59 protein-coding genes and 3 pseudogenes (2 of these 62 running past the window's edge) are annotated in these 55719 nt (G+C 60.7%); 32 read left to right on the top strand and 30 right to left on the bottom strand.

Annotation, left to right across the window (positions count from 1 at the left end; all coding sequences use genetic code 11):
• Positions 1–169 carry the 5' portion of an MFS transporter gene (locus V1289_RS24020; RefSeq protein WP_334399371.1) on the bottom strand. Its footprint begins 1139 nt before the window's first position, so 169 of the gene's 1308 nt are visible here — the first part of the coding sequence; its start codon is at positions 167–169; its stop codon lies beyond the left edge, outside the window.
• A 263-nt stretch (positions 170–432) separates the two neighbouring features.
• On the opposite strand from V1289_RS24020, the gene V1289_RS24015 reads away from it, so the two are divergent.
• Complete coding sequence (locus tag V1289_RS24015) at positions 433–1188, top strand: SDR family oxidoreductase (RefSeq protein WP_334399369.1); 756 nt, start codon at positions 433–435, stop codon at positions 1186–1188.
• 9 nt (positions 1189–1197) lie between these two features.
• Here V1289_RS24015 and V1289_RS24010 read toward each other — a convergent pair whose 3' ends face one another.
• Positions 1198–2385, bottom strand: a complete 1188-nt coding sequence (locus tag V1289_RS24010) for an acyl-CoA dehydrogenase family protein (protein ID WP_334399367.1) — start codon at positions 2383–2385, stop codon at positions 1198–1200.
• 112 nt (positions 2386–2497) lie between these two features.
• On the opposite strand from V1289_RS24010, the gene V1289_RS24005 reads away from it, so the two are divergent.
• The gene (locus V1289_RS24005; RefSeq protein WP_334399365.1) at positions 2498–3460 is read left to right on the top strand and encodes a Bug family tripartite tricarboxylate transporter substrate binding protein; all 963 of its coding nucleotides are present in this window, start codon (positions 2498–2500) and stop codon (positions 3458–3460) included.
• Positions 3461–3514: 54 nt separating this feature from the next.
• On the opposite strand, the gene V1289_RS24000 is transcribed toward V1289_RS24005, so the two are convergent.
• Both V1289_RS24000 and V1289_RS23995 read right to left on the bottom strand, forming a co-directional pair.
• Positions 3515–4357: an amidohydrolase family protein gene (locus tag V1289_RS24000; protein WP_334399364.1), complete on the bottom strand. Its 843-nt coding sequence runs from the start codon at positions 4355–4357 to the stop codon at positions 3515–3517.
• 119 nt (positions 4358–4476) lie between these two features.
• Positions 4477–4815 (bottom strand): monooxygenase, encoded by a 339-nt coding sequence (locus V1289_RS23995; protein WP_334399363.1) that lies wholly within the window; start codon positions 4813–4815, stop codon positions 4477–4479.
• A gap of 852 nt (positions 4816–5667) precedes the next feature.
• Between V1289_RS23995 and V1289_RS23985 the strand changes: the two genes are divergently transcribed.
• The 4 genes from V1289_RS23985 to V1289_RS23970 all read left to right on the top strand — a co-directional run bounded on the left by V1289_RS23985 (position 5668) and on the right by V1289_RS23970 (position 8288).
• Positions 5668–5988, top strand: coding sequence for a hypothetical protein (locus V1289_RS23985; RefSeq protein WP_334408011.1), 321 nt, complete (start codon positions 5668–5670; stop codon positions 5986–5988).
• A 986-nt stretch (positions 5989–6974) separates the two neighbouring features.
• Positions 6975–7418 (top strand): hypothetical protein, encoded by a 444-nt coding sequence (locus V1289_RS23980; RefSeq protein ID WP_334399362.1) that lies wholly within the window; start codon positions 6975–6977, stop codon positions 7416–7418.
• A gap of 382 nt (positions 7419–7800) precedes the next feature.
• A complete protein-coding gene (locus tag V1289_RS23975; protein ID WP_334399361.1) occupies positions 7801–8160 on the top strand; it encodes a hypothetical protein in 360 nt (119 codons plus the stop codon).
• Positions 8115–8288, top strand: coding sequence for a hypothetical protein (locus V1289_RS23970; RefSeq protein WP_334408009.1), 174 nt, complete (start codon positions 8115–8117; stop codon positions 8286–8288). The genes V1289_RS23975 and V1289_RS23970 overlap by 46 nt, the downstream gene beginning before the upstream one ends.
• A gap of 8 nt (positions 8289–8296) precedes the next feature.
• On the opposite strand, the gene V1289_RS23965 is transcribed toward V1289_RS23970, so the two are convergent.
• Positions 8297–8698 carry a tannase/feruloyl esterase family alpha/beta hydrolase gene (locus V1289_RS23965; protein WP_334399360.1) on the bottom strand — a complete coding sequence of 134 codons (402 nt, stop codon included), beginning with the start codon at positions 8696–8698 and terminating at the stop codon, positions 8297–8299.
• A complete protein-coding gene (locus V1289_RS23960; protein ID WP_334399359.1) occupies positions 8695–10137 on the bottom strand; it encodes a tannase/feruloyl esterase family alpha/beta hydrolase in 1443 nt (480 codons plus the stop codon). Before V1289_RS23960 ends, V1289_RS23965 begins: the two co-directional genes overlap by 4 nt.
• 528 nt (positions 10138–10665) lie before the next feature.
• Between V1289_RS23960 and V1289_RS23955 the strand changes: the two genes are divergently transcribed.
• Positions 10666–11238 (top strand): MarR family winged helix-turn-helix transcriptional regulator, encoded by a 573-nt coding sequence (locus tag V1289_RS23955; RefSeq protein ID WP_334399358.1) that lies wholly within the window; start codon positions 10666–10668, stop codon positions 11236–11238.
• Between the two features lie 363 nt (positions 11239–11601).
• On the opposite strand, the gene V1289_RS23950 is transcribed toward V1289_RS23955, so the two are convergent.
• The 3 genes from V1289_RS23950 to V1289_RS23940 all read right to left on the bottom strand — a co-directional run bounded on the left by V1289_RS23950 (position 11602) and on the right by V1289_RS23940 (position 15045).
• Complete coding sequence (locus tag V1289_RS23950) at positions 11602–12318, bottom strand: DUF1614 domain-containing protein (RefSeq protein ID WP_334399356.1); 717 nt, start codon at positions 12316–12318, stop codon at positions 11602–11604.
• 676 nt (positions 12319–12994) lie between these two features.
• Positions 12995–13279 carry a hypothetical protein gene (locus tag V1289_RS23945; protein WP_334399354.1) on the bottom strand — a complete coding sequence of 95 codons (285 nt, stop codon included), beginning with the start codon at positions 13277–13279 and terminating at the stop codon, positions 12995–12997.
• Between the two features lie 803 nt (positions 13280–14082).
• Entirely contained in the window at positions 14083–15045 is a 963-nt protein-coding gene (locus tag V1289_RS23940; RefSeq protein ID WP_334399352.1) for a helix-turn-helix domain-containing protein, read from the bottom strand.
• A 588-nt stretch (positions 15046–15633) separates the two neighbouring features.
• On the opposite strand from V1289_RS23940, the gene V1289_RS23935 reads away from it, so the two are divergent.
• Positions 15634–16485 (top strand): DUF3050 domain-containing protein, encoded by an 852-nt coding sequence (locus V1289_RS23935; protein WP_334399350.1) that lies wholly within the window; start codon positions 15634–15636, stop codon positions 16483–16485.
• Between the two features lie 303 nt (positions 16486–16788).
• Here V1289_RS23935 and V1289_RS23930 read toward each other — a convergent pair whose 3' ends face one another.
• Complete coding sequence (locus V1289_RS23930) at positions 16789–17529, bottom strand: 3-oxoacyl-ACP reductase family protein (RefSeq protein WP_334399348.1); 741 nt, start codon at positions 17527–17529, stop codon at positions 16789–16791.
• A gap of 66 nt (positions 17530–17595) precedes the next feature.
• The gene (locus V1289_RS23925; protein WP_334399346.1) at positions 17596–18144 is read right to left on the bottom strand and encodes a TetR/AcrR family transcriptional regulator; all 549 of its coding nucleotides are present in this window, start codon (positions 18142–18144) and stop codon (positions 17596–17598) included.
• A 605-nt stretch (positions 18145–18749) separates the two neighbouring features.
• Between V1289_RS23925 and xoxF5 the strand changes: the two genes are divergently transcribed.
• From xoxF5 to V1289_RS23910, 3 genes are all read left to right on the top strand, one after another.
• The gene (gene xoxF5 / locus V1289_RS23920; RefSeq protein WP_334399344.1) at positions 18750–20552 is read left to right on the top strand and encodes a lanthanide-dependent methanol dehydrogenase XoxF5; all 1803 of its coding nucleotides are present in this window, start codon (positions 18750–18752) and stop codon (positions 20550–20552) included.
• Between the two features lie 331 nt (positions 20553–20883).
• Positions 20884–21237, top strand: coding sequence for a hypothetical protein (locus V1289_RS23915; protein WP_334399342.1), 354 nt, complete (start codon positions 20884–20886; stop codon positions 21235–21237).
• Between the two features lie 199 nt (positions 21238–21436).
• Positions 21437–22078: a TerC family protein gene (locus tag V1289_RS23910; protein ID WP_334399340.1), complete on the top strand. Its 642-nt coding sequence runs from the start codon at positions 21437–21439 to the stop codon at positions 22076–22078.
• Positions 22079–22761: 683 nt separating this feature from the next.
• On the opposite strand, the pseudogene V1289_RS23905 reads toward V1289_RS23910, so the two are convergent.
• Together V1289_RS23905 and V1289_RS23900 are read right to left on the bottom strand one after the other, a co-directional pair.
• Positions 22762–22863: pseudogene (locus V1289_RS23905) on the bottom strand (transposase); the annotation flags it as partial.
• Positions 22864–23400: 537 nt separating this feature from the next.
• Positions 23401–24417: an NADP-dependent oxidoreductase gene (locus tag V1289_RS23900; protein WP_334399338.1), complete on the bottom strand. Its 1017-nt coding sequence runs from the start codon at positions 24415–24417 to the stop codon at positions 23401–23403.
• Positions 24418–24545: 128 nt separating this feature from the next.
• Here V1289_RS23900 and V1289_RS23895 point away from each other — a divergent pair, with 128 nt between their 5' ends.
• The 4 genes and pseudogenes from V1289_RS23895 (at position 24546) to V1289_RS23880 (ending at position 29221) form a co-directional block, all read left to right on the top strand.
• The gene (locus V1289_RS23895; RefSeq protein ID WP_334399336.1) at positions 24546–25457 is read left to right on the top strand and encodes a LysR family transcriptional regulator; all 912 of its coding nucleotides are present in this window, start codon (positions 24546–24548) and stop codon (positions 25455–25457) included.
• A 157-nt stretch (positions 25458–25614) separates the two neighbouring features.
• Positions 25615–25803 (top strand): annotated as a pseudogene (locus tag V1289_RS23890) (ATP-binding protein); the annotation flags it as partial.
• Between the two features lie 332 nt (positions 25804–26135).
• Positions 26136–26879 carry an SDR family NAD(P)-dependent oxidoreductase gene (locus V1289_RS23885; RefSeq protein WP_334399333.1) on the top strand — a complete coding sequence of 248 codons (744 nt, stop codon included), beginning with the start codon at positions 26136–26138 and terminating at the stop codon, positions 26877–26879.
• A 731-nt stretch (positions 26880–27610) separates the two neighbouring features.
• The gene (locus V1289_RS23880) at positions 27611–29221 is read left to right on the top strand and encodes an MASE4 domain-containing protein (protein WP_334399332.1); all 1611 of its coding nucleotides are present in this window, start codon (positions 27611–27613) and stop codon (positions 29219–29221) included.
• Positions 29222–29499: 278 nt separating this feature from the next.
• Here the strand turns inward: V1289_RS23880 and V1289_RS23875 are convergent, their stop codons facing one another.
• From V1289_RS23875 to V1289_RS23840, 8 genes are all read right to left on the bottom strand, one after another.
• On the bottom strand, positions 29500–29745 hold the full coding sequence (locus V1289_RS23875; protein ID WP_334399331.1) for a helix-turn-helix transcriptional regulator: 246 nt from the start codon (positions 29743–29745) through the stop codon (positions 29500–29502).
• A 75-nt stretch (positions 29746–29820) separates the two neighbouring features.
• Positions 29821–30021, bottom strand: coding sequence for a hypothetical protein (locus tag V1289_RS23870; protein WP_334399330.1), 201 nt, complete (start codon positions 30019–30021; stop codon positions 29821–29823).
• A gap of 222 nt (positions 30022–30243) precedes the next feature.
• Entirely contained in the window at positions 30244–30444 is a 201-nt protein-coding gene (locus V1289_RS23865) for a hypothetical protein (protein ID WP_334399328.1), read from the bottom strand.
• Complete coding sequence (locus tag V1289_RS23860) at positions 30441–30752, bottom strand: hypothetical protein (RefSeq protein WP_334399326.1); 312 nt, start codon at positions 30750–30752, stop codon at positions 30441–30443. The genes V1289_RS23865 and V1289_RS23860 overlap by 4 nt, the downstream gene beginning before the upstream one ends.
• Positions 30753–30760: 8 nt before the next feature.
• Positions 30761–30919, bottom strand: coding sequence for a hypothetical protein (locus V1289_RS23855; RefSeq protein ID WP_334399324.1), 159 nt, complete (start codon positions 30917–30919; stop codon positions 30761–30763).
• A complete protein-coding gene (locus tag V1289_RS23850) occupies positions 30916–31179 on the bottom strand; it encodes a hypothetical protein (RefSeq protein ID WP_334399322.1) in 264 nt (87 codons plus the stop codon). Before V1289_RS23850 ends, V1289_RS23855 begins: the two co-directional genes overlap by 4 nt.
• Positions 31176–32015, bottom strand: a complete 840-nt coding sequence (locus tag V1289_RS23845) for an ERF family protein (protein WP_334399320.1) — start codon at positions 32013–32015, stop codon at positions 31176–31178. Before V1289_RS23845 ends, V1289_RS23850 begins: the two co-directional genes overlap by 4 nt.
• A complete protein-coding gene (locus tag V1289_RS23840) occupies positions 32012–32353 on the bottom strand; it encodes a hypothetical protein (protein ID WP_334399318.1) in 342 nt (113 codons plus the stop codon). Before V1289_RS23840 ends, V1289_RS23845 begins: the two co-directional genes overlap by 4 nt.
• On the opposite strand from V1289_RS23840, the gene V1289_RS23835 reads away from it, so the two are divergent.
• The 6 genes from V1289_RS23835 to V1289_RS23810 all read left to right on the top strand — a co-directional run bounded on the left by V1289_RS23835 (position 32249) and on the right by V1289_RS23810 (position 37964).
• The gene (locus V1289_RS23835) at positions 32249–32782 is read left to right on the top strand and encodes a toprim domain-containing protein (protein ID WP_442896066.1); all 534 of its coding nucleotides are present in this window, start codon (positions 32249–32251) and stop codon (positions 32780–32782) included. The genes V1289_RS23840 and V1289_RS23835 overlap by 105 nt on opposite strands.
• Positions 32769–34037: an AAA family ATPase gene (locus V1289_RS23830; RefSeq protein WP_334399314.1), complete on the top strand. Its 1269-nt coding sequence runs from the start codon at positions 32769–32771 to the stop codon at positions 34035–34037. Before V1289_RS23835 ends, V1289_RS23830 begins: the two co-directional genes overlap by 14 nt.
• A gap of 174 nt (positions 34038–34211) precedes the next feature.
• The gene (locus V1289_RS23825) at positions 34212–34715 is read left to right on the top strand and encodes a hypothetical protein (RefSeq protein WP_334399312.1); all 504 of its coding nucleotides are present in this window, start codon (positions 34212–34214) and stop codon (positions 34713–34715) included.
• Positions 34715–34936, top strand: coding sequence for a hypothetical protein (locus V1289_RS23820; protein ID WP_334399310.1), 222 nt, complete (start codon positions 34715–34717; stop codon positions 34934–34936). Before V1289_RS23825 ends, V1289_RS23820 begins: the two co-directional genes overlap by 1 nt.
• 329 nt (positions 34937–35265) lie before the next feature.
• Positions 35266–36252 carry a formylglycine-generating enzyme family protein gene (locus V1289_RS23815; RefSeq protein WP_334399308.1) on the top strand — a complete coding sequence of 329 codons (987 nt, stop codon included), beginning with the start codon at positions 35266–35268 and terminating at the stop codon, positions 36250–36252.
• Positions 36249–37964, top strand: a complete 1716-nt coding sequence (locus V1289_RS23810; RefSeq protein ID WP_442896065.1) for an arylsulfatase — start codon at positions 36249–36251, stop codon at positions 37962–37964. The genes V1289_RS23815 and V1289_RS23810 overlap by 4 nt, the downstream gene beginning before the upstream one ends.
• Positions 37965–38204: 240 nt before the next feature.
• Here the strand turns inward: V1289_RS23810 and V1289_RS23805 are convergent, their stop codons facing one another.
• Positions 38205–39218, bottom strand: a complete 1014-nt coding sequence (locus V1289_RS23805) for a SphA family protein (protein ID WP_334407630.1) — start codon at positions 39216–39218, stop codon at positions 38205–38207.
• A gap of 345 nt (positions 39219–39563) precedes the next feature.
• Here V1289_RS23805 and V1289_RS23800 point away from each other — a divergent pair, with 345 nt between their 5' ends.
• Positions 39564–40265: a tetratricopeptide repeat protein gene (locus V1289_RS23800; protein ID WP_334399306.1), complete on the top strand. Its 702-nt coding sequence runs from the start codon at positions 39564–39566 to the stop codon at positions 40263–40265.
• Positions 40266–40954: 689 nt separating this feature from the next.
• Here the strand turns inward: V1289_RS23800 and V1289_RS23795 are convergent.
• Positions 40955–41908, bottom strand: a complete 954-nt coding sequence (locus V1289_RS23795; RefSeq protein WP_334399305.1) for an AraC family transcriptional regulator — start codon at positions 41906–41908, stop codon at positions 40955–40957.
• Between the two features lie 191 nt (positions 41909–42099).
• On the opposite strand from V1289_RS23795, the gene V1289_RS23790 reads away from it, so the two are divergent.
• The 4 genes from V1289_RS23790 (at position 42100) to V1289_RS23775 (ending at position 44169) form a co-directional block, all read left to right on the top strand.
• Positions 42100–42708, top strand: coding sequence for a hypothetical protein (locus tag V1289_RS23790; protein ID WP_334399304.1), 609 nt, complete (start codon positions 42100–42102; stop codon positions 42706–42708).
• A gap of 89 nt (positions 42709–42797) precedes the next feature.
• Positions 42798–43757 carry an N-acetylmuramoyl-L-alanine amidase gene (locus tag V1289_RS23785; protein WP_334399303.1) on the top strand — a complete coding sequence of 320 codons (960 nt, stop codon included), beginning with the start codon at positions 42798–42800 and terminating at the stop codon, positions 43755–43757.
• Positions 43754–43939, top strand: coding sequence for a hypothetical protein (locus V1289_RS23780; protein WP_334399301.1), 186 nt, complete (start codon positions 43754–43756; stop codon positions 43937–43939). The genes V1289_RS23785 and V1289_RS23780 overlap by 4 nt, the downstream gene beginning before the upstream one ends.
• Positions 43936–44169 (top strand): hypothetical protein, encoded by a 234-nt coding sequence (locus tag V1289_RS23775; RefSeq protein WP_334399300.1) that lies wholly within the window; start codon positions 43936–43938, stop codon positions 44167–44169. Before V1289_RS23780 ends, V1289_RS23775 begins: the two co-directional genes overlap by 4 nt.
• A gap of 135 nt (positions 44170–44304) precedes the next feature.
• On the opposite strand, the gene V1289_RS23770 is transcribed toward V1289_RS23775, so the two are convergent.
• Both V1289_RS23770 and V1289_RS23765 read right to left on the bottom strand, forming a co-directional pair.
• Positions 44305–44634, bottom strand: a complete 330-nt coding sequence (locus V1289_RS23770) for a DUF3489 domain-containing protein (protein WP_334399299.1) — start codon at positions 44632–44634, stop codon at positions 44305–44307.
• A 96-nt stretch (positions 44635–44730) separates the two neighbouring features.
• Entirely contained in the window at positions 44731–44994 is a 264-nt protein-coding gene (locus V1289_RS23765; RefSeq protein WP_334399298.1) for a hypothetical protein, read from the bottom strand.
• A gap of 255 nt (positions 44995–45249) precedes the next feature.
• Between V1289_RS23765 and V1289_RS23760 the strand changes: the two genes are divergently transcribed.
• The 3 genes and pseudogenes from V1289_RS23760 to V1289_RS23750 form a co-directional block, all read left to right on the top strand.
• On the top strand, positions 45250–46542 hold the full coding sequence (locus tag V1289_RS23760; RefSeq protein WP_334399297.1) for a site-specific DNA-methyltransferase: 1293 nt from the start codon (positions 45250–45252) through the stop codon (positions 46540–46542).
• Positions 46539–47033: a phage terminase small subunit P27 family gene (locus V1289_RS23755; RefSeq protein ID WP_334399295.1), complete on the top strand. Its 495-nt coding sequence runs from the start codon at positions 46539–46541 to the stop codon at positions 47031–47033. Before V1289_RS23760 ends, V1289_RS23755 begins: the two co-directional genes overlap by 4 nt.
• Positions 47011–48210 (top strand): annotated as a pseudogene (locus V1289_RS23750) (terminase large subunit domain-containing protein); the annotation flags it as partial. The gene V1289_RS23755 and the pseudogene V1289_RS23750, both read left to right, overlap by 23 nt.
• A 25-nt stretch (positions 48211–48235) precedes the next feature.
• Here the strand turns inward: V1289_RS23750 and V1289_RS23745 are convergent.
• Genes V1289_RS23745 through V1289_RS23725 form a run of 5 tightly spaced genes read right to left on the bottom strand, consistent with a single transcriptional unit; the run spans position 48236 to position 52508 of the window.
• Positions 48236–48985 carry a YmfQ family protein gene (locus tag V1289_RS23745; RefSeq protein WP_334399293.1) on the bottom strand — a complete coding sequence of 250 codons (750 nt, stop codon included), beginning with the start codon at positions 48983–48985 and terminating at the stop codon, positions 48236–48238.
• Entirely contained in the window at positions 48978–50096 is a 1119-nt protein-coding gene (locus V1289_RS23740) for a baseplate J/gp47 family protein (RefSeq protein WP_334399292.1), read from the bottom strand. Before V1289_RS23740 ends, V1289_RS23745 begins: the two co-directional genes overlap by 8 nt.
• Positions 50097–50612, bottom strand: a complete 516-nt coding sequence (locus V1289_RS23735) for a phage GP46 family protein (protein WP_334399291.1) — start codon at positions 50610–50612, stop codon at positions 50097–50099.
• Positions 50613–50616: 4 nt separating this feature from the next.
• Positions 50617–51426, bottom strand: coding sequence for a phage baseplate assembly protein domain-containing protein (locus V1289_RS23730; protein ID WP_334399289.1), 810 nt, complete (start codon positions 51424–51426; stop codon positions 50617–50619).
• A 5-nt stretch (positions 51427–51431) separates the two neighbouring features.
• The gene (locus tag V1289_RS23725; RefSeq protein WP_334399287.1) at positions 51432–52508 is read right to left on the bottom strand and encodes a phage baseplate assembly protein; all 1077 of its coding nucleotides are present in this window, start codon (positions 52506–52508) and stop codon (positions 51432–51434) included.
• A gap of 422 nt (positions 52509–52930) precedes the next feature.
• On the opposite strand from V1289_RS23725, the gene V1289_RS23720 reads away from it, so the two are divergent.
• The 3 genes from V1289_RS23720 to V1289_RS23710 form a co-directional block, all read left to right on the top strand.
• Entirely contained in the window at positions 52931–53893 is a 963-nt protein-coding gene (locus V1289_RS23720; RefSeq protein WP_334399285.1) for an alpha/beta fold hydrolase, read from the top strand.
• Positions 53894–54128: 235 nt separating this feature from the next.
• Complete coding sequence (locus V1289_RS23715) at positions 54129–54914, top strand: ABC transporter substrate-binding protein (protein WP_334399283.1); 786 nt, start codon at positions 54129–54131, stop codon at positions 54912–54914.
• Positions 54915–54935: 21 nt separating this feature from the next.
• Positions 54936–55719 (top strand): IS630 family transposase gene (locus V1289_RS23710; protein ID WP_334399281.1). Its coding sequence is split into 2 segments (ribosomal slippage): positions 54936–55274 and positions 55276–55719, totalling 939 coding nucleotides (it continues 156 nt past the right edge of the window); the frame shifts between segments, so codons are not numbered across the junction.

Below are 55719 nucleotides of genomic sequence, written 5' to 3'. Positions count from 1 at the left end.
CGGCAAAACCGAAGGTGCCGGCTGACATGCCGATGTCGCCGCGCATGGTGAGGCCTGCGAAGCTCACATTGATCCGATCGATATAGGCAAGCACGTAGGACAAGACGGCAAACGGCAGCAGCCGCAGATACACTTTGCGCATGGTCGATCGTTCGAGCGTACGGTCCATTGTTCCCTCCCCCAGGGTTTCGTGGCCAGCCGAGCTTGTGCAGAAGTGTTTTTCTATCGGTACCACGCCGGAAAGGTTAGCTGCGATGCAAAACATGCGACAGCTCTGCTGTCACAACAAACGGCCGAGGCACCGGGCTTTGGTGTCGGCCCGACGGCCAGATGTGGCTGCGGCACCCTGAATTACGCGGCCGCGTGATCGAACCCATTTAGGGATCTCCAGTTATCTAAGGATCTCCAGTCATCGACAAGAGAGGTTCAACCATGAAGATCGTCGTGATCGGCGGCACCGGCCTGATCGGCTCGAAGACCGTCGCCATTCTGCGCCAGGGCGGCCACGAGGCCGTTGCCGCCTCGCCCAAAAGCGGCGTCAACACCATCACCGGCGAGGGGCTCAAAGCCGCCATGGCCGGCGCGCGGGTGGTGATCGACCTCAGCAATTCGCCCTCACTCGAAGACAGGGCGGTGCTGGAATTTTTCGAGGCTTCCGGGCGCAACCTTCTCGCGGCGGAGACCGCTGCCGGCGTCCAGCACCACGTCGCGCTATCCATCGTCGGCACCGACCGGTCGCCCGACAATGGCTATTTCCGCGCCAAGGTCGCGCAAGAGAAACTGATCGAGGCCTCCGGCATCCCCTACACCATTATCCGCGCGACCCAATTCCTGGAATTCCTCGGCGGCATCGCCGCTTCAAGTGCGGATGGAAACACGGTCAGGCTTTCGCCCGGCCTGTTCCAGCCCATCGCGGCGGATGACGTTGCGCCTGTCGTCGCCGAGGTGGCACTCGCAGCGCCGCGAAGCGGCATCGTCGAGTTTGCCGGCCCGGAACGAGCACCGTTCAACGAATTTGTTGCCCGCTATCTGAAGGCGATCGGCGACCCGCGCGAGGTGGTGTGTGATCCCGAGGCCCGATATTTCGGCAGCCGCGTCGAGGAGCATTCGCTCGTGCCGTTGGGTGAAGCGCGCCTCGGCCGCATCGGTTTGGACGAATGGCTCCGCCGCTCACGGGCAGTTGCCTGATCCGCGACCTCATACCGCGAGATCAGCGCCATTCACCATGTCATAAGCCAGGAGTTCAGCGCCCGTCTCGGTCGCATCCATGATCCGCTTGCCGATCAGATCGCGGAGCGTCTCGGAGGTGCCGCCGCCAAGCGTCCCGTAGCGCGCACCGCGATAGAGACGCGATACCGGAAATTCGTCGGTGAAACCGAATCCGCCGTGCAACTGAATCGCCTCGCTGGTGACCCGGTTGGACATTTCGTTGCACGTGATCTTGGCCACCGCCGCCAGGAAAGCATCGGGAAACGGATTAGCGGTGATACAGGCGCGATAGAGGATGCTGCGGGCCGTCTCGATCTCGCGGTACATCTCTGCGAGCTTCCACCGCACGCCCTGATAGTCCCCGATCGCCTTTCCGAACACCGTTCGGTCCCTGACATAGTTGCGGGCTTCATCAAAAGCCCCTTCGGCCAGCCCAAGCGATATGCTCGGATTGAGGCAGCGCTGCGTGTTGAAGGCGTTCAGCAGCTTTCGAAAGCCGTCATCGCGAACCACGAGATTCTCCAGCGGCAATTCGCAATCGTTGAACTGGATCTCGTGGAGGTTTTCGCCGCCCATCGTGTGGTAGGTCCCGGTCACCTCGAAACCCGGCGTGTCGGGCTCCAGCAGAACGCAGCCGATACCCTCGCGGCCGGGCTTGCCGTCGATCCGCGTGAAGATCACGAACATGCCGGCCTCCCTGGCCCGGCTGATCAGCGTCTTTGTCCCGTTGAGAATGACGCGGTCACCCCTGATGACGGCGTTGGTCCGGTAGTTCGCGACATCGGTGCCGGCATGCGGCTCGGTCATGCAGACGGCCAATATGCAGTCGCCGGAGACCACCTTCGGCAGGATTCGCTCGCGAATAGCGTTGGGAGCGTAGGTCGCGATCACCCGGGTCTGAACCCCGGCCTCACCGAGGGTGGCCATTGCGGTAACGTAGCAGGTCTTCGCAATCTCCTCGAGCACCAGCGCCGTATCAAATACCGGCAAGCCGAGGCCGCCATATTCCTCGGGGACCGACATGCCGAGCACGCCGATATCGGCGAGCTTCTTCATGTTTTCCCAGGGGAACGTGCCATCCATGTACTTTTGCGAGTTTGCCTTGAACTCTCCCTGAGCGAGGTCACGCACCGCTTCTACCATCCGCCGTTGCTGTCCGCTGAGTTGGAAGTCCATTGCTTGTCCCTGAAAATGGCTATGACCCGAAAATGCCTGTCGCGGATACGACGATTATAGGTCATTTTCGGTACGCGGTTGCCATATCATCATGCGCCGGGAGAAACCTGTCATGATCAGGAGTGCAGCTTTGCTTGCCGCAGCGCTTGTATTCACGAGCCCGGCCGCGCGCGCGCAAACCTATCCGTCCAGGCAGATCACGCTGATTATTCCATTTGCGGCAGGGGGCTCGAACGACCTGGTCGGCCGCGCCATCGGCAAGAAGCTGACCGAGGCGTGGGGGCAGCCGGTGGTGGTCGAAAACCGCGCCGGCGCGGGCGGCTTGATCGGCACCGCGGCCGTCGCCGCGGCGCCGCCGGACGGTTACACGCTCTTGCTGGTGTCGCCGACGTTTTCGATCAGCCCGGCGATCAGCAAGACCATGCCGTTCGACACGGTCAAGGATTTTACGCCGGTGGCCTTCATTGCCCGCGGGCCGCTGCTGATCACGGCATCGAACAAGCTCCCGGTGCAATCGGCCAGGGAATTGTTCGCTCTGGCGAGGAGCAAACCGGGCCAGATCACCTTCGCGTCGGCCGGTCTCGGCAGCATCAATCAGATTTCGACCGAGCTCATCGCGCTTTCGGCGAGCGTCAGGTTCACGCACGTTCCCTATAAGGGCGGCGCGCCGGCGCTCAACGATCTCGTCGGCGGCCATGTCGACATCTTTGTATCAAGTCTGCCGCAGGCGCTGGAGCTCGTCCGAAGCGGCCAGGCCAAAGCCCTTGCGGTGACAAGCGCCAAGCGAACGGCGCTGCTGCCGGATGTGCCGACGCTCGAGGAGTCGGGGCTATCAGGCGTCGATCTGGGGTCCTGGTGGGGCATTGCCGGCCCGGCCGGGATGTCCGGAGATGTCGTCAACGCGCTCAACGCGGAGATCGGCAAGATGCTGACCTCACCCGAATTCGGCACGTTTCTCAGCAATGAGGGCGCCGAAGCCGAAGCCATGACGCCGCGGCAATTCGGAGACATGATGCGTCTGGAAACCGAGCGCTGGATCAAGGTCGCGCACGAGGCGAATATTTCGATCGACTAGCGCCGTGGCGGTGCCTGCATCCGGCATGGCGCAGGCGCCCTCCATCAGCCGGCACTAGCCTTTCTTCGGCGACCAGCCATAAGCCTTGGCGCAGGCTCCGCCCATCAGCATTGCGCGCTCGGTGTCGCTCAGGCGGTCAGTCTTGCGGAACGGTTCAACGGCCTGCTCGTAGCTGACGACTGCGAAAGCGCGCGTCCAGTCCGTGCCCCACAAGCAGCGATCGAAACCCCAGGCATCGAATATCCGAGCAAGCGGATCCCAAATGTCTGGATACGGATACGGCTCCCGGGACAGCGTGCAGGCGCCGCTGACCTTGATCACGGCGTTCGGGCGCCTCGCGAGTTCCAGCACCTTCGGAAGGTCGGCCCAAGGCTCGGGCGGCGCGGGAGGTGTGCGCGGCTGCAGGATGCAGAGATGGTCGAGGATGAATCGCGTATCGGGATGGCGATGGATGATCGAAGCGCCCGCTTCCAGATTGCCCCAGCACAACATGTTGACCGGAAAGTCGTGGCGAACGGCCGCGCGTGCGATCCGGTCGAGGCCCGGATGGTTCGGATCGCGCTTGGCCTCCTTCGTCATCATGATGCGGATTCCGACCGTGCCCGGCGTATTCTTCCAGTCGGCGATGACATCGGCCACCGCGGGATCGTCCGGGTCGACCGGCTTGACGATCGCGAGGCGGCCGGGATGGGCTCGTTGCACTTCGACGGCATAGCTGGCGTCGTATTGGTACATGGAGAAGGCGGAGATGAAGATCGCGCCGTCGACACCGACCTTGTCCATCGCCGCTACCATCTCGTCGCCCGTGACGTGAGCGGGCCAGTTCGGCACGCTGTGCCAGGGCCGCTTCGGCGTGTTGGCCTCATAGGCGTGGACCTGGGAATCGATAATCGGCATCGGAGCAGTTCCTTATGTCTCAGGCTTTCGGACATTGCGGCAGGTTCAAAGCTCCGCCGTTCGGCGGCTTCAAACCGATTGTATCGCGCCGCGCGTTGGCCGCGCCGCGATCGGTATGGTCAGGCCGCTACCTCAATCGCGTTGCCATTGACGCGGGTCTCGCCCTTCAAATTGTCGACCGTCACGTATGTGTCGTACCAGGTGAGGCGAGGCCGGACCCCAAAGCGTTTGGTCAATTCCGCCACGCGCTCCTCTGTAAACCAGGCTTGCGCCGATTCCCGGCTGTCCCAGAGATAAACACCGCCGCTGCCATTTTCCCCATTCAGGTAGTCCTTTCGGATCAAACCTCTCCTGGCAAGGCCGCGATAGATCGGCGCGGTCGAAGTGCCTCCTTTCACCGCCTGCTCCTCCGTGCGCTTTGGTAAATCGAACTGAACGACAACGATGCAATTGGGCATGGATGGTTCCTCGCGTTAAGTCGGCAATGATATCATGCGTTAATTCGGGGACACGGTCAAAAAGCCGACCTCGCGGCGATGACCGCTTTGGCGAAAAGTGGACGTTCGCCGTAGTCGCGATGAGTGCGGAGTGCCAGAACCGGCCTTTGCGTACACCGTTAGGGCGGTGGGCCCGCGTTGCGACACCGGGTTGCCGCGTTTCAGCGCGCTTTCAAGGGAAGGACAAAGATCTGGCCGGGATATATACGATTTGGATCTCGAATCCGGTCTCGGTTTGCTTTGTAAACGACCGCGTATCGCGTACCCACGCCGTAGGTGACACGGCTGATGCGCCACAGGCTGTCGCCACGAGATACGACCGTGGTCGTAATCTTGGGCTCGACCACGGGGGACGATGAGCCTCCATCTGACAGACGGGCGGCAGCAGTTGCGCGCGGCAGCTCTGAAATAGCAACGTCCTGCCGCTTCGCAATACGCAGAGGAGGTGGCGAGAGCGGGCGCGCTTGAGACGACCTGGTGACGCGATCCAGTGATAATCGATTGGTCGCCGCCGTCTCTGGAACATTCAACGGCACCTCAGCGCGCGATCGGTTCACGCCGGAACTGGACTCTGTCTCGGCTAACGCGACCGCCACGCCTTGTTTGGATGTTGCCATGGTGCCGTCAGGCGATCTGGACCTCAACGTCAGCTCGTATTCCCCAAGAGGCAGGCGGGGAGGGATCATAACGAATTGTCCAGATTGATCTGCGGTCGCTCCATCAAGGCGCTCGCCGTTTCGCAACAGTTCCACAATCGCGCCTGGCGCTGCCCTGCCAGCGATGACTGCGTCGCCCGTTCGCTCAATGCGGGCAATGTCGAAGACGGGCACAGACCCGTCGCTGACCGGCGGGGATGGCGAAACGGCAAGTTCAGCTGCCACGGCGTTTGCGTCAGCTTGCGCTGTTGCGAGCGCCGCCGAGCTCTCATCTCGAGCGCTCGATGCAGGTGACGAAACCGTAGGCGCCGCGGTTGCCGCGCTCGTTTCAAGCGGTGGCTCGCGCCGTATGTCCGTGATGCCGAAGACAAGGGCTGCACCACATGCTGCAACAAGCGCGAGAGACGGCACGACTATTCGGCTCATCGATGTGGCAGTCATATTTTACGCGATCCTCAGCCAGATCATCACCAGCTGACCCTGCGCTGATTTTTTTCACTCATCAAGTCCGACTAACCGGATATTCTATCGGTCAGTTTTGCTGACCAATGCAGATTGTGGAGAAACGCGGATAGGCCGTGTGAGCCCTCGCGACCTGTGCAGAAGCTTGACGTCTGCCTGTGGCCCAAAGCGGCCAGCCAGCGGGAAATCGCCGCCGAACTGCGAAAAGGACGATCGCGGCTAAGGGCGCTTCCGCACTGCCCAAGTCGATATCCCGTGCGGCGAGCGCAGCATCGCCACGCTTGTGAGTTCGTCGTCCGCCGCTATTTTTTGCACATCTGTTTGGACCGGGCGTCGAACCTGGCTACAGGCCTATCCGTCTGCCAAAGCTCCACGTCATGGCTGTCGACGAGCCGGCTGGCGGATTTGATGGCGGACTCATCATCAACACAGTCCAGTTGAACCACGCCAATGGTTCGGTCGTGTAGCCCAACGATATATGCACAATAGATCGGCATCTTGGCCTCCAAGCAGCGCGAAATGCCTCATGGGCGAATTGCCGGAAATCCCACGCGCAGGACGACGCGAATACGTCAAATGCGCAATCGGGACGCCGGGCCGTTCGTCGGAGACACGCCCCACGGTCGATGAATGCTTGCCTGGAAGATGACCGCGAGAGTGTTTGAATTCGAGGGGATTCGCCTTGTCCTTTTCTAAAAGCGGAATAGTGCAGCCCAGTCGCAGATATCCCTCCGAAGCAGGGAGTGGCTGTGGCGAAGGCTATGCTCATGGCGACCTTATGCGGCTCATATAAAACCGAGATTGCAGCGCTCTCGAAATCAAATCTCGCCCGGAAGATATTAGCCCATGTGAGTCAAGCCATCTCGCATGACACGCCGTCTGCAGACCTGCGAAACGGAGTAATCGGCAGCACGGAAGCCTTGCCGCTTCGCAAACGATTCGATCTCCACAAGGCCCCCGGTCCGCGCCTGACGGGCGAGAACGAACGAAAGCAGGTGAGTTATGTCTTCCCCTCAGGTCACCACTGGCGACAGAATTATTGATCCGATGATCGCGCTCGCGGGTTGCTCGACGCGCCAGCGCGTCGTGGTAGCCGGCTCGAAGAGCATGGAATTGATGCTGGAGTTGCACCGGCGTGGATATTTGCTGGCGGCTGCGGCGGGCAATTGCGGCCGTCCAACCGGTCAGTACGACGTTGCGCTTGTGGATTGGCGGCGACGCACGCTTCGCTCGCTCGAGACGACGATGGACTGGTTGATGAATTTCCTCAGCCCTCGCGCTGTGCTGGTTGTTTGGGTTGACGCACAGAAACCAACGGCGAACGAAAGCCTTCGCGCCTCTGTGGCGAAACGCGGCTTCGTGATCGTGCGCGGCGCCGTGCATGAATGCGGTTGCGCGCCTTTGGCGCGACGATCGCAGGACTATCCGGTCCAAAAGGCGGCGTAGCGCGCCGTTCGATGATCGGAATAGCCTCGAAAGGGAATCCAGATGGCCAAGCCGAAGGCACGACGTGCCATTATTCGCGAGTGGATGGCACTTGCGCGCGAGCAACGACAATCGGGCCAGCAGGCACTGGCTTTTGCAAAAGCCGCGATCCAACGACACAGCCTGCCGCGCAGCCACCGAACGCCGCATGACGTAATCATAGGATGGCTGCGACCACGCACCGGACGACCCTGATTTGAGGCAAGAGGTTACCCGGAGGCTGCGAGTGTGTTTTGGGCTGCTTCCGGCGCAAAACGGTCGTTTCGCAAGCGAACCGGAAGCAGTTGGGCTGTGCACTTAGATTTGAATCGCCTCCCAACAGCCGGCCGTCTATGGTGTGCTTATGTCGCGCTTCGTGTTTTTGTCGATTGCTATCGTCCTATCACTGCTGCCGGTCGTCGCGCCGGCTGCGCCGGCTCATAGCCGGCCGACGCCACGCTGGCACGGCTACGGCTTCCTGCCGGGATATCATCAGCCACCGAATAACAGCCTTCCAGCTTACGCCCAGAGAGCTTCGGTTTCGCGCATGGCGCGCCACAACCGGCGCCCTTGGTATATCGATCCAGTCCCAAGTTATTACGGGTACGATGGCGACTGGCACTATTTCGGCCGGCCTGGCTTTTACGGCGGTCGCTACAATGGCGGCAGCTTTGGCCCTTGCTGGACGCGGACGCCGATCGGGCCGAGCTGGAATTGCGGCTGATCAAGCTATTGCTTAAAGACCGCGCGCACGTGCATCCGTTTGCCGGCAAGGGCGGCTTATGCAAAAAGCGATGCTGCGGGCAGCGGAGCTGCACGCAGCATTTGGCCAAAGTCGTTCCGGTTGGCTGAGAGAACGCCTAACGCCCTTCCGGCCCGCGATGATGTTCGTCGTCGTTATCATCCCCGTCCGGCTTGATTTGGGGATCGATGCAGGCAAAGTTTGCGGCGTCATTCGTCAGCCCGGCGCCCTGATAGGCCGCAATTTGCGGGTAGGGACACAGCGGACGGGTTCCTCCGGTCGGAAAATTCCTTGCGACCTGCGGATCAAACAGTCCGCCAGGTGGGTACGGCGAGCTGGTGTTCCTGTTAGCCGCCACGATGCGCTTGGGCGCGACGCCATTTTCGACCCAGGCCGTGATGGCGTTGAGTTCGTTCTCGGCAAAGCTGTCGGTGGCTGCGCCGCCGCCGCAGTGAGCCATATTGGGCACCATGAAGAGCCTGGCGAAATCGCTGGCGTCGCCATTCATGCGCCGGTTCATTTTCCGATACCAGCGAGCGATGGCAGCTCCCGAGAAGAGCCGTCATTCACAGAGGAGGAAATGATCAGCTTGCCGCCATGGCGCTTGAATGGGCTGAGATCGGTCGACACCGCGGCCATGAAGTCCATCGAGCTTTCGGGGTAGGCCTTGGTCTCGGTGAAGATGTTCGGCGCGTCGGTGTCGAAATTGAAGTGGAACACATAGGCTTCCTGCCCGGCAGGTCCTCCGATCGGCGTCACAACAGGAGGCGTCTGGAAGATCATCGGCAATGCTCCCGCCCCCAGCGTGAGATTGATAGCCGTGTTCACACCCGGGACAGGTGCCGTGACGACATTCCAGGCGCCCCAGCCCGCACCGCCGGCGGTGGGTGGCGTCCAAATTCCGGCATCCCAAAACCAGTTTGAGTAGAGCCGTTCGCCATCCGAGTTGACCGGTCCGGCGTATATCTTCTTCAGCGCGCCGACCTGGGCCGAGGTCAGGCAGGTGCCACCATGGGGCGTGCTGCCATGCGGTCCAATCCCGCAGGTGTAGTTTGCAAGCGCCGGGAACACCTTCTTGTTGGTGCAGGCATGGTAGTTGTCGATGATGCCGTCCACCAACCCGTCCAGCGCATCGCAAGCACTCAGGATAGCGGCGGAGGCGACCTGGAGGTCCTGGGGCGGAAAGGTATCGGGAATAAAGGGTTGCCCGTTGGCGTCCTTGCTGGTTGCCAGAGTACCGAGCACCTGCTCGTTCCAGGCCTCAGCCAGGCCTGCTTGCGGCAGGTTGAAGCCGGGGTTCTGTGAAATGACGCCGTCGAACAAAAATGGGAATTTCTGCGAGGCGACCATGGCATCGCGACCGCCGTTCGAGCAGCCCATGATGTAGGAGAAACCCGCCTCGAGGCCATAATACTGGGCGATGATCTGCTTCGAAATCGTCGCCGTCTTTTCAATGCCGTTGTAGCCGTAGTCGCTGCGGGCCTGCGCGTCGATTGCGAAATGTGCCGAGCCTCCGGCATTGGCGTCGTCGTCCTGATATGAACCGAGCAGGCTGTTCGGGCTGTCTTCGTGGCCGCCGTCATCGGCTGCTACGGCCCAGCCCTGGGCGAGTTCGACGCCGGCTGCGCCTGTTGGATCACTGCGCAGGCTGCCGTCGGTGCCGCCGCCGCCCATCATCTCGAAACGGCCATGCCAGGTGTTGGGAAGGTTGAGTGCAAAGCCGATACCGTAGGTGAAATGATCGGGATCCTGCGTGCTGGTCCGCTTGTTGATGATGCCGATGACGTTGCAATAGCCCGACTTTTGGGTCGCGCTCAGGATCTGGGCGTTCGGCAGCGTGAGTCCCGTAAGACCCGCGCAGGACGCGCGCGGGGCTACACCCGATGCCGGCAGCGCGCCGGCCACGCCGAGCGACGCCCAGCTTGCTGCAATTGTCGATGCCAAGAGTAGTCGCTTCATAGACACCTCCCTCACTTCGTTATGCTTGATCAGAACCGGTAACCACTCGATGCCGCAGTCGCCTTTCGCAAGACGGTCGGCGGGATCAATGAAAATGTCATCGCAGGTTGAGGGCCTCGACGCGCGGCCTTGCAACGTCGCACCGAATTCGATTCCTGCATGGCGGTGGAGGGGCGTGCGCGATCGAGGTCATTTCGCGACAATGCCGCGAAATGTTGCACGGGGCAGCGCCCACTGATCGTGGAGGGCATGGACGTTCTCTCCCATCGAGCTGCTCTTTTGGGGCGGCAGCGCTTCGCGGTCATTGACCTGGTGGCTATCAACGTAGCGAATGCCATGTAGCCTTGTCAACATCGGTGCCTGATTATTGGACGGTTGGGTCGCGCCGCGAACGAAGTCTTGCAGTGACCCGTGAGACGGAGGCTCGATCCCGGCAACCGTAAACCCCGACGCCACATTCGCTTTTCGATCGGAGGTGGCTGCGATAGACTGAAACGAATCTCGGGACTTCGGCTCGGTGGAGCAGACTTGCATGAAGGTCGTTTAGCGATGGAGCCGGAAAACCCGCCCGCCCGGGCCGGGACTGCCAAACGGCTGCGCCGGATTGGCATCAAAGCGAAGCCTTCAAGACCGAAGCCTCGAAAGCAGCAGCCGAGAACGTCGGTACGCGTGAAGCCGGTCGCCCTGGGTAGCTTGTCGCAGTCGCTCGGTTATCGAATCCGCCGGGCTCAATTGTGGGTCTTCAAGCAGGTCAGCCGAAAATTGGCTGCGCTTGACATCAGCCCTGCGCAATACTCCGTTCTATGCGTCATCGATGCCAATCCCGGGGTCAATCAGCTCGCCATCGCGCAGGTCCTGTCCATCGAACGCGCGGGTCTGGGGAGACTGGTGGACCACCTCGAGCAGCGGGGCCTGGTGGGGCGCACCGCCTCCGCGATCAACCGACGCTACTACGTGTTGCACCTGACGGACGCGGGCACGAATTTGCTTGCCCGACTCCAGTCGGGCGTCGCCGAAGCCGAAACCGATCTGGCCAAGAAAGTCGGAGCACGCGCCTATCGGCAATTGCAGCAGGCGCTGTCGATCTTCTTGAATGATTAGTTGCGATCTGCTCTGAGGCGACAGCCGAGCCAAAAACGCCGCCAAGCGATCAGCTTTCCCGAAGGCGCGATTCTGAGCGACGCTGCCCCATTATTGCGGAGAAATAGCTGGAGCGGGCGAAGGGAAGCGAACTTTCGTATGCACTTTCGGAAGTTACATACGATGCGGCTCAGCGATGCGGAAAGACAATCGCGATGGCCGCTCATGGCGCGAAGCGGCCGTTCATGGGTAGTCAGAGTTCGTAACCGTTGGAGCAGCGGTCATCGCCAGTGCGCGCGGCGCGGCCAAGGCTCGCCCAATACAACGGGCATCGAGCAACGCGCCTATGTCTGCGTTGAGCTGCCCTTTTCACGCCCCGTTCGCCTACGACGCCGGCCGCAGCCGCGATGGCGAGGCAAGGCCTGCGAGCAGCACCGCCAAAATGCCGGTCAGGAATATGCCGTCAAATGTCCCTGCGCCACCGATGGAAGCGATCGGCGCGCCAAGGCTGCCGATCTTGTCGAGATTGAGAATATCGGCGCCGATCAGCGTTCCCATGGATCCGCCGATATAAGCCAGCGGCGCTGCATATTCGCGGGAGAGGACGAGGGCAAGGATCGCCGTGGCCACGACCGGCACAAAGACCGGCACGGCAATGCCAATACCGGCCACTGGCGTCGCCGTGGAATGAACAATGAAGGCGATTACGGCGACAGCGATCGCTGCCCTGGGCCAGAGCTGATAGCGAAGCACGAGATAGGCGGACATCAATGTCGGAATCACCGCACCGCCGACATTCACAGCCAAAATGGTGCTGGGCGAAACCACGAATGGCACCACATAGCGCATGCCGAAGAAGTCGACGATTTGCCCCGATCTGACCGGCGGACCGGGCAGCACGGTGATCGGAAGATTGAAGTAGCTTCCGATCAATGAGCCGAATAGGAGAAGGAGTGCGACCCCCGGACCTACCCCGAGCCGCATATAGGCATATCTAAGGATACGGAGTTGGATCAGGATGACCAGCGCCAATGCCAAAAAAACCAGGATCGAAAAAAATCCCGGAGTTAGCGGCAAATAGTGAACTTGGGGATCATCCATGAGATCGACGGCTTGGTTTGGTTCGGGCAGTGACGGCGCTAGGTGGCCGCTACAACGTCACGCCAAGCGAGCACGGCGGCAAGGTGGGTGACCGGGCAATGACGCTGTAGGGCCATTGCTTAGGTAGGATCGCCGCGCGTTCTGTCGCCTCACAATGTTTTGCGTTGGGATTGATCGCGGGCAACACCCAGGGCCAGGCACGTGCACTAACGCGCACCATTCTCGCGGCCGTCATTCAAACCGCGCCGGTTTTCGACCTCGTTTGCGCCGGTCGCGACTCTATGTAGACCTGCTGCCCACGCTCAATTCGAAAACCATTTTGCTGCCGAACGCGGTTGGTAAATCAACTCGCTTCGCTGGAGCGGCGTACGTCACGCGGTGGCAAGGAAACGATCGACCATAGCCCGGGCGCTCATGATGACGTGGCGAACGTGGTGGCCGGCGTCGCCGCTGCGCGGTCAATCGGCATACGGTCAAGGTGACGGAGCCGAGGCTTTAGCTGCACTGGCGATTTTCTCGATTGCACACCGCTTCATTGACCTTCGCCACTTGGGTGTAAGCGTCGACCGCGTGAGCTACAAAGATACCAGCGCTAAACAGGGCTAGAAATGCCGCAACTGCTTCAATCAATTTGGACGTTCCTTAAGGTCAGTGGCAACGCGCCAGCCCAGAAGCATCAACATCCCCGGCAGATCGAATTTATCATTTTGTCGATATTCGCGTCTTCAGGGTCGATAGCGGGCTTGGTATCAAGCAGGGGGCGGCCCCCGCCATCCGAGGAAAGCGCTGTGCCCGACGAGTTGGTGCCGGGCGCGGCAGCGGTGGTGCCGAAGGCGCCGCCCATCATGGACATATGAGACGATCCCATGCCGTGCGCTCCTCCCATGCCGCCGCGGGCAAACGCCGCGGTGGTTGAAAGGCCAACGCAAAGGGCGATGCAAAGAACGGAAAGCTTTTTCATGCCGAGACTCCTCGTTGGCGCCCGCCGGCGGGCGGCTCTGAAGGGATTTCGATTGCGCCGACCCTCGACACCGCCGCGGAAGTGATCATCCTCGCTTTGTCGCTATCCTGCGAATCGTTGCCTGGGCGCAAGTCGTTGAGGATACCAGCCGTACCCACGACTGCGACGATTACAGCCACAATCACGGGTATTAAGTCATCGCGTCGGTTTTTTGTTTGAGCGTGGACGTTCATGTTCTGCGCAATTCGTTGCTCGATGTGCGTGATGCTGATGTAGGTTCGCAATCCGCCGACACCATTAAATTGAATTTTAATCCGTGCGTTTTGAGGGGCACACGAGCCCGGTATCGAAGGTATTTGACTAATCGTGAAGTCGTTTCAGCTTGGGGAGGTGGCCGCGCGTGCGCACATATCGGCGTGATATCGATGATACCTGAGCAAATACGATGCGAGCGGTTCTGGCCGTAGGCCTTTTGATCACTTTGTGTGCTTCTGCCAACGCCGCGCCGGTGCATCGCTCCCAACCGCGCGAGGGTCACTTACGCCCGGTCCAACGTGTTACCGCTCCTACGCCGCGATTCGCGGTTCCCGGATGGACCGACGAAGAGACCCGACAGTGGCTGTACAACGGCAGCGCCGGCTCTGGCTTGGGCTGATAGTCGCCAATCCCGCCCGATATTGACTATCGATATTGACTATTCGCCCGGGCGCTCACTACGGCGTCGCGAACGTGGTGGCCGGCGTCGCGATCGGGGCGAACTTAGATCGCAAGGGGGTTTGGAGCGTGATGAGCCAGTGACGAGGCTACCCACAAGCATTCAATGCACCATCACGGTCGCAGCTTTCGCCTGCAAAGTGTGCGCCTGGCGCGTGACCAAAACGCTGACGAAATCTTCTCGCGAAATGGCTGTAATCGTGAAAACCCGATGCGTACGCAATCTCTCTGAGCGCCTGACTTGCGCCAAGGGCGGATTGGCGCTGCAGAAGATGCGCGGCGTAATCTAGACGGAATGAATAGATGAATTCACTGCACGTAGAGCCGCGCTCCGTAAACAGTTTCTGGAGATAACGCAATGAAATCCCCGTTCTTGTCGCCACCTCGGAAGGATCGAGATCGGGATCGACGAAGCCGTCCTTGATGACGCCACGCACGCGCATGAACAGCTTGTCCGAGTGACGCGCTGGCGCCGGATCACTCGGCGCAAAAAGGGCGCCCACAAGATCATGGACCGCGAGCCGCATGTAGCATTCAGTACGCGAGGGGGGTACTTCTTCTTCCCCGGCATTGCGGATCAAATCAAGGAGAAGGCGGCCGACAACCGTTCCGTTGCGCCGGTAGAGCCCACCCCGCGGCTCGAATCCGAGATGCGATACTAGGGCCTGGCGCGGCAAAAGAAGAGCCATGGTATTCCAGGACTCGCCCGCGTTGCCGGCAAAAAATGTGGTCGGCCGACCCACATCCACGAGTACAACATCGCCGACACCGAAGCGCACGGCTTCTTCGTTGTGGGTCATTGCTGAGCGGCCCGCGAGTTGAAAGAGCACGACATAGTGATCTGCGCCATCGACGCGAACATCCCGGTGCGTGCGCTCGACCACATAGGCATTGCAACCGACCTCAGCCGCAATGAGCCCGTAGGCACTAATGGGACGCACCCAGCCGGCAAACGCTTTGGGGTCGACCACCTGCGGGTCGAACCGCCCGCCCATCTTTCGGATCTGCTCTTTCCACGCCTCGAAATGCAAATGTGGTGGGGCAGGGATCATGGGAGCCTCCACTTCTCAAACGACACTCGGCTCGTGGCTGCCGATAGGAACGGTGGGCGCCACACGGAGTGTAGGTTGGCGACTGCGCTTCTCTCAAACGGGCAGCTGCCTGCTCCTCCGCTGAGGTCAGCAAAGTCTCGGAGGTTCATTGGCCAAAATGAGGACAGCAGAGATCACGTCTTATCAAATCATGTCGGGGCGAGTGGACCCTGTTTACCCTCCACCCCGCAGCTCCGATGAAAACTGCAAGCCGTGTTGCGGTTGATGCCGTGAAAGCAAATGGAACATAAGACAGCATGATCGAGACGATAGGAACTCGTCTAAACCCTTCACTAGCGCGTGATGAGTGCGGCGGTTTCTTTTTGGGAGGTCGCGGTGATCTGTAACGTTCAGCGATGCAACTCGTGTCGCCGCGGCTATTCTGCATCTCATTGATGAGTGATCGCCGGAATTTGTGCCTGCGACGCCCTTTGATGGGTATGGACGCGCACTAACACTTGCATCACCAATCAAACGGAATAGGTCGCCGAAGCCGGGCTCACACTTCCACCCGGAGCTAAGGTCAAACATGCTGAAATAGAGGTTAACATGCAGAAACAGAACCGTTACTGCCTCTCCAATCTTCGCTCGCAGTTGCTGGATCATCCCGTTTACGCGGAAGTCGCTTCTGTCGAGGATCTGAGGCGGTTCATGCAAGATCATGTCTTCGCCGTCTGGGATTTCATGTCGCTCCTGAAGCGGTTGCAGCAAGACTTGACGTGTACAAACGTGCCGTGGTTCCCGGCAGGAAACGCAAAAGCTGCGCGCCTGATCAACGACATCGTTATCGGCGAGGAAACGGATGTCGATCCGGACGGCTCTTATGTCAGCCACCTCGATTTATACCTCCGCGCCATGGAGGACGTCGGCGCCAGCACACACCAATTCGACACGTTCCGTTCACTGGCACGGGCCGGTACATCGATCGAAGCGGCTATGGTGCAGACCGAAGTGCCGCCACATGTGCAAGCTTTTGTCGCGCATACGATGATGCTGGCCCAATCAGGAACGACGGAAGAAGTGTTGGCAGCGTTCTTCTACGGCCGTGAGGACATCATCCCGGAGATGTTCAGCAGGCTGCGAAAGATCCTTCCTGGTGCGAGGAAGTCCAACGATCCCTTGCGGCATTTTGTCTACTATATCGAGCGGCACATTGAGCTCGATGGTGACAGTCACGGGCCAATGGGGCGGGAGCTGCTCGATGGATTGGTTGCGGATTCGCCGCAGAAGGACGAGCGGGCGCTGCACGCAGCGTGCAACAGCATCAAGGCTCGGATCGACCTTTGGGATGGCACATTAAGCATACTTCGTGACATGCGCACGAAGAAGGCTACGCCCCTTATCCAAGCTGGCGGACGGCAGATGGGCGAAGTCCGGGCGATCTCAGGACGAGCGCACTGACAAGGCAAGACACAGACCCGCCGCTTCTAGGCGGCGGGCCCGTGTCTTACGGCGAAAGTAGCGGTCGCCCGGGCATTGTCCCGTTGTCTTCCGGCGTCCGTTGCGTTGCAGTTGCAATGATGCATCAAACTCGCGGCGACCACGCGCTCCAGTCCAACGCAGTGCATGTTCGCATAATATTTGTGGAACGACCGCTCTTGGCGCGAAGCGGCCGTCGACGCTCGATCGCGCGTGTAACTCGATGTAGCTATTTCCCGATCGAATCCGAGCGTCGCGGAGATCGTCGGGCCTGGACAGGGTGCGTCATGCGACATAACCACCGTCTATCGTCTGGCTGGAGCCGGTAATGAATCCGGCCTCGGGGCTTGCGAGATAGGCCACCAGCCCCGCAATCTCTTCAGGCTTGCCCAGGCGTCCGAGGGGCACGAGTGGCTTCACCATCTCGGCGTGAGCAGCTGTCATGTCTGTTTCGGTGGGTCCGGGCTGGACATTATTGACGGTAATCCCGCGCGGCGCGAGGTCGATAGCGATGCCGCGCACCAGCGAGGCAACCGCGCCCTTCGTCATTGAGTAAACACTTGCTCCCGGGAATGCAGTTCGAATGGCTGTATTGCTGCCGATGGTGATAATCCGTCCGCCTTCCCTGAGGTGGGGGGACGATGCCTGGATCGCGACGAAAACGCCGCGCACATTCGTCGCCACCATACGATCGAAGTCGGCAAGATCATACTTGTCCACCGTGCCGCGTATCAAGATCCCGGCATTGACGACCAGAATGTCCAGATGGCCGAAGCGTGCGATCGTCTGTGCCACCGCATCCATGACGGCTCTGGGATCGGCGCTGTCGGCTTTGATCGCGATCACCGGCTGGCCATGAGCTTCCGCCGCGCGGGCGGTTTTGGCCGCCTTCTCCGCCGAGTTGGCGTAGGTCAGCGCGACCGACGCGCCGTTCGCGGCAAGTCGCCTCACGATCGCCGCGCCAATACCCCGGGAGCCCCCCAAAACAAGCGCGACTTTATCGATTAGCGTAGGTTCGTTATACATACATACTCTCCGTTATTGACTAAAGAGTCCAGAATTGTTCAGGCCGATGCCCGCGCTGCTGGGCGACTACCGATGTCTCAAGCCTGCGATCGCAAAGGCGGCCGTGTCGCGAAGGGCTTGAAGAGAAGCTCCTGCCTTTGCTGCGACCTGGAGTCCGAACATCGTTGTTTCCACGAAGCGCGCGGCACGCTCGATATCGACATTCGCCCCGATTTCGTTTGCCGCTTGCGCGTGCCGCAGCTGCTCGATCAGAGCCTTGTGCAGCGCGCCACCGCTCTTGGCGCGCAGTGTTACCAGGTCGGGGTCGGTGTTTCCGAATTCGCTGATAGAGCCGACACCCATGCAGCCCCTCTCGCGCGTGGGTTTATCTGAAGCAATGATGCCGATAACAAGCGCCTCAATTCCGGCCAGCGGCGAAGCCGTCGATCGCAGCCGCCTGATGTTCTCCGCGACGCGCTCTCGCTGATATCTCTCAAGCGCTTCCAGATAAAGGCGGTGTTTGTCGCCGAACGTGTCGTACAGGCTCTGCCGGCCGATATTCATTGCACGCAGCAGATCGTCCGTAGAAGTTGCAGCATAACCCTTTCGCCAGAAAACGGACATCGCCCGTTGCACGGCTGCATCGCGGTCAAATTCTCTTGGCCTGGCCATGGCCGTGATTAGCTATTGTGGACTGATCTGTCAATAACGACGCATCCGGCAATGGAAGCATTCTTAATGGCCGTTGTTGGCGCCAGAAGCGGACCTTCCTCAAATGCAGCTTTTGACAACCCACAGCCGGCTCTCGACGATTGAAGCGCGTAGGGCGGAAGGCGTAATCCGCCGCTCGGCTGGCTCTGATCGGCGGATTAAGCCCACCGGGCCGCGCCTCGTCGCGGACCCGTCGTGCTCCAATCCGTCCTACGTGCTACGTGCTGCTCTGTCTCGCCGGTGAGCGAGAACAGTGATCCGTGGCCGCAACTGTCGAGCAAGCGGCTCCTTTGGCGCTCACGGCTCAGATCGGCCCTACCGACCAAGCGGAGGCCGATATCGACAGGATAGACACTCTCGAGCAGCAATTTGCGTGAAATCGTCGCGCGACAAACGTGCAACTGTCGAAGCACCAAAGGCAGCAGTAGAGTTGACCGAAATGATGTCAGCACCACCGGACGTCAGCGCGTTGCAGGAGCGGCGACGTCTGCACCAGTTGCTGTGCGACAAGTGCAACAGGGAGAACTCTGATGCGCCATTCCTTTCCAAAAATCTGCTTCAGCGCTGCCGCCGTGCTTGCCGCGGGTGCGGCCAATGCGAACGAGGAACTGATCAAGATGTCGCAAAACCCGAAAGACTGGGTGATGCCGACGGGTAACTACGCGAACCATCGCTATTCGCAGCTCAATCAGATCACCTCGGAGAATGCCGCCAAGTTGCAGGTGACCTGGACGTTTTCGACCGGCGTTCTGCGCGGACACGAAGGCGGCCCATTAGTGATCGGCAATGTCATGTATGTCCACGGCCCGTTTCCGAATCCCGTCTTTGCTCTTGATCTGAATAACGACGGCAAGATCCTTTGGAAATACGATCCCAAGCAGGATCCCAATGTGATCCCCGTCATGTGCTGCGATACAGTCAATCGTGGCTTGGCCTACGGCGACGGCAAGGTCTTCCTGCATCAAGCTGACACGACGCTGGTCGCTCTCGATGCCAAGACCGGCAAGGTGTTCTGGTCAGCCAAGAACGGCGATCCGTCGAAGGGCGAGACCGGAACTTCGGCTCCAATGGTGATCAAGGACAAGGTCTTCGTCGGCATCTCCGGTGGCGAGTTTGCGGTTCGCGGTTCGATGACGGCATACGACATGAAAACCGGCAAGCAGGCATGGCGCGCATATTCGGTCGGTCCGGACAATGAAATGCTGATTGATCCGCAGAAGACAACGGAACTCGGCAAGCCGGTCGGCGGTGACTCGAGCCTCAAGACCTGGCAAGGCGACCAGTGGAAGATTGGCGGGTCTACGACTTGGGGATGGTACTCCTACGATCCCGAACTCAACCTGGTCTATTACGGCTCCGCCAATCCCGGAACCTGGAATCCGAGCCAACGGCCGGGCGACAACAAATGGTCGATGACAATCTTCGCACGTGATGTCGATACCGGAATCGCAAGATGGGTGTACCAGATGACGCCACACGACGAATGGGACTACGACGGCGTCAATGAAATGATCCTGGTCGACCAGACCATCGGCGGGACGCCGCGGAAGCTCGTCGTTCACTTCGATCGAAATGGCTTCGCTTACACACTCGATCGAACCAACGGCGAGCTCATCGTCGCTGAAAAGTACGATCCAGCGGTCAACTGGGCCACCAAGCTCGATATGGATAAAGCCTCGCAGACCTATGGTCGTCCCATCGTCGACCCGAAGTACTCTACCCGGCGAGAGGACGCCAATGTGAAGGGGATCTGCCCGGCTGCGCTTGGAACCAAGGATCAACAGCCTGCCGCATTCTCACCTGGTACTGGCCTGTTCTACGTGCCGACCAACCACGTCTGCATGGATTACGAGCCGTTCAAGGTGAACTACACGGCTGGGCAGCCTTATGTTGGGGCAACCTTGTCGATGTACCCGCCTCCTGGCGAGAGCCACATGGGCAACTTCATTGCCTGGGACGCCCGCACCGGCAAGATCGTCTGGTCGACGAAAGAGCAATTCTCGGTTTGGTCGGGTGCGTTAGCAACCGCCGGCAACGTTGTGTTCTACGGAACGCTCGAGGGTTACCTTAAGGCTGCCGATGCCAAGACCGGCAAGGAACTCTTCAAGTTCAAAACACCTTCCGGCATCATCGGAAACATGACGACTTACGAGCATAACGGGAAGCAGTACATTGCCGTTCTGTCCGGAGTGGGCGGTTGGGCCGGCATTGGCCTGGCTGCCGGCTTGACGGAGCCCACCGCTGGATTGGGTGCCGTCGGAGGCTATGCCGGCTTGCACGATTACACAGCGCTGGGTGGCCAGCTCACTGTGTTCTCGCTGCCCGACAGCTAACGCAACTCGAAGGGGACACTTGGCGTGTTGCTGGACGTGACAAGTTGTAGCGACGTACGCCGGCCGCGCGATATAGCTGCCGGCCACGCCAGCAGTCCGATAGGCCGGCCAAATGGAATGATCGCGCCACGGCCGACCACCGGTCGTGAGCGGCAAAGGATGCCCTGGCCGCGTATCTGTGGGATGTATCTGTGGGATCAAGCGCCGGACCCCAGAAACCGAACCTCGGTCACAAATTTTGCGGGCTGTAGGGGCGGCGATCGAATATTGATGTGGGAGAGGCATCTTAATAACGCTGCTGCCGCTGTGACCTTTGGCCAAGGGAAACAAAATGGTTGCTCCTTATGCAAACTGGATAACGCGAAAGGCTCCTTGGCTGGAACCCTTCGGCATACTGGCGCTGTTGAGCGTGCTGATTGCGGTCCCCGCATTCTTGATGATCCGCGTGCTGGAGCCCGGACTTGTCCTGCCTGCGCTCAGCATTCTGCTTTTCGCGGAAGCAGCGATCGCCGCCATCGTGGCCCGCTCAATCCACGTTCACGGAAATTCGGATAATCTAACGGTATGGAATATTGCCGGCGCATTCGCCATGATGGGTTGCGCAGCGGCGATTTTTAGCGAACCGGATCAAGTGGCGCTTTTTTTCGAACAACCGGTCGAACAACATCCGGATACGCCGCCATAGGAGACAGTCACCAGGCCGGGCCCCTCTGGCAGCCAGCAGGCTGCGATGTCGGACTGGAGTTAAGTTGGAGTGGCCCCGTTTTGATATTGCGGCGCGGGATTTCCGGCACGTATCGGTGAACCCTATTACGCACCTACGCATTGCAAAAACCTCGCGTCGAATGAGGGGCCATTCTCCCGGCAAGAAGGGGGCGTGACCGGTGTTTGAATTTCTCGGCACAGATGCCCTGACCGCACTTTTACAGGTCGTTCTGATCGACCTTGTGCTCGCTGGCGACAACGCCATTGTCATCGGCCTTGCTGCCGCGGGCCTGCCTGAGGCGCAACGAGGCAAGGCGATTCTGATCGGCATCGTCGCCGCGACGATGCTGCGCACTCTGTTCGCCGGGTTGGCGACGCAAATTCTGCAGATCGTCGGCCTCCTGTTCGCGGGCGGGATTCTGTTGTTGTGGGTATGCTGGAAAATGTGGCGAGAGCTGCGCGCCTCCTCTGCAGAGCCGATCAAAGCGATGGAGGCTGCCGGAGCAGTTGCAGGAACAAATCCCGAAGGCAGGCCCCGGAAAACGCTCGTCCAAGCGACCTCGCAGATCATCGTGGCTGACGTTTCCATGTCGCTCGACAACGTCTTGGCCGTCGCAGGGGCGGCACGCGAGCATCCAGTGGTTCTGATTTTCGGCCTGATACTTTCGGTTGCAATGATGGGTGCGGCCGCTTCGTTCATTGCGCGCCTTCTGCAAGATCATCGCTGGATTTCTTACGCCGGACTAATCGTCATTCTCTACGTCGCCGTCGACATGACCTATCGCGGAACCCTGGATATCATGAAGGTTGCGTCAATATGACATGACGCATTGCCGCGTCATTCCTTCCTGATGCGATCCATCAGAGCGTCAATTGCCCTAAGGATAAGTCGGCAGCCATAGTGTCATGCCGGGCCAGAGATACATGAATACCATGCAGACGATGACGATCAGCATGTAGCTCGTAGCTCGTAGGGCGGATTGGAGCCCAACGGGTCCGCGCAAGGCGCGGCCCGATGACAGGCTCCGGCGTAATCCGCCGCTCGGTTGGCTCTGATCGGCGGATTCCGCCCAGACCTGGCGCAGCCTCCGGCATGACGGAGGGTTTGAGCATGATGTACGAATACTACCCGACGGGCAAATCAGCGAATTGTTGTCAAGCCCGACTTGCGAAAATATTCCTCTTGTCCCGTCGGGCAAATCAGTGATTTGACTCCGCCCGTCTCACCCGACAAGAGGGGCGGCTCGCGATCGTCACGAAACGCGCGGTGGGATGCGGTGGACGCGGATGCGCCTTTGACGAACGGTGCTGATGCGGACGGCGAAGTCGTGTGGGCCTGTTGTCCAGAGCTTTGCGAGAATAAAAAGGGTGGGATTTTCAATAGCTTGGGAAAAAGGAAGGCCTGAGCTGATCGGCTCAGGCCCCAAATAGGCCCCTATCCAGCCTTGGAGATGGCTGGAGCGATCTGGCTTTATCTTACTTCGAATTAAGTCGGCGCGCCCTCGTTGAGGATACGTCGGTCGTTGACCCTCGGCACGCCGCGCGGCTTGTTCGGAAGGAACGGCCTGATGGCAGTCCACTCAAAGTCTGTGAGTTCGTATCTCATGATTCGAGGCCCTGGTTCGGGAGCTTGAATCACGCCTATCTCGGTGTTCGCAACGCCGAATTGCAGGTCCGAGATGGGCCGGATAGCGGACATGGCGCAGATATATCAAAAACGACGCGAATGACCCATAAGAGACATCAAAGCGAACAATCGGGTGAGCGAGTGCGGGGGTTGATCTCGGATATTCCGGCGGCGACGATGGGATCGGTTCCGAGGTTGGCGCAATGACCGATTTCCAATTACCGAGATCTGCTACCCACCAAGCGACGACGTTAGCATTGCCTATCAGGTAATGGGCGATGGGCCGACCGATCGCATGAGAAATGCGGATCACAGCTCCGTAAGCCGGTTGCGAATGCCGCATTCGTCCCAAGGACGTATCGGAGCGCATTGTGATGCTTTCAAGGAGAGGTCAACCAATGAAATGACTCCGACAGATGCATTGTTGCACAAGCGCAAACTCGACCAAAAAATTATGGCTGCAATGTTCCTTCTGGCCTGCCAACTCTGTCTCAAAGGCTCCGATCGCCAATTTGTTCAGGCTGCTTCAGGCTCTGCGACGCGAACTAATGTCTTCCCGAAGTTGCGGCCAGTTAGCATTGCGATGAACGCCTCGTTCGCATTTTCCAAACCATCCACGATGTCTTCGCGATAGCGCAGACTACCTTCGGCGATCCATGGGGCCGCCAAAGCGCGCCATTCCGCATAATATTCAGGATGGTCGCCGCAGATGAATCCCTGGATCCGAAGCCGTTTAAGAAATGTCGAGCCGAGGTTTGGACCTGGTCGGGGTACCGTATCGCTGTACTCGGCCGCCATGCCGCACATGATCATGCGACCGAAAGTATTCATCAGGGGAAACACCGCCAGTTGAACGTCGCCGCCAACATTCTCAAAGTAAACGTCGATTCCGTCGGGACATGCCCGCTTCAATGCAGCCGGCAGGTCATCGACAGCGCGGTGGTCGATACAATCGTCGAACCCCAGTTGCTCGCAGACAAACCTGCATTTGTCAGCGCCTCCCGCGATTCCAATGGCGCGCGCGCCTGCTCTCTTGGCAAGCTGGCCAGCGACCGACCCCACGGCGCCAGAGGCAGCAGAAACCACAACCGTCTCGCCTGGCTTTGGTTGACCAATATCCTTCATGCCCGAATAGGCCGTCGTACCGGGCATTCCCAGCACCCCCAGATAAGTCGAAGGCGGCACACCAGGCGGCAATACCACCAGCGCATTGCCTGATGTGACGATATGGCTCTGCCAACCCCGCCCGCCGACCACGACTTGCCCCGGGGAGAAGCGCGGGTTTCTGGATGCGATGACCTGTCCGACCGTCTCCCCCGGCATCGGAGCGCCGATTTCGGCCCGTGCCGCATATGTCTTTGTTTCGTTCAACCGGACTCGCATCCCGGGATCGAGCGACAGCCAAAGCGTGCGCGTCAGCACCTCGCCCGCGCCGGGTTCGGGCACGGCGTCGGTTTCCAGGAGGAAGTCCTGAAGCGCGGGCAACCCTTTCGGGCGATTCTTCAGGACAATCGAGCGGCGGAGATTGGTCATCGGCTAGGTCTTCCTCAAAACGGGGCTGCCGCTAAAGCTGGCAGCGGGTCATCCTGAGTCCGATATATTCCTGCAAAGCCTGTGATAACATGGATTATACGAACCATATTCTTGCGTTGAGAGCATCAATGGACGGCACCAGAATGGACGAGATTGCTGCCTTCCTGGCGGTCGTGGAGATGGGAAGTTTCACGGCAGCCGCGCGGGTTGTGGGGCGCGACGCGTCAATCATCTCCAGGCGAATAAGTGCGCTCGAGACCAGCCTGGGAGCACGTTTGTTGGAGCGATCAACCCGGCATGTGAATCCGACCGGCGCCGGCCTGCGTTTTTACGAGCGAATGAGAGCGGCAACAGCCGCGATGAAGGAAGCCGAGGCTGAAGCAACCGGCACAAGCGGATCGGTCACAGGAAAATTGCGATTGGCGCTGCCCGCCGCCTTTGGGCGTCTATGGATAGCGCCGATGCTACCTGAGTTTCTCGCTGCGCATCCCGAGGTGGCGATAGAAGCGGAATACGCCGATCGCTATGTCGATATTGTCGCGGAGGGTTTTGATGTTGCCATCCGCCTTGGCGAATTGCGTGACAGTCGGCTAGTGGCAAAACGAATCGCGGGCCACCAACGGCTGATTTGCGCCGCGCCCTCGTATCTGGCTGCCCGCGGGACTCCAGTGACGCCAGACGATCTCGCCAATCACGCCTGCTTGAGCTTCACGCGGCTGGCCAGCCATCCCGAGTGGCGCTTCAGGAAAGGGAAACGCATTTCGTCCGTCATGGTCAGTGGACCGTTGAGCACAGACGATGCTCAAAGCCTCGTCACCGCGGCAATATCCGGAGCAGGCATCGTCATGTGCTCTGATTGGCTGGCCGCGTCCGAGCGTGCGGAAGGCCAACTTGTGTCGATCCTGACCGATTGGACAGTCGAAGGAGAAGGCGCGATCCAGATCATACGCCCCTCGGTCCGTTTCACGGCAGGAAAGACGCGGAGCTTCGTGGATTGGATTTCCGAGCGATTTCGGCGGCCGCCTTGGATGCTCAATTGATAGCGCGCAACGCTTTCAGGGTTACAGTTCGTCCCGGGAGTACTCCACCCTCGGATTCCGGGCCGCTCCAATTCATTCTTTGCAAACGTGGGTCAAGGCCCCGCGTCCGGCGTCCAAGATGGCGGTTGAGCGCGGAGAGCCTCTCGCGCCTGATCGAGCCTTCTACACGACCAAGCCCGAGGGCATGGGTGTGGGCCTATCGATCTGCCGCTCGATCGTCGAAGCCCACGGCGGACGGCTGTGGGCGATCCCGTGCGAGCCGCGGGGGGGGGCCCCCTCTTTCAGTTTACGATCCCAGCTGACTGAGCTGCCATCCGTGATCGATGTCGCTTGTTGGCACGTTTGAAACATGCCGACTGCGTCGAGCAATGTCCGAGTTCGGGGGCAAAGCGGAAAACATATGCTCGTACTGAGTTCTTCTCAGTGTGACCCATATCGGTCGTCATCCGCTCTCCGATGGCGCTGCGGTGCCGTAACAAATGTGGTATTTTTCAAACAATGTGTTCGGTGTGGCCCTAAGCTCCGAGGGCCGTATGAGACGACGCGCTCTTATCAAGTTGATTGCCGGCTCAGCGGTCGCCTTGCCGCTGGATCACAGGCGACACCGTTCACGTCGATGGCGGCTCGAAGCTCGGAACGCGCGCCGCATCAAATCCCAACTCGAAACAGGAGAATCCCATGTCCAGGAAACTTGAAGGCAAAACGGCACTCGTCACCGGCGCTTCGCGCGGCATCGGCGCCGCCATCGCCAAACGCCTCGCCGCCGATGGCGCCAGGGTGGCAATCACCTACAGCAAGGGCGCTGACGCCGCGGCTTCGGTTGTCAAATCAATCGAAGCCGCCGGCGGCAAGGCCATCGCGATCCAGGCCGATGCCACCGACGCCGCGGCCGTGAGGGCGGCCGTCGAGAAGACGGTTAGCGCGCTCGGCAAGCTCGACGTGCTCGTGAACAATGCCGGCACGGCGATCCCGAAGAAGTTCGAAGAGACGACGCTGGAGGAGCTGGACCAGGTGATCGATCTCAATGTCCGCGGCGTCTTCGTCACGACGCAGGCGGCCTTGAAGCACATGAATGACGGTGGCCGCATCGTCATGATCGGCTCCAGCGTTGGCGAGCGCATGATGGTTCCGGGGCTCGTGTCTTACTCCGCTACCAAGGGCGCGATTCGGATGTTCACGCAAGGGCTATCGCGCGAGGTCGGAGACCGCGGCATCACCGTCAACAACGTCCAGCCGGGCCCGATCGACACCGAACTCAATCCGGCCGCGGGCGAATGGGCGGTTCCGCAGAAGGCCGTTACGGCGCTCAACCGGTACGGCAGCGTGGACGAAGTCGCGGCGCTGGTGGCGTTCGTCGCAAGCCCCGAGGCGTCTTACATCACTGGTGCGAACCTGACTGTTGATGGAGGTACGAACGCCTAGTTGGCCTGCGCCCACATCGACTGATGAGCTAGGGGATGCAACGACTAAAGGGGGGATCTCGAGCAATAATGCTCAGGGGTCAGCTTTGCGCCGATAGCTGACGCCGGCCGCAAGTCCGCTTCTGGCAGATAGTGTTGCAAAAGTCCCAAAATGCCTTGCGACTAATTTCTCGCAAAAAGGCGAAACAAGCGACGATCGCCGATCGATGTGTCCTCAAGCGCGCCACCGAAGTCGCCTGCGAGTTCGTCACAGGATGAAGTAGCCCCTCACATTATTATCCGGTCGCCCCGCCCACAGCTTGGAGAATTTGTGCCAGTGCTGCAAAAAGACTTTGCAACACTATCGGCACCTTTGAGACATGACGACGGACTAAGAGAATGTCTGTTGATAGGGGGAGACCGGAAGTCATCGGCAGAAGGTCAAAACGGCGCTTTTGACCCCAACCAGACATCGATTTCCACGCCCAACCGAGATACACTGAGGTCACGCTGGGTATCCAAATCGGACCGGAGAAAGCCGGAACGACGGACCGAAAAAGTGTTCTTTCGCTGGTGGGATCACATGCACCGCCGCGGGAAACGTTGCCAGTTCAACCTTTCAGAGGTCGGGACGTTTCCTTGTTCGTCGTCCGCCGGCCCCCCATGGCGGCGAACATGAGTCAGCCCGTGGCGAGGCTGGCGAAGCGGTGAGCTTCGTGCCGCGCGCTCCAGCCGCTGCGAGGAGTCGCCCCGATGGTGAACACGGCCGCCGCCCCAGAGGAACAGCACTTTATCCTCTCGCACCTGTCGCCGAGCCCAGCGCAAAAGCGGCTCGCGCTTGGCGTTGTGCTGGTTTTGCTTGTCGTATTTTTCATCACGGCAGGGCCCCTCGCGAGGGTTCAACTGGCGCGGATCGACGCCTTCATCCCGGCTTATGCCACGGCGATGGTCGTGAACGATTCGATCACCGCTGTCCTGCTGTTTGCCCAGTTCTCCATCTTGCGTTCGCGTGCGCTCCTCGTGATCGCGAGTGGATATCTCTTCACTGCGTTCGTCGTCATCCCGTGGATGCTGACGTTTCCGGGCGTGTTCGCGCCAGGTGGCCTGCTTGGCGCCGGGCTCCAGAGCACGGTGTGGCTCTACACCCTGTGGCACGCCGGTTTCCCTGTCTTCGTAATCGCCTATGCCCTCCTGAAGGATGCCGATCCAACCAAGCGGTTGTGGCGGGGCCCCGCGCATGTGGCCATCCTTTTGAGTGTGGCTGTGACCGCGGCCATCGTGTGCGCAGCGGCTTTGCTTGTCACCGCGGGGCACGAGCTATTGCTCCGCATCATGCTCGATACGGTCCATCTTTCGGCTCTCGCGCCTTATATCGGCGGATTCATGGCCCTGTTGAGCGTCCTTGCCATCGTTGTGCTCTGGACGCGGCGACGTTCAGTGCTCGATCTGTGGCTGATGGTGGTGATGTGCGCGTATGCGATAGAGTTATGTTTGATTTCACTCCCCAATCCGGGCCGTTTCAGCGTTGCCTGGTATACCGGCCGGATCTTTGGGGTCCTATCCGGCAGTCTTGTCCTGTTTGTCTTGCTGTACGAGATAACGACGCTTTATGCGCGGCTGCTCCGGGCGGTCCTCGCGCAACGCCGCGAGCGCGAGGCGCGGCTGCTGACCGGGGACGCAATCGCGGCCACGATTGCGCACGAGGTCAAGCAGCCATTGTCGGGGATGATAACTCATGCCGACGCCGCCTTGCGCTGGCTTGGTCGCGCGACGCCTGATCTCGATGAAGCGAAGGTAGCTTTGCAGCAGATCGTCGCTGACGGCCATCGCGCGGGAGCGGTGATCGAAAGCATTCGGGCGAACTTCAAGAAAGAGGCCCGAAACAGAACTTCGCTCGACATCAATGGACTTATCGAGGAAGCCCTCAGCTTGACGCGCGGCGATCTTCAGAGGCACCAGATCCTGGTCGAAGCCGCGCCGAGTGCCCCGCTACCGCCGGTCAGGGGAGATCGAGTCCAGTTGCAGCAAGTGCTTCTCAATTTAATCACGAACGCGATCGATGCGATGGCGGCCAAGGAGGGGACGCGGGTCCTGCGCGTGAAGTCCGAGCCCCATGATGACGGAGGCGTCATCGTATCGGTGGCGGACACCGGAACAGGAATCGGCGCGCCGGAACTCGAGCGGATATTCGATCCACTGTTCACGACAAAATCGGGCGGCATGGGGATGGGTCTGGCGATCTGCCGTTCAATCATCGAGGCCCATGATGGCCGGTTGTGGGTTGCGCCGAACAAACCCGAGGGCGCCGTCTTTCAGTTCATGCTACGCGCCGACGCTGCGAGGTCTGCTCGTGCTTCGCGATGAGAGCAAGGCGACAGACCGTCCTGGCTGTTGGCGTATAATCAAAGGCATTTGGAGCAACGAGCAACAGCGGCACAATCGGAGCGTGAAGCAATTCGTTGGACTTTGCCCGTCGAGGCGATGTCGCATATTGGCACTTTTCGGACCTGAGGCGATGTCCGGTTTGAGTCTGCAATATGCCGGATAGCGGACATGCGTCGAGCTCGCTCACGAACCTCGATTTATGAGTACACGCCCTAGCGCCGACCGGAATTCGCCACTCTTATTCTACTTCATCTATTCTACTTCATCTGGCCGGCTTTGGCGCGGCGCGCGGCCTTCTTGCGGCGGCTCTCGGCGGGCAGGCTTCCCTGCCATAGCTCGATCTCGTCTTCGTACCAGACGCGCTTATTCGGGCTGATGAAATGGCCGCTCGGAAACTCCTTGCGCTCGATCATTCGCATCAGCGTCGTTCGGCCGACCGGCACCAGCTCCAGCACCTGCTCGATCCTGAGCATGCGACGCGGCCCCTTTTGTGTGTCGTCCATCTCCAGCACTTTGCGCTCCCTTCCTTTCGTGCGCGCGTTCTCGTGCCCCAGGCCGACCTTGCGCTTCCTTCCACTTCACCGCATTGCGTTCATCAGCTGATGCAGCTCGACCGCCGCGCGCTTCAGCTCATCAGGATCACGTTTCGCGGCGATCCCGAGCACGGTCGCGAGGACCGCGAACGCGACCTTGACCTGAACGGCGGCTGGCTCGCTGCGCAGCTCGTCCATGATCTCCTCCTGCAGCTCGTTCACCGCCTTGTTTTCGTTCTCGCTCATCCGCATCATCGCCTCCTCTCAAAGGGTACAGGCGCTGCGTGGTATGCTTCACGCAGTCGATCAGATCGACATAGGCAACATCCCGCCGATGCCGAGCAATGTCCAAGTCGAGCTGCATCACATGCTCGCCAATGAACCATAGATGCAGCACCAGCTCACCGGGCCGCGCCGTCCGATGCTGAGCGTTGGCGTATATCTTCAGCTCGTGCGTGCGCTCGCGGCTCATGGCAGGTCCAGCCCCTCGTCGTGGATCAGCGCCAGCACATCGCGCAGTTGCTCGCGCCCGATCACCACCTCGCAGATCGGCGTGCCGTCCTCGCGTGCCGGGATCAGATGCAGTCCGCAGGTCGGATCGCCGCAGACGCATGTCGTAAATGAATACGCCCGCTCGCAATCCGGCCTGTTGATCCGCGATCTGATCATGGCATCAGCTCCATCGCCTTGTCGTACATACGGCCCAGTTCGGCGACCGCATCAGGCCCGTCGCGCTCGGCCATCTCGCGCAGCGTCGGCATGCCGCTGCTGATCGACGCCACGATCTCGTCGTGAGTCGCTGGGCGGCCCTCGGCGAAGAACTCGACGCGCTCGGGATCGCCGACATTGAACAGCGCGCCGCCTCGGCCAGAGACGGTGCGACCATCATGGGTGAGCATGAAGGGCAGGAAGACAGCGTCGAACGACAGGATGCCGGTCTCGACCGCGACGATCTGGCCCTTGAGCCAGTCGCGCAAAATGGAATTTATCGCGACTTGGCGAGCAGATTGATCAGCACCGTCATGCGGTCATCGGGCTGCAGCGGCCAGAGCAGCGCCGAGGCTGCTTCGAGGATGAGCCGCTCCCCGAAGCTAGCGCGATGCCTCGGCTGCACCGTGAGTGTGTGGTGCGGTCCTTTTTTCATTTTTGCCCCAGCACCCGCTTCGCGTTAGCAATCTTGGCCTTGGTAATTCCAGCCTGCGTCAACGCCTTCAATGCCGCGCGCATCGCCAGATCGTTGACGGTCGCCATGATGCGGCGGTGCTCGACCATATCCCGGTCATGCAGCGCCTCGATCTCGATCACCTGTGCGGCGAACGGCTCTCCGCTGCTCAGGCCGCGATGAAATTCGCGCGCCTCGGCGTCGAACGGCTCAAGACCGACAGGCGTGAGCATCCACCTCATTTTGCCAGCTCCTCATGCTTGGCTTCGGTATTCTTCTCGAACAGGCGGAATAGCTGCGGCTTGGTTTCCTTCAGCTTCACCAGCAGCTCGCCGTTCAGCATCATCCATTCGTCCCACTCGCCGATGGTCCTGCAGTGGTTGACGTAGCGCTGCAACGGCTCGATGAAGTCGGCCCACGTCTGCCCCTCGTGCATCTCCAGCTTGAAGGGCTCGACGTGATCCACGACCTCGCCTGTATGCGGATCGGTCAGCTCTTCCATCGAGCGCGGCGCAGGAGCCGGCCGATAGGGTTGGCGCGGCGCGTTGCCATCGTTGTCCTCATCGACCGCGAGATTCCACATCGCGATCAGGCAATAGCGCTTGCCGTAGGTCATGCCTGAGCCGACCATATGCATCGGCGTCATCGCATCGCCGCCGCGCAGGCCCTTGATCTCGCGCGGCACGTCGATCTGATAGCGGCGGATGAAGCCGTCGCGATGCGCGAGGAAGCCGACGATGCGCCGCATGGTCAGGTCATAGCTCTGCTCTTCGGTGAAGGTCACCGCGAAGCCGTGCGACGTGTAGATCGGCCGGATGGCGCGGTCGAGCTGCGCATAGGTCGCGTATTTGGATCGCGTCTGCGGGTTGGTGGCGTCCGCGGTGACCGGCCCCATGTCCGCCTGGGCGGCGACAAAATCCACATTGAAGCGCTTCTCGGCCTCGCGCATCTGGATGCTATCGATCAGATCATAGAGCCGCTCGATCATGGCGGGATCGGTCTTGTTCTGCAGCGCGCGGTCGAGCGTCGTCATCGCGTCGGAGAGAACAGCAGGCAGCTGTTGACTGGCGGTGTTCATGCGGCCCTCCGGGTGATCGCAAGGTTCCCCCTGCGGTTGCGCGTGATCTGGAAAGCGCCAGCGAACACCTTGCCGACATCGTCGGGGACGAGATCGCGGGCGGCCTTGCCCATCTCATCGTGGGTCAGCGCCGCAGCGGCCGTGCTGTCATATTCCTGCAGGTACAGCAGCAGCTCGCCTGACCAGTTGGTCGGCTCGGCGAGGTCTTCATCAACGGCGGCAAGAGCGGCGAAGTGGTCGAGGCGATAGCGCGCGATGGCGCGGTGCTGCTGAGCCTCGCGCTGCAGCACGGGGCCGAGCTGGACAACATCAGGAGCGCGATCACGCGCGACGAGCAAGGCGCACCATCCTCCATCGTCGGCGCGGTTGTCGATCAGCTGAGCGGGGAAAAGCCGATGATGCTCGGCACCGTCTCGGGCGCGGCGATGAAGCTGCAGCAGATCGATGGCCGCAAGCTGAATATCGCCGAGGGGCTGGAGACCGCGCTCGCTGTGATCGCGATGGATCGCAGGCCGGCGTGGGCGCTCGGCTCGACCGCCTTGATGCAAACCTTTCCAATCCTCGCCGAGATCGACAAGCTGATCATCTGGGCTGACCATGACAGGCTGAAGCTGATCGGCGGCAAACTGCAGCGCCCAGGCGCGAAGGCTGCGCTCTCCTGCAAGTCGCGTTGGCTCGCGGCAGGCAAGCAGGCGCTCGCTTACGAGCCGATAGCCGAGGGCGATGATGCTGCCGACGAATGGAGCAAGCGCTGTGGCAGACTTTGACGACGACGGGCCGTCCGAAAATTTCAGGCCGCTCGCCGAGCCTGCCGAAGTCGTGCCCTTCGATGATGCGCGCCGCCGCCGCTCGCGCGCAGAAGAGGAAGCGACAACAAGACCCAAGATCACCGCCTCGGCCTATGTCTGGATCGAGCCGCAAAATATTCCGCTGCGCGACTGGCTCTATGGGCGGTTGCTGGTGCGCCGATTTCTGAGCCTCACCATTGCGCCCGGTGGCGTCGGCAAGTCATCCCTGATCGCCGCCGAGGCCTTGGCGATGGTCTCCGGCCGCGATCTGCTCGGCGTGCTTCCTGCGCGCAAGCTCAAAGTCTGGGTCTGGAATCTCGAAGACCCGCAAGAAGAAACCAGCCGCAAGATACAGGCGGCGGCGAAGCAGTATCATCTCAATGCCGACGACATCAGCGACCGGCTGTTCGTCAACTCGGGCCGCGATCAGTCCTTGGTCATCGCGCGGCTGCGCGCCACCGGCATCGTGATCCTGCATCCCGTGATCGATGCGCTGGTGCAGCAGATCAAGGAGCTGGGCATCGATGTGCTGGTGATCGATCCTTTCGTCAGCTGTCATGAAGTGCCCGAGAACGACAATTCCGCTATCGATAGCGTGGCGAAGGAATGGAGCCGCGTCGCCGAGCTGGGCAATTGCGCGGTGCATCTCGTGCATCATACGCGCAAAGCGCCCGCAGGCAGCGAGGTGACATCGGACTCGGGGCGCGGCGCGAAGGCCTTGACAGATGCCTGCCGTGTCGCTCGCGCCGTCAACCAGATGAGCGAAGAGGAAGGCACCGCCGCTGGTATCGAGAACCACCGGCTGTTTTTCCGCGCGTTCAACGACAAAGCCAACCTCGCGCCGCCTGTCTCGGTCTCGGATTGGTTTCGGATCGCCAGCGTCTGGCTCGACAACGGCCCTGCAGGCGGCGACAGCGTCGGCGTGGTGATGCGCTGGCAATGGCCCGATCCGCTCTCTGGCGTCACCGGCACCGACTTCGACAAGGTGGCGCTCGCCATCAAAGCCGGATCGTGGCGCGAGAACGCTCGGGCGACCGATTGGGTCGGCGTGCCGGTCGCCAAGGCCTTGAAGCTGTCGACCGCCGACAAGGCGGATCGGGCGAAGATCATCGGGCTGCTGAAGGTCTGGATCGGAGCCGGGAACTTGATGATCGTGGAGCGGCAGGATGAGAAGCGGCGGCAGCGGAAGTTTGTCGAGGTTCCTGACGAGGAACCCGACCTTTGCTCCAGTTAAAATGACTGGAGCACGACCGGAGCAACCACTGGAGCAAGCACGCTGCTCCAGTGCTCCAGTCACCCACCCCCTAAAGGGGGTGTAGGGGGTGGGTGATGACTGGAGCAAAGGAGCGCTCAGCGTGCCCCGGCCACTGGAGCGCGACTGGAGCAGATGGAACCGAGGGAGGATGCAATGCGGCAAGCAGCGATCAGGATCACCGAAGGCGAGCTGCAGCTGGAGCTGCTGGACGAAACCCCCGCAACGTGGTCAGGCCCGCATGTCGGCCGGCGGCTCACCGAAGCGATGCGCACGCTAGCCCTGCTGCCGATGGGCGGCGGCAGCTCCTGGGCGGCATGGCCAGCCTACTGCTACGAGTGGGACGATCTCCTCGCCCAGCAAGCGCAGGGCGAGCTGGAGCGGACGCAGCAGCTGCAGAACCGCATCCGGCTATTGCCGTCGAGCCGCGAAGTGCAGCGCATGGAAGCGGCGATCTGCTGGCCAGCGGAATATCTTCGCGCGCTGGTGCCGCTGCTGCGCGCCGTCAACGGCGTGGCGCTGGCGCATTCGCTGGACCGCGATGCCGGGTGGATCGCAGCAAAGCGCGGTGGCTATGCCGATACGTGGCGCGAGCGGCATGATCAGGGCTGCGATATCATTGCGCGAGGCCTGCGCAGCTGCCGCGTGCCGGTGTTCTGATGAGTGGCAGCAAAACAGTCGAGCTGCTGGAGATGGCTTCGCTGTTTCTGTACATCGCTACGCCTGATGATATCGAGCACGAGCGGCAGCAGATGGAAGCCCTGCACAAGCAACGGCTCGCGGTCCACGAGATCGAGCACCCAAGGCATTCGGGCGCGCGCTGCACGCGCGTGACATGGCAATGCCTCGGATCGAAAGTCTCGCCCGGATCAGAGCGCTGAATCGGTTTCGGAGCTTGTAATCACATCTCAGCCAGCGCCATCAACCCGCAATGGCCTATGGGAGTCCTGCTAATGCTCTGAATTTACTTCCGCTTTCAACGGCGTAACGGACATGAGCGGACTTGCCACTGGCTCTAGTCGGTCGCTTTTGACCCAACTCGGACATCCTTTGATCTGGATCAACCCGGAGGTATGCCGCTCCGTTTCTGTACGCCTCACCATCCGTCAAAGGACCCACTACCGAAAAAGTATATCGAGCGAAACAGCTCTTCGGGCAGTGTCACGAATGAAGCAACGTTCGCCGCTGATGTACGGGCCCGGAGATCGTCATGAATCTGGCTGATACGTCGTCTGACTCAGGACAATCGTTCGAGCATCCAGCAGGTGAGGGGATGCTGTATGTGCCGGGCGGCACGTTTCGCATGGGTTCGGATCGGCATTATCCGGAGGAAGCGCCGGTCCATCGCGTCATCGTGGACGGATTCTGGATGGATCGCACGCCGGTCACCAACCGCCAATTCCGCAAATTTGTGAACGCGACTGGCTACCTCACTTTCGCTGAAATTACACCTGATGCGAAGGACTATCCGGGCGCTCTGCCGCACATGCTCAAGGCCGGCTCGCTGGTCTTCACGCCGCCCAGGCGAGCTGTAGACCTGCGCAACTGGGGGCAATGGTGGACGTTCAAATTCGGCGCCAACTGGCGCCGTCCCTATGGTCCGCGCAGCAACATCAGCGGGCTCGACGACCACCCGGTCGTCCACGTCGCCTACCGGGACGTCGAAGCCTATGCCAAATGGGCCGGCAAGGAATTGCCGACCGAGGCCGAATGGGAATTCGCCGCACGCGGCGGACTGGACGGCGCGGAATTCGCCTGGGGTGACGAGCAATTTCCCGGCGGCAGGCATATGGCGAACACCTGGCAGGGTAATTTCCCGCACCAGAATCTCGCGGCTGATGGCTTCGAACGCACCTCGCCCGTCACCGCATTCCCGGCCAACGGTTACGGCCTGCACGACATGATCGGCAATGTCTGGGAATGGACGGCCGATTGGTATTCGCAGAAGCACGAAGCCGACGCCCCGAAAGCCTGCTGCATCCCGCAAAATCCTCGTGGCGGGCCCGAGGGCGCGAGCTACGACTCTTGTCAGCCGAACCTCAGGATTCCACGCAAGGTGCTTAAAGGCGGCTCGCATCTTTGCGCTCCCAACTACTGCCGCCGCTATCGTCCGGCCGCGCGTCATGCGGAGCCGATCGACACCTCAGCAAGCCATGTCGGCTTCAGGTGCATCACCAGGAAGAGGATCACGTCATGAGTAACGATAGGATTCCGGAAAAGCCTGAGATGAGCACGGGACCAATCGGCGGAGGATTGAAACGCCGCGATCTCTTGTTGAGTGGCAGTTCTCTCGTCGCCGCTTCCGCGCTCTCGGCCGTCGGATTGACGAGCCCCGCACAAGCGCAGCAACCTGCAGCAACGCCGGCGCCTACGCCGCCCGGTCAGCGGCCCAACATCGTCGTCATCATGGGTGACGACATCGGCATCTGGAATATCGGGGCTTACCATCGTGGCATGATGGCCGGCCGGACGCCCAACCTCGACAAGCTCGCCGCCGAAGGCATGCTGTTCACCGATTACTACGCTGAGGCGAGTTGCACGGCGGGTCGCGCCAACTTCATCACCGGCGAGCTGCCGATCCGCACTGGTATGACCACTGTCGGCCAGGCCGGTGCCCCCACAGGCATACCCGCGCAGGCCGTAACCATCGCTACCGCACTGAATGGAATGGGCTACGCCACTGGTCAGTTCGGCAAGAACCACCTTGGCGACAAAAACGAGTTTCTGCCGACGGTGCACGGCTTCGACGAGTTCTTCGGCTACCTGTATCACCTCGATGCGATGGAAGATCCGGCGCATCCCGCCTATCCTCAGGAGTTGCTGAACACCGTCGGTCCGCGCAACATGGTTCATTCGTATGCGACCAATGTCGACGACGCCACCGTGGATCCACGCTGGGGCAAGGTCGGCAAGCAGAGGATCGAGGACGCGGGCACGCTCTATCCCAAGCGGATGGAAACCGTGGACGACGAAATCCGCGACTTCGCCTTGAAGTTCATCGAGAAGGCCAAGGCCGACAACAAGCCGTTCTTCCTGTGGCTCAATCCGACCCGCATGCACATCGTCACGCATCTGTCGCCCAAATACGAGGCGCTACGCAACTCCAAGAACGGCTGGAGCATCCATGAAGCCGGCATGGCGCAGCTCGACGATGACGTCGGTATCGTGATGCAGAAGTTGAAGGACATGGGTGTCGACGACAACACCATCGTCGTCTTCACCACCGACAACGGCACCGAGGTCTTCACCTGGCCTGACGGCGGACAGACGCCATTCGCGCAGAGCAAGGGCACCGTCTTCGAAGGCGGCTTCCGTGCGCCGGCGATGATCCGCTGGCCGGGCAAGGTGCCGGCGGGCAAGGTGGAGAACGGCATCATCTCCGGGTTGGACTGGTTTCCGACCTTCCTTGCGGCGGCCGGGAACCCGAACATTGTCGAGGAGCTAAAGAAGGGCAAGCAGATCGGCGACACGACCTACAAATGTCATCTGGACGGCTACAACCAGATGGACATGATCACCGGCAAGGGACCGTCGAATCGGCACGAAATCTGGTACTTCGGCGAAAGCGAGCTTGGTGCCGTGCGCATTGACGACTACAAGTATCGTTTCATCGACCAGCCTGGAGGCTGGCTGGGTGAAAAAACCAAGCCTGACGTGCCTTACCTGATTAACCTTCGCCTCGATCCCTTCGAGCGCACGGGCTGGCCAGATAGCGGGACCAAATACGGCGCGCAACAATACTTCGACTGGTTCAAATACGAGTTCTGGCGTTTTGTGTTTGTTCAGCAGCAGGTGGAAAAGCTGGCGATGACGGCGATCGAGTTTCCGCCAATGCAAAGGGGCGCCAGTTTCAATCTCGATGCTGTCAAAGCGAAGATCGAGGCAGCGAGGGCGGCAATGGCCAAGTAGGCACGCTGAAGTACGGACGGGCGCCCCCAAGCCGTGGGGGCGCCCGTCAAGCATTATGTAGCAATTGGGCGACGACCAAAACAAAAAAGCTCGCACTTCCCCCGTTGGCACGTTTGAGACATGCCGACCGCCACGATCAATGTCCGCTTCCGGTGGAAGTCCGGAAAACATCTGCGCTGGTTGAGTATTTCGCGTTTTGACCCAGAGCGGAAGTCGAGCTTGCGACGGTTCGCTCCGCTTCTACTTCGTAATCATCCGCCTCGGCGCTGGCGGAGGCGCCGCCGCGGGCGAGATTGCAAATGTCAGCCAGGTGTTCCAGCCTTTGGGCCGATCCGAGGCGCCAAATTCTGCGTAGCCCTTGAGATTGATGTAACCTTGAAGGGTCTCGCTAAGGGGAAAGACGTAGCCAAACTGCGGCCCGATGCCGAACACCTGCGATTGGAAGCAACCGACGCGATCGCCTGAGCCGCTGTCGCAGCCGATGTCTTTGTAGGCATACCCTACCAGACCCACCTGAACCTGCTTGGTCAGGAATTGCGATGCGCCCCAATCGAAGTGCAGGTCGACGCCATTCTGATACTGTGTTGCAGTATTTTTGAAATTATAGGTAAACCCAAGCACACCTGAGAACTCATGGCCGGTCGCCGGATTAAAATAAGTGTAGCCACCGCCTGCGTCGATCGCACCGTGCCCGATACCTAAATTCGACAAGCGGTTGGATTGGTAGGCTCCAACAGGTATGTCGCCGGTGATGTAGGTCATGTAGTTGTGAACGCCGGCATTCCAGCGCAAAGCGAATTGCGGGACCAGATCGCCAAAACCCCACGTCGTATCGTTGATGCTCTCGGAACGCATGAACGGGATGCTACCGCCGCCCGGTCCTGTTAGGCTCCCCGCCAATTGGCCTGCCAGAGTGGTGCTTACGACACCGTAGGCACTCACAAGGGAAACCGACGCCTGGCCTCCGAGCACCGGCGTTGCGAACACATAGGTCGGAATGACAAATCCAAGATCTCCGGTGGCGTTGACGCTCAAATTCAGATTTGCGTTTACTGTAACGTTGCCCGGAACCCTGCCGAGCGTGAATTCACGTGCACGCGCGACGTCGGCGCCAGCCGATACGGAGGTATGGTAGTAGATCGTCGCCAGCGACCAACCCGGCTGCTCCGGCGTGGCTGCCAAACTTCCGAAGAAACCGGGGACCCAGAAGCTGACGCCGCCTTCATCGGCCAACGCACTATGGGAAAAAAACATGATCGCGGGTGCCAAGACGATTGCAGCAACGCCAAGTCTAAGTCGATGTGCTGAGATAGGGCGCCCGCTTTTCGCCGCGGTCAGTGCAATGCTCGCTGTCATATTGTGCCCCGTAGCTGGAGTATTGGGCCGTAGGTGCGTCGCCTTCCAATAAGCTTCTGCGTGCAAGAAATCTTACGCCTGGAGAGGGCGGGACTCACTATGCGAATTCAGCCAGGATTGAATTTGCCAGAAAAATGATGAATACTGCGACCAAAGAGCCACAGGCGCTATAGCAGGCATATCGCTGGGGGATGATCTTTCCCGCTGCGGGTTCCGTTGTCATAGTGGCTAATGAGAGCGAAGTTGCCGAAGCACACGCTCACGGCCATCGTTCTAGTGCTGTCCTTTGCTGCGCCCGTGGCCGCTGGCCCGTTCGAGGATGCGGTCGAGGCGCATAGCGGAGGCGACTACCAAAAGGCCCTGCGGCTTATTCGTCCACTGGCCAATGATGGCGACGCCGTTGCCCAGTTCAATCTCGGGTTAATGTATGCGACTGGCCAGGGCGTGCAGCAGGACAATGCTGCCGCAGCATTATGGTTTCGGAAAGCTGCAGAGCAAGGCTACGCCCTCGCCCAATCAAATCTCGGGACCCTGTATCTCTACGGCCGAGGCGTGACGCAGGACGATAGCGAGGCAGTAGCGTGGTTTCGGAAGGCTGCAGACCAAGGCGACGCCATCGCCAGGTTTCTACTCGGGAACCAATACGCAAACGGCAAGGGCGTACCGCTGGACTATAGTGAGGCGATGATCTGGTTTCAGAGGGCTGCCGAGCAAGGTCACCCCGTCGCCAAGCTCTATCTCGGTGTCATGTACGCCGAAGGGCGAGGCGTGCTGCAGGACTATATCCGTGCCCACATGTGGTTCAGTCTGGCGGCGGCGCAGGGTGAGCAAAGAGCGGTCAAGACTCTAGAGATGGCCGAACGGAGGATGACCCTAGCTCAGATAAACGAAGCGCAGAAGCTCGCACGCGACTGGAAGCCAGCTACGCAGCCAACTCCTCACTAAAGAAGTGTGCTCTCCGGCCCGTCCCCCAACTGTGCAACCGGACAACGCCGCGCGGTCCGCTCCGCTTGGAACCGCGGTGCACTGTCGACCACATCGGCTAACAAAGGTTTTATTGGTGATGGTGCGGTTGTCTCTTATCTAAATAACAAAGGAGACAACTATGAAACTTATGGCAATGGCACTAGCCACTGCGTTCGCCCTCTCCATCACCTGCGCATTTGCCCACACGGTTCGTCACGGGTCGAACGTCCGGACCCATCCCATGTATAGCGATGCCGCGCCGTCAGTCGTCTTGCATCCAAAATATGGCAATCCGAACGGCAATTTCAGCGGGTACGGGATCCGCGATGTATGGGGTCACTGGGGCGCCTACTATGGGCCCATGATCCCCACAGGCGCCGGCGGTCGGTGAAAGCGGCTAATGCGGGCGAGGCCGTAGCCACCGCCGAGCGCACCTACACCACGAAGCACGGCACGACCGCGAAGAAACGCTCGTCGCCACGGCCGACAAGGTGATCGAACGAGTGCGTTCATTTCCGTTGATGGCACTTAGCGTCATTTCGCTGCTGTGCAGCAATTCGGTCGCTTTCGGTGCAAAGCGGACAACAGCTGAGTCGCGCTTGCAGAACGCGGTTTATGAACACGCGGCCCTAGCTGTTGGTGATGACGAGCCACAAAACCAAAGGCCACTAGTTGGCCTGCACCGCCCGGGCGCGGCGTATGGTGGTGGATGGCAGCTCACCGAACAGCCTGCGGTATTCTTGCGCGAACCTGCCCAGCTCGACAAAACCATGCGCAACGGCAACATCCCTGATCATCAGTGGCCCGCCCTGCAGCAGGACCGAATGCACATCACCGAGACGTTTCTGGCGCAGAAAGGTGATCGGCGGCATGCCGAGAACTTCATGGAATGCGCGATGCAGCCTGCGCCACCCAACATTGAATCGCTCGCACAGCTCGGAGATGTGGATCGGTCGGTTGCCAGCATCGACAAGGAAGCGATCAACCTCGGCCACCAGCATTACTGCTGATCTCGGCTCTTTGCCTTGGTAGCGCGACGCATCGCGTATCGGCTCAGTCAACAGCTCCAGAATGTTGCGCTTGTAAAAATCAGCAGCATCATCCGGCATCGTTGGTCCGCGCTCCACGAGCGTGTCCATCAACGTCGAAAGCGCCTTGATGTTGGCAGCTGCAGCAGCCGGGTCGGCTGCCAGCACGGCAGTCGGCCGCTCCATCGCTTCCCGCGCGCCAGGCTGCGTGGCGAGATAGGCCTGCAGCTCCTGCGGCTCGATGAACGCCGCAAGATATCGGGTCCTGCCCTGAAGGCTCGTATAGCGATCATGGCCGGGAGCGATGAGCGCCACATCGCCAGCTGCCAGCGGATGTTGTAAGGCCGAGGCTGGGCCAGCGGTCTCCAGCACCATGCCGAAGGTCCAGCGATTCCCGCTTGCGACACCGCGCGAGCGGATGCCGGTCGAGAATGAGCCGGTCGAGATGCCGAAGGTCGAGCCGACTGACAGATGCGCCAGCGTGCCCGTCATCCTGCCGCGACCGATCTGCACGATCTCTGAGCGGGCGTTCTGCAGGATTTCGTGCAGCGCCTCGAAGTCGTTGAATGTTCTCTGCTGGAGGGAAACGGGCATGTCCCTTTGCCCCTTTACCAGAGCGAGCGTGGAGCAAGAAGAACAGCGGCAAAGCGAGTTAATTCCGTTGATTCACGTCAATCAACCGAAAAAGGATAAAGTTGCATCGAACGCTCTGATTGTGAAATTCTCTGCTGTCACAAACCGCATACCGCCGTCCCAAACTGCATAGTGCGACGCGAGGAACAAGGATGGTGCTGAAGCTGCCCCGAGCTGCCGAGCGGGAATATCTGGTGGTCTACGGCATCGTCGCGGTCTACGTCGCGGCGCTGCCTGCAGGCCCTGCGCTGGTCGGGATATCCCGCGATCTGCTGCACAGCCTGCAATCCTTGCGCCGCAGATGGCCTGCATTGCAGATCACCGCTGCATTCTGGGTGAAGGATAAAACCGAAGCCCGGCTGATCTGCCGCGAGGTCAATTCCAGCCTTGCGCATGGTCAGCAAGGCCTCCTGGTAGCCAACGCCAAGACCGCGCAGCGCAAGGTCGAGAACGTCGCTGCGCACATGGGCATCGCCCTGACCGAGCATGACACGGTGCTGCTGCGTGCGCGTTCGGCGGTCGCCTTCATCGAGGAGCGGATCGCGCAGGCGCAAGCCGCTGGCGAGCTGTCATGGTTCAATTCGGCCTATCGCGCGTGGCGGCTCGAAGCCAAGCAGCAAGGTCGCGGCATGTCCTATGCCGAGGCCCGAGCCCGCCTGCGGCAAAATATTTTTCGGCAAATTCTCACCAACGAAACCCAGATCAATCCAAAACGGATCTTCCCCCCACTGCAGGGAATTGATTTTTCAGTTTCCGGGTGATCTCTTCACGCGCGCAGGTGCGGCTCGGAATCTGCGCCCTGCTTAACCGGCTTCAGTGAACGAGGCCGGTTTTTTCATGGGTCAACGCCATGCGCTATGATCGCATCGTCATCTCGTCAGGTCACGGCAAATACGTGCGCGGCGCGAGCGGCGTGCTCGATGAAGTCGAGGAAGCGCGCCGCGTGGTCGAGCATGTTGCGGATGAGCTGCGCGCCAGAGATGTCGCGATCGTGACGTACCACGATGATGTCAGCACCAGCCAGAACGAGAACCTGAACCGCATTGTTGACTTCCACAATTCGCGGCAGCGCGATCTCGATGTCAGCGTCCACTTCAACGCCTATGTCGAAACAACCAAGCCGATGGGCACCGAGGTGCTGTACATCACGCAGCCCGATCTCGCCGCCCAGGTATCTGCCGCGATCTCGTGGTGCGGATTCCTCAATCGCGGCGCGAAAAAGCAAACCGATCTTTTTTTCCTGAACAACACCGAGATGCCTGCGATCCTGATCGAGACCTGCTTTGTCGATAGCACAGCGGATGCAGCGGTCTATCAGCAGCAGTTCCACGCGATCTGCGCAGCCATCGCTGACTTGCTCGGCGGTGGCGAGATCGAGGCCGCGCCGCCGAGCACTCCGGTCGATCTCGCTGGCAAGGTCTCCAGCTTCGGCGGCCCCACTGATGAAGGCGTTGCGCCCGATGAAGGGCTGGCGTTCATCAGCGACATCGATCAGGCACCGCAGCTGTTCCTGCCATCTCAGCCCAAAGGCACAAGCGGGCTTGCGCGGCGGTTGAATCCCCACGTGCATTACGTCGCCTGCCGATGGGACTATGCGCAAACGCCGCAGGCCTTGCTCCTGGACGAGCAGGCGCTGGTGCGCGCCGTGCGCAGCGGCATCGCGATGAAAGCCTTTCCTGCCGACTGGGGACCGCACGAGAGCACGGGCCGCATCGCCGATATCAGCCCCGGCTTGATGGATGATCTCGGCATCAAGACCGACGACGAGGTGCAGATCATTTTCCCGTATCGAGAGGACGGCCAGACGTGACCACAAAAGAGCTGGCGCAACAGGTGATCGAGAACCTGCGCGGCACGCCGTTCGTGCTTGCGCTGCTGGTGATTAACATCATCGTGCTCGCTGGCTTCGCCTTCACGCTGCACGAGGTCGGCAACGCCATCGAGCGCAGGGACGGCCTGATCAAAGCGTGCATCGAGAGGAGTCGGCCATGAGCATCCTGATCAGCTTTCTGAACCTGCTGCTCTATCTCGCGATCATCATCTTCGTTGCCTACTGCATCGTCTGGCTGATCCGGGGATTCATGGGCTGGAGCATCGACGCCAACGTCTACAAGTTCGGCCAAATCATCGTCGGCCTGCTCTGCCTCATCGCCATCGTGGCGTGGCTCTCTGGCGTGCTGGGCCTCGGCGGTGGCCTGCCGCACTTTTGGAGCTACCGATAGGACATCGCAGTTTGACGAGCTGCCGCCAGCAGCGCCGCCGCCGCCATCGATCTGCAAGGGATGTTGATCGGCGCGCGAAGAACAAAAAAAGCGGCCCCGAAGGGCCGCTTGGTTAGGTCAGTCTTGGGATCGGGCTTATGCCCCGAGCCGGTAGCTGGTAACGCCGTCAACGCGCGAATGCTCGACGTTCTCGATCCGGCTGATCGCGGCGCGCAGCGTGTGCGGGAGCCAGCCCAGCGCCTTGCAGAGATCGGTATTGGTCGAGCCCTTGCCGGAAAGCATTTCCAGCAGCTGGGCCTTCTTGGTGCCTTCGCGCGGTACGCCCGCCTTGGCAGCGGTCTTGCCCTTCGCCGCCTTGGCAGCCTTGGCGGGCTTCTTGGCGGCCTTGGTAGCGCGGCCCTTAGTGGCCTTGCCCTTGGCGGCAGCGGTGCGCTTAGCAGCGGTCTTCTTCGACTTGGTAGCCATTGTGAAGTCTCCTGTTTGTGCGAGCGCGCCATCGCGCCCCGCACTGCCCCGAGCCCGGAAGCCGAAGCACCGGGCTGGAGTCGCAGGGAATGTTTGTTAGCCGATCACCTTCTTGATCTGGCTGGTGCGCTCGCGAGCGGCGCGCTCCATATCGATCCGAAGGCCCGTCAGCGGCTGCACGAAATAGCCGTTGGTCTTGATCTGCTCGACACCGGCTTGCCCGAACACTTCGAGCAGCTCGCTTTCCATGTAGCGGTGAATTTCGGTGCTGCCCTTGTTGGGCGTCAGCATCATGTAGCGAATTGACATCGTGAACCCGTAGTTGCGGCGCGGCGGAATTGCCCCTGCCGTTGCCGACACACATCGCTCCCGTGGCCGGGAACAGCCAGTCGATTCAGAGCCATGAAGTTGCGAAGAGCAGCGCTTCACAGCGATGCTGTTGCTCACGCAGGTAGACGATTATTCCCTTTTTGCGCAGGCCATCGGAACCTGACACAGGCCCTTGGCATGATATTCTACAACACGATCAATAGGTTGCCGCCCATTCGGGCTTCGATCTATGCGTCTGCATAGGAACCTTCGGAATATCAGAAACGCCCAGGCGAACGCCGCCCGGTGGCCGCCTTGGCCCCTAACGCGCGCAACGCGAGAACCCATTCGGAGGCCCAAATCGGCCAGATCGCGGCCTCGATCCGCGAATGGGGCTGGACCGTTCCGGTGCTGGTCGATGAGGCCGGGTTGATCATCGCTGGGCATGGGAGAGTGCTGGCTGCGCAGCGGATCGGCCTAGTTGAGGTCCCGGTGATGATCGCTCGCGGCTGGAGCGACGAACAGAAGCGCGCCTATCTGATCGCCGATAACAAGCTGACCGAAAACGGCGGCTGGGATTCCGCGCTGCTGCGCGTCGAGTTGAAGGAGCTGAGCGCGATGGGCTTCGACGCGCTGCTGACCGGCTTCGATGCGCGCGAGATCAAGGCGATGGGGAATCCGGGCCACACCGATCCCGACGACCTGCCCGAGCCGCCCGATCCCGACAACGCGATCACGCAAACCGGCGACGTGTGGGTTTGCGGCGACCATCGCATCGTCTGCGGCGATGCCACCGATCCGGCAACGGTTGCGCTCGCGCTCGACGGCGGCACGCCGCTGCTGATGGTGACCGATCCACCCTATGGCGTCGATTACGATCCCGACTGGCGCAATCGCGTGCATCGCAAGAACGGCACGCTGGTTGGCGGGCTCGCGGTCGGCAAGGTCGAGAACGACGACAAGAGCGACTGGCGTGCCGCCTGGACGCTGTTCCCCGGCGACGTTGCCTACGTGTGGAATGCGGGGCTGTTTTCGCCATCGGTCTACGAGAGCCTGCTGGCGGTGAACTTCGACATCCGCGCGCAGATCATCTGGGCGAAGTCGAACTTCGCCATCGGGCGCGGCGATTATCACTGGCAGCACGAGTGCTGCTGGTACGCGGTGCGCAAGGGCAAGCGCGGGCGCTACAATGGCGACCGCACGCAATCGACGCTGTGGGAGATCGCCAAGTCGCAGCGGCTGGAGACCGGGCACTCGGCGCAGAAGCCGCTCGAATGCATGAAGCGGCCCATCGAAAACAATTCGCTCGCGGGCGAGCTGGTCTACGACCCGTTCGTCGGCTCGGGCACCACGATCATTGCCGCCGAAACCACTGGGCGGCTGTGCCGCGCCATCGAGCTGTATCCGCCTTATGTCGATGTCGCGGTCGAGCGCTGGCAAAACTTCACCGGGCAAGCCGCCGTGCTGGAAAAGACCGGCATGGCATTCCCGCTGCGGGCGCAAGCCGCCGAGGCCGCGCTCGATCAGTTGCCGACCGTCAGCGTTGCCGAGGGCTTCGCGCCACGCCACGCCGAACACCTGAAAGGAAACTCGCAATGAAGGCCGGTCAGCGACCGATCCCGACGCAGCTGAAGCTGCTGCGCGGCAATCCGGGCAAGCAAAAGATCAACGGCGACGAACCGCAGCCCGAACTGACGGTCGATGTGCCCGATCCGCCTACCTTCGTCACCGGCTACGCCGCCGACGAGTGGTGGATCGTCGCCACCGAGCTGCACCGGCTCGGGCTCTTGAGCAAGATCGATATCCCGCTGCTCGCGGCCTATTGCTACTCCTACGGCCAGTGGCGCAAGGCCGCCGAGGCGCTCGCGAAGATGGAAGCGAACGACCCGATCATGAGCGGCCTGATCATCAAGACCAAATACGGGGACGCCGCGGTTAACCCGCTGTCGGCCATCGCGCGAAAGCACGCGGGCGACATGGTGCGGTTCGCCGCCGAGTTCGGTCTCAGCCCAGCCGGTCGGACCCGCATCAGCGTCGGCCCAGGCGGCGACAACTCGCAGAGCAAGTTTGCCGGACTCCTCGCCGGTTAGACGCACACCTGAAGGCAGGCGTCGGGCCACAGCCGTCATCAAGTTCATCGAACAGCTGACGATTCCGAGCGGCACAGGCGCAGGCAACCGATTCAAGCTGGAGGCGTTTCAGAAGCACTTCATCCGCGACATTTACGAGCCCTATATCGGCGACCGTCGCGTGGTGCGGCGCGCGATCCTGTCGATGGCGCGCAAGAACGGCAAGACCGCGCTGATCGCCGCCATCGTGCTGGCGCATCTGGTCGGCCCGGAGGCCGTGGTGCACGGCGAAATCTATTCCGCCGCCAACGACCGCGATCAGGCCGCCATCGTTTACAAGTTCGCCCGCCAGATGGTCGCGCTGGAGCCCGAGCTGCTCAGCGAAATCGAACTGGTGCCCTCGACCAAGACCATGATCGCGCGGCGCACCGGCTCGGTCTATCGCGCGATCAGCGCCGAGGCAGGCACCAAGCACGGCTATTTGCCGAGCCTCGTGATCTACGACGAACTGGCCCAGGCCAAGAACCGCGACCTGTACGATGTGCTGGATACCTCGTTCGGCGCGCGGCAGGAGCCGCTGTTCATCACGATCTCGACGCAGAGCAACGACCCCGACCACATCATGTCGAAGCTGATCGACGACGGAGTCAGCGGCGTCGATCCCGCCATCGTTTGCCATCTCTACGCCGCCGACGAGGATTGCGAGCTGGCCGACGAGACGCAATGGCACAAGTCGAATCCGGCGCTCGGCAAATTCCGCGACTACGAGGACCTTGCCACCGCGATCCGCAAGGCGATCAGGATGCCCGCCGAGGAGCCGAAGGTCCGCAACCTGTTTCTGAACCAGCGCGTTGCGCCGATTGCCTCGCTGATCTCGCGCGCCGAATGGATGGCCTGCGCGGGCGATGCGCCGCTGCAGGCTGGCGGCGAGGTCTATCTGGCGCTCGACCTTTCGAGCGTGGCCGATCTCACTGCGCTGCTGATCGGCTCGGTCGCCGATCCCTGCCGCATCGAGCCGCATTTCTGGAAGCCGCGCGATCACCTGACCGAGCACGCCAGCCGCGACTTCGGCTCGGGATCGCATCGCTACCGCGAATGGGCCGAGGCCGGTCACTTGAGGCTCAGCCCCGGCAAGAGCATCAACCCGGAAGCGGTTGCGCTGTTCATTGCCGAGATGACGCAGCGCTACAAGGTCAAGGGCATGGCCTACGACCGCTGGCGCATCAACGACATCCTGCGCGAGTTCGACCGCATCGGCCTGCAGGCCTATGAGGACAGAGAGGGCGACAAGGGCGGCGACGGCCTGCGGCTGGTGCCTTGCCGATGCGCAAGTGCGGATCGATGCCGCATTGACCCTTGGTGACGCGAAACCAGATCAGCGATGACTCGTGGACATGCACGGTCCAATAGAAGCGGTTGGTCTCGGGGCCGAGCCCGTAATAGGGATATTCCGACAGCTCGCCATTCGCGACCGGCTCGCCGTTGGTGTCCATGATCGGCACGCCCCATTCGTTGTACATGGGGTTTGATCCGTCGCCGTAGACGCGATTGTCGCCGCAGCGGTCGATGCCGACGACGAAGGTGCGATACTCGGTGATCGTGATCGAGTAGCCGAGCATGGCCGCGACCTCGATGAAGAACTCGCGGCTCTGCGCGCCCCGCATCGTCATCCGCATCACCAGCGCGAGCTGGCGCTGGCCTATGGTCTGCTGCGCGGTATAGCAGGGGTCGGGCAGGCCCCAGTTGCGTTCCCAGTCGTGCAGCAGCTCGACGGTGGTGCGCGGATCGCTTTCGGTCTCCAACAGATCGGCGGCGCGGCCATCGACAAAGCCCCAGTAGTCGCACAGGCCGTCGATACCGCGCGCCATCGTGCTGTCGGGCGCATGCCTCGGCCACGCCTGACCTTGCGGCAGCAGCGAAAGAAATGCGTCGGCGTAGTCCGAGCCGCTCCTGCGAATGTGCCGGTCACTCATAGAGAATCGTTTCCAGCACGGCCATGTGCCCAAGCGACGGCATCACGAAGTCGGTATTGGTGACCAGATTGAACGAGATCACGCTCGGCGCGTTCATGATCGCGAACGAGACCCACGCGGCATAGATCGTCTGTCCAGGCGCGGCCACCTGGAACAGCATGTCGCGGATGCTCTGCTCGATCTCGGCCTGCGCCTCGGCGGTGTCGGGCACCAGATTGGCGATGGTGATGTCCATGAACTGCTTGATCGGCGCGAGCACGTAGCAATCCTTGACGGTGACCGGCCGCATTTTTTCTATGTAGGCATCCACGGTGTTGATATCGGTCCCGGTCGGCCAGCCGTCGTCGCTCGCGCGCAGATCGTCCATCAGGAATCGCACGGTGATGGTGCCAGCGCCTTGCTCGGGCGCGGCCCATGCGCGCGTGACACCGGGGACCGCCAACGCCCATGTGACGTAGTCGGCTTGGCTGCCGCCCATCGCCGGGTTGCGGATGCGCTGCAGGATGCGGGCGCGCAGCTGGTCGTCGGTCTCGATGCCGGTGCCGCCATGCAGACCGAACGCGAACGCGGCCGAGCTAACGCCTGGCACGACGACCGGCATATCCATCTCGGTGCCGTCAGGCAGGTTGCCGAACGAGCCGGGATCGAGCGCGCGGATCGGCCCCTCGACCGTCGCGAACGCGGAGGTCGTGATGTCCTCCAGCGTTTCAAAGCCGACAAGCTGATTGATGGAGCCGGTGACGGAGGATGGCAGCGATACGCCGGTTTGAAGCTGTGTGTGCGCCGGGATCACGGTGCCGTCGATGGTCCCCTGAAATTGTCCAGTGCCGGTCGCCAGCGTCGCCATCTTGCGGCCAGTCGAGCCGTCGGCATTGGCCAGCCAGATATCGCCATGGCGATCCAGCCATTCGGTCTCGGCGGTATCGGGCAGGAGCTGCAGCGAGAGCCAGTCAACATACTGCAGCGTGAGATGGCAGAGCGCGCCCTGATTGTCCGACATCACGCGCAGCACGCTGTTCGGAATGTTGGCGTCGGCTCCAGGCAGCGATGCATTCACGGCATCGCGCACCAGCGTCCTGACATCTCGCAGTGTTGGCGTTGACCAAGGCATTTATGGCCCCATGCTGTCCCACAAAACTTGATATGCCAGCTCGACGGGCGGCAGCGGTCCGCGATAGAGCCGCACCAGTGCGTCGATGCGCTGCTTGTCCACGCGCCTGGTCCAGACCGCGAAGCTGGAGCAGACTTTGCGGTCAACGAACGGCTGGATCGCATCGCGGATGTAGTTCTCGACCAGCATCAGCGTCGCGCCATCGCGCGCCGATGCCGAATTGATCTTGGCGCGGCGCAACAGCCACAGCTTCGATCCGATGGGCCAGCCGTTCCAGATCAGCTCGGCGTCGAGATCGCCCCACCAGCCGCAGCGGTCGTTGCTGTCGGGATCGGGCAGATCGTCGTTCGGTCCAGCGAGTGCATTGGTGCCGAGCGCGACGCAGACCGCCGTCGCCAGCGCCTGCGTGTCATCGAGCGCGCCATTCGGCAGCAGCGACCAGTCGAGCGTGACGGAATATTTCGGGAAGAGATTGTTCTGGACCAGGCGGATGTCAGGGACGTTGACGGTCGCCATCGGCTCAGCCGATCTTGCCCAGCGTGTTGACGCACGGTCCCGAGAGCGTCGCCACAAAATCGAACGAGCCCTTGCCAGCCTCCGCGCCGAGATAGACGTTCTTGTCGGTGTTGCAGTGAACGTAAGTGTTACCGTCATCGAGCGCCATGTGCGAGGTCTTGCCCGAGATGCGGGTCTTGTCCTTGGTGATCTCCACGAACAGCGGCGACTTCTGGCCTTCCTTGTAGAGCGCTTCCTGCCCGCGCTTCTGACCGCCGCCCTGTTGGCCACTGCCCGACGAGCCGTTCGAGGTCGAGCCATCGCGCAGTGCGGGCGCTGCACCGCCCGAGCTGGCTGAGCCGCCGCCGCCTTGCTGCACCGTGGCGTTGCTCTCGCTGTCCTGCTGCACCAGATGCATGCGCAGCGTCTTGTCCTGCGGCGCGGTCCAGAATCCGCCATCCTGCGTCAGGTGGAATTGCTGCTTGTCGCCGCGACCGCGAAACATCGCGGTGTCGCCCTTCTCCAGCTTGTAGAGCCGATGGCGGCGATCATCCATGTTGCCGGTGACCGGCAGGGATCGGTTGCTGCCCATGAAGCCGACGAAGGTTTCGGCGCAGGCCTGAATTTTTCCGTCCTGTCCCCTCTCGGCGTCGAACACCACGCTGGTGAAGCCATAGTTCTGCGGCGCTTCGATCTCCTTGCGGGTCTCGTTCGCCATGAAGTTTCCGGCCATCGACTGCATCAGCGTGGTGTCATCGACCTGATCGACGCAGCTGCGTGCGCCGCCGCCGCAATAGCCGCGCATCGATGAATTGAGCGGAGTGGCACGATGCATGATCATCATCCCTTTGATGTTGGATCGAAGTTCGGACTGCCGTTGAGCAGACCGGGGACGACCAGATCGAGCAGGGTCTGCGTGCCGTTCTGATTGTCCTGCGTGAACGTCGCGGTGCGAATCTTCAGTTGCTGCTGCAGCATCGCCATCGGCGACTTGACGAAGACCTCATCGAGCGGCTTCCACAGCGCAGCGCCGCCGCGCAGCCAGCCTTGCACCGTGATGTTAGCTTGTACCTCGGTGCCGTCGGCCCATTTCGCCTCGGTGTTGGCGCGCTTCTGCGCATCCGCCTGCGTCCCCGGATACTCCGCTGGCGTGATCAGTTTGGTGTACGGCGTCGCCACCTTGCCATTGGCGGTCGCGGTTATCTCGCTGGCCGCTGGGCCAGAGGTCTGGTCGCTGCCATCCTGCTGCGCATGCACGTCGAGCTGCAGATAGGTCTGCGCGTGCGAGATGGTGCATTGGCAGCTCTTGACGTTGACGCCTTCGATCAGGTCGGCGGTCGATTGGTAACTGTGATCGCCGATCAGCAGGAAGTTGCCCTGCTCATCCGAGCCCATGATGACGCCGCGAAACCGCGCGATGCGCTCCAGGAAGTCCCAGATCAGCTCTCCCTTCTCGTTCTGCATGTGCTTGAACGGCGTCAGGTCGAGCTGGCCGATCACCTTCAGGCCGACGCCGTATGGCGCGATCACTTCCTGCGCGATCTGCTGAATGTGCTTGCCGTCGAAATTTCCCGTCTTGGTATCGACGCTTGATCGAGCGGGCGCTTGCGTGTCCGTTTTGCCGATCAGCATCACGCCATGCTGATGCGCGTCATAGGCGACCTGCCGCACCTCGATGATGCCGGTGACGGCGAGCTGCCCCGCCAGCGTGATCGTGCATCTGTCTCCCGGCTTGAACTGCAGCTTCTGCCACTGCGGGAAAGTGTTGGCGACGCGGAAGATCGGATCGCGCTCGGCGGCGGTGAAGCGGAAATATGCCGAGGGATCGTTCGCCCGCAGCTGCACCCAAACCGATTCCCAGTCATCGAACTTCTGGCCGTTGACCTCAAGAACGGCGATCTCTTCTGGCTTGGGCATGCATCATCACCATCGGTCGGCCATAGAGCACGCTGTTGCGTTCGCGGTATTCGTAATCTTCCATGGTCGGCTCCGGACATTTGCACTCGGCATAGTCGATGCCGCAGACCGGGCAGTTGCCATCCTCGTCGCAGTCAGCGGCGAAGATGACCTTGCGCCATCTAGGGCGTGTACTTCATAAATTCCAGCGAACCCGATGTCCGCTTCCAGGGGACAATCGGACATCGCAAAGCCCCGTTGAATCGGTCGAAAATGACCCGAAGCCGACCTTGCGCCGATGCTGCTGGAGGCGCGGTGCGGGCTCGAAAATAAATTCGTAGAGCATGTCGTTTTGGCGGTCCGCCGTTCGACTGGGTGTCGGGCGCAGCCACTTCGGTTGTGGTTGGAGCTCACAATGTGACTGGATCTTACGGAGGTTGGCAATGACGATCTCGCATCGATTTATCGAGACAAATGGCATTCGAATGCACCTGGCCGAAGCAGGGAGCGGCCCCACCGTGCTTCTCTGCCATGGCTTTCCGGAGTGCTGGTATTCGTGGCGGCACCAATTGGAAGCGCTCGCTGCCGCCGGATATCGCGCCATCGCGCCCGACATGCGTGGTTACGGGCAGACGGACAAACCTGATGCGATCGATCAATACACTCTATTGCATTTGACCGGAGACATGGTCGGATTGCTCGACGCGATCGGCACGGATCAAGCAGTCGTTGTCGGACATGATTGGGGAGCGCCGGTCGCTTGGCGCTGCGCTCTGTTCAGACCGGATCGATTTAGGGCCGTCGTTGGCTTGAGCGTGCCGTTTCCGGTGCGTGGTCCCAACCGACCAAGCACCGTCATGCCGAGGACCGAAAAGCAGCGCTTCTATCAACTGTATTTCCAGACGCCGGGCGTTGCCGAGGCAGAACTCGAAAAAGACGTCCACAACGCAATCAAGACGACATTGTTCGCCCTATCTGGCGATGCGCCGGTTGAAGATCCTGCGTCGCTCACGATGCTTCCTAGTGAGGGGGGGTGGCTTGATGGGAAGCCTACAACCCAATCATTGCCGACGTGGCTCACGGACAGTGACATCGAATTTTACGTTGAAGAGTTCAAGCGCACCGGCTTTGGAGGAGGTTTGAATTGGTATCGCAACATTGATCGCAATTGGGAGTTGCTCGCACCATGGTCCGGCGCAAAGGTTCAGGTCCCGGCACTCTATGTCGTTGGCGATCGAGACGGGGTTTACAGATCGCCGAGTTGGAGCCATCTCGTCCCTAGCCTGAAACAGTTCGTGCCCTTGCTTCGCGAGACAATAGTCTTGAAAGGTTGCGGTCATTGGACTCAGCAAGAGCGCGCCAAAGACGTAAGCAATGCGCTCCTGGAATTCCTGAAACAGTTATAGATCGCGAACGGGGAATTGCGTAGACGCGGAAAGCAACGCAATGTCGCGTTTTGGCACAACTCGGACATGCCGCAGTAGTCGACGCAGGTCCGTTGTTGAGGGAAGAGCGGACATCGATCATTCGCTGCTTGAGGTCTGCCTTTGACCCAACTGAGACATGGGCCAAGGCGACTTGATGCCCTATTAAGCAGTCCGCCGATCCTATAGGGTGCAGCCCTGAGAGTTGAGGGCGGGCATGCGGCGGCGCGAATTCCTTGGTGTTCTTAGCGGTGCGGCAGCGTGGCCGCTTGCTGCGCTTGCGCAGCAATCTTCCTCACAAATTCGGATTTGTCAGGTATCCCCATGGGAAGGGACGGAACATCTCGCCCGCGCATTTGAGAAGCGCCTGCAAGAGTTGGGTTACGTCAACGGCAAAAACGTCAGCCTGCGAAATATTTTCGTGTCGCCTCAGCCGAAGGCAATCGAAGACAAGATCACCGAAATCCTCCCTGAGACCGATATGCTCGTCGTCTGGAGTACAGTAGCTTCGGTTGCTGCAAAAAAAGTTGCGCAATCCATCCCCATCGTATTTCTGGGTGTCGGCGTCCCTGTCGAGATCGGGCTTGTAGCAAGCCTCAACAGGCCGGGCGGTAATATGACAGGAGTTACCTTCGAGGCTGCAACAGAAACCTATGGGTTACGACTTCAGATGCTGAAGGAGATTCTTCCAAATATTAAAAATGTTGCGGTTTTGAAAGCGAAGGGTGATCCGAATGTGGCGCACGCCATAGCCGCCTTAGAGAAAGCAGCGCCAACCCTTGGCATTCAGCTAACGCAATACGAGGCCAAGTCATCAGACGATTTACCTGCTGTGTTTCAGGAAATTGAACAAAGCAAGGCAGATGGCCTCATAAGCATCGCCGGGGCCTTTACTTTGCTCAATAGCACGCAGATTGCGCTACTAGAGCGGTTTTCGGTTGATGTGAATCGGAACAGTAAGGGGGTTCCCAGAGGCGCGCAAATCAGATTCGAGTTGCTTTGACAGCAACGGCGAGGTCGCGCGATGGCGAAGGGATACTCGAAAGACCTCAGGGCGCGGGCGGTCGCGCTTGTCGAAGACGGCGAGAGCAGACGGGAAGCGGCGCGGGTGCTCGGTCTCGGCGCCTCGACCGCAATCCGCTGGATCGAGCGCTGGGCGACAACGGGCAGTGTAGCGGCATTGCCCGGCACGGGCCACAGCCGCTCGCCGCTCGAGGCGCATCGCCAATGGCTGCTTGATCTGGTCGCAGCGGAGCCGGACTTGACGCTCGAAGAGATTCGCGCGCGGCTCAAGTCCGAGAAGCGGCTGAAAACCGGTACGACCTCGGTCTGGCGCTTCTACGAACGCCACGACATCACGTTCAAAAAAAACTCTGCACGCCGCCGAACAGGATCGTCCTGATGTCGCTGCAGCGCGTGCCGCGCTGAGGGTCGAGCAATCCAAGCTTGATGCGCCGCGCCTCGTCTTCATCGACGAGACGGCGGTTACGACCAAGATGGTCCGGCATCGCGGCCGCTCACCGCGTGGCGAGCGTCTCGTTGCGAGCGTGCCGCACGGCCACTGGAAGACGCTGACGCTCGTTGCCGCGCTGCGCATCAATGGCCTGACGGCGCCTTATGTCATTGACGGCGCGATGGATGGGCCATCGTTCCTCGCTTATGTTGAGCAGATCCTCGCGCCGACGCTGCGCAAAGGCGATATCGTATTCATGGATAACCTGCGCATCCACAAGATCGACGGCGTTCGCCAGGCGGTCGAAGCGGTCGGCGCCAAGGTGCGCTATTTGCCGGCCTACTCGCCCGACCTC

The sequence above is a fragment of the Bradyrhizobium sp. AZCC 2289 genome (genome assembly GCF_036924615.1).
GTDB lineage: Bacteria > Pseudomonadota > Alphaproteobacteria > Rhizobiales > Xanthobacteraceae > Bradyrhizobium.
The sequence above is the reverse complement of the archived record's forward strand: the minus strand, read 5'-3'. Positions and strand labels throughout refer to the sequence as shown.

Coding starts and splice junctions, on each gene's coding strand:
- V1289_RS23880 (WP_334399332.1), top strand. CDS start 27,611: ATGGTGAACACGGCCGCCGCCCCAGAGGAACAGCACTTTATCCTCTCG.
- V1289_RS23805 (WP_334407630.1), bottom strand. CDS start 39,218: ATGTTTTTTTCCCATAGTGCGTTGGCCGATGAAGGCGGCGTCAGCTTC.
- V1289_RS23895 (WP_334399336.1), top strand. CDS start 24,546: ATGGACGGCACCAGAATGGACGAGATTGCTGCCTTCCTGGCGGTCGTG.
- V1289_RS23810 (WP_442896065.1), top strand. CDS start 36,249: ATGAGTAACGATAGGATTCCGGAAAAGCCTGAGATGAGCACGGGACCA.
- V1289_RS23845 (WP_334399320.1), bottom strand. CDS start 32,015: ATGAACACCGCCAGTCAACAGCTGCCTGCTGTTCTCTCCGACGCGATG.
- V1289_RS23935 (WP_334399350.1), top strand. CDS start 15,634: ATGCAGAAACAGAACCGTTACTGCCTCTCCAATCTTCGCTCGCAGTTG.
- V1289_RS23980 (WP_334399362.1), top strand. CDS start 6,975: ATGTCTTCCCCTCAGGTCACCACTGGCGACAGAATTATTGATCCGATG.
- V1289_RS23770 (WP_334399299.1), bottom strand. CDS start 44,634: ATGGCTACCAAGTCGAAGAAGACCGCTGCTAAGCGCACCGCTGCCGCC.
- V1289_RS23725 (WP_334399287.1), bottom strand. CDS start 52,508: ATGCCCAAGCCAGAAGAGATCGCCGTTCTTGAGGTCAACGGCCAGAAG.
- V1289_RS23815 (WP_334399308.1), top strand. CDS start 35,266: ATGAATCTGGCTGATACGTCGTCTGACTCAGGACAATCGTTCGAGCAT.
- V1289_RS23850 (WP_334399322.1), bottom strand. CDS start 31,179: ATGAGGTGGATGCTCACGCCTGTCGGTCTTGAGCCGTTCGACGCCGAG.
- V1289_RS23945 (WP_334399354.1), bottom strand. CDS start 13,279: ATGAAAAAGCTTTCCGTTCTTTGCATCGCCCTTTGCGTTGGCCTTTCA.
- V1289_RS24000 (WP_334399364.1), bottom strand. CDS start 4,357: ATGCCGATTATCGATTCCCAGGTCCACGCCTATGAGGCCAACACGCCG.
- V1289_RS23960 (WP_334399359.1), bottom strand. CDS start 10,137: ATGAAGCGACTACTCTTGGCATCGACAATTGCAGCAAGCTGGGCGTCG.
- V1289_RS23745 (WP_334399293.1), bottom strand. CDS start 48,985: ATGAGTGACCGGCACATTCGCAGGAGCGGCTCGGACTACGCCGACGCA.
- V1289_RS23900 (WP_334399338.1), bottom strand. CDS start 24,417: ATGACCAATCTCCGCCGCTCGATTGTCCTGAAGAATCGCCCGAAAGGG.
- V1289_RS23985 (WP_334408011.1), top strand. CDS start 5,668: ATGTCGAAGACGGGCACAGACCCGTCGCTGACCGGCGGGGATGGCGAA.
- V1289_RS23885 (WP_334399333.1), top strand. CDS start 26,136: ATGTCCAGGAAACTTGAAGGCAAAACGGCACTCGTCACCGGCGCTTCG.
- V1289_RS23795 (WP_334399305.1), bottom strand. CDS start 41,908: ATGCCCGTTTCCCTCCAGCAGAGAACATTCAACGACTTCGAGGCGCTG.
- V1289_RS23775 (WP_334399300.1), top strand. CDS start 43,936: ATGAGCATCCTGATCAGCTTTCTGAACCTGCTGCTCTATCTCGCGATC.
- V1289_RS23735 (WP_334399291.1), bottom strand. CDS start 50,612: ATGGCGACCGTCAACGTCCCTGACATCCGCCTGGTCCAGAACAATCTC.
- V1289_RS24010 (WP_334399367.1), bottom strand. CDS start 2,385: ATGGACTTCCAACTCAGCGGACAGCAACGGCGGATGGTAGAAGCGGTG.
- V1289_RS23865 (WP_334399328.1), bottom strand. CDS start 30,444: ATGATCAGATCGCGGATCAACAGGCCGGATTGCGAGCGGGCGTATTCA.
- V1289_RS23755 (WP_334399295.1), top strand. CDS start 46,539: ATGAAGGCCGGTCAGCGACCGATCCCGACGCAGCTGAAGCTGCTGCGC.
- V1289_RS23740 (WP_334399292.1), bottom strand. CDS start 50,096: ATGCCTTGGTCAACGCCAACACTGCGAGATGTCAGGACGCTGGTGCGC.
- V1289_RS23940 (WP_334399352.1), bottom strand. CDS start 15,045: ATGATCCCTGCCCCACCACATTTGCATTTCGAGGCGTGGAAAGAGCAG.
- V1289_RS23715 (WP_334399283.1), top strand. CDS start 54,129: ATGCGGCGGCGCGAATTCCTTGGTGTTCTTAGCGGTGCGGCAGCGTGG.
- V1289_RS23730 (WP_334399289.1), bottom strand. CDS start 51,426: ATGCATCGTGCCACTCCGCTCAATTCATCGATGCGCGGCTATTGCGGC.
- V1289_RS23825 (WP_334399312.1), top strand. CDS start 34,212: ATGCGGCAAGCAGCGATCAGGATCACCGAAGGCGAGCTGCAGCTGGAG.
- V1289_RS23720 (WP_334399285.1), top strand. CDS start 52,931: ATGACGATCTCGCATCGATTTATCGAGACAAATGGCATTCGAATGCAC.
- V1289_RS23875 (WP_334399331.1), bottom strand. CDS start 29,745: ATGGACGACACACAAAAGGGGCCGCGTCGCATGCTCAGGATCGAGCAG.
- V1289_RS24015 (WP_334399369.1), top strand. CDS start 433: ATGAAGATCGTCGTGATCGGCGGCACCGGCCTGATCGGCTCGAAGACC.
- V1289_RS23915 (WP_334399342.1), top strand. CDS start 20,884: ATGGTTGCTCCTTATGCAAACTGGATAACGCGAAAGGCTCCTTGGCTG.
- V1289_RS23965 (WP_334399360.1), bottom strand. CDS start 8,698: ATGAACCGGCGCATGAATGGCGACGCCAGCGATTTCGCCAGGCTCTTC.
- V1289_RS23785 (WP_334399303.1), top strand. CDS start 42,798: ATGCGCTATGATCGCATCGTCATCTCGTCAGGTCACGGCAAATACGTG.
- V1289_RS24005 (WP_334399365.1), top strand. CDS start 2,498: ATGATCAGGAGTGCAGCTTTGCTTGCCGCAGCGCTTGTATTCACGAGC.
- V1289_RS23790 (WP_334399304.1), top strand. CDS start 42,100: ATGGTGCTGAAGCTGCCCCGAGCTGCCGAGCGGGAATATCTGGTGGTC.
- V1289_RS23870 (WP_334399330.1), bottom strand. CDS start 30,021: ATGAGCGAGAACGAAAACAAGGCGGTGAACGAGCTGCAGGAGGAGATC.
- V1289_RS23995 (WP_334399363.1), bottom strand. CDS start 4,815: ATGCCCAATTGCATCGTTGTCGTTCAGTTCGATTTACCAAAGCGCACG.
- V1289_RS23820 (WP_334399310.1), top strand. CDS start 34,715: ATGAGTGGCAGCAAAACAGTCGAGCTGCTGGAGATGGCTTCGCTGTTT.
- V1289_RS23930 (WP_334399348.1), bottom strand. CDS start 17,529: ATGTATAACGAACCTACGCTAATCGATAAAGTCGCGCTTGTTTTGGGG.
- V1289_RS23855 (WP_334399324.1), bottom strand. CDS start 30,919: ATGAAAAAAGGACCGCACCACACACTCACGGTGCAGCCGAGGCATCGC.
- V1289_RS23975 (WP_334399361.1), top strand. CDS start 7,801: ATGTCGCGCTTCGTGTTTTTGTCGATTGCTATCGTCCTATCACTGCTG.
- xoxF5 (WP_334399344.1), top strand. CDS start 18,750: ATGCGCCATTCCTTTCCAAAAATCTGCTTCAGCGCTGCCGCCGTGCTT.
- V1289_RS23950 (WP_334399356.1), bottom strand. CDS start 12,318: ATGGATGATCCCCAAGTTCACTATTTGCCGCTAACTCCGGGATTTTTT.